General features: G+C 67.5%; 37 protein-coding genes. 24 read left to right on the forward strand and 13 right to left on the reverse strand.

Going from position 1 to position 54,885, the window contains the following annotated elements; genetic code table 11:
• Positions 1 to 284 precede the first annotated feature (284 nt).
• Positions 285 to 1,154, reverse strand: coding sequence for a LysR substrate-binding domain-containing protein (locus AC25MA_RS24445; protein WP_062363416.1), 870 nt, complete (start codon positions 1,152 to 1,154; stop codon positions 285 to 287).
• 245 nt (positions 1,155 to 1,399) lie between these two features.
• Between AC25MA_RS24445 and AC25MA_RS24450 the strand changes: the two genes are divergently transcribed.
• The 5 genes from AC25MA_RS24450 (at position 1,400) to AC25MA_RS24470 (ending at position 7,464) form a co-directional block, all read left to right on the forward strand.
• Positions 1,400 to 2,716: an MFS transporter gene (locus tag AC25MA_RS24450; protein WP_028688728.1), complete on the forward strand. Its 1,317-nt coding sequence runs from the start codon at positions 1,400 to 1,402 to the stop codon at positions 2,714 to 2,716.
• A gap of 14 nt (positions 2,717 to 2,730) precedes the next feature.
• A complete protein-coding gene (locus AC25MA_RS24455) occupies positions 2,731 to 4,122 on the forward strand; it encodes an FAD-dependent oxidoreductase (protein WP_062574374.1) in 1,392 nt (463 codons plus the stop codon).
• 105 nt (positions 4,123 to 4,227) lie between these two features.
• On the forward strand, positions 4,228 to 4,938 hold the full coding sequence (locus tag AC25MA_RS24460; protein WP_028688730.1) for a YebC/PmpR family DNA-binding transcriptional regulator: 711 nt from the start codon (positions 4,228 to 4,230) through the stop codon (positions 4,936 to 4,938).
• 87 nt (positions 4,939 to 5,025) lie between these two features.
• On the forward strand, positions 5,026 to 5,970 hold the full coding sequence (locus AC25MA_RS24465; protein ID WP_486972473.1) for a LysR family transcriptional regulator: 945 nt from the start codon (positions 5,026 to 5,028) through the stop codon (positions 5,968 to 5,970).
• Positions 5,971 to 6,051: 81 nt separating this feature from the next.
• Positions 6,052 to 7,464: a DOPA decarboxylase gene (locus AC25MA_RS24470; RefSeq protein ID WP_486972474.1), complete on the forward strand. Its 1,413-nt coding sequence runs from the start codon at positions 6,052 to 6,054 to the stop codon at positions 7,462 to 7,464.
• A gap of 223 nt (positions 7,465 to 7,687) precedes the next feature.
• On the opposite strand, the gene AC25MA_RS24475 is transcribed toward AC25MA_RS24470, so the two are convergent.
• The 5 genes from AC25MA_RS24475 to AC25MA_RS24495 form a co-directional block, all read right to left on the reverse strand.
• Positions 7,688 to 8,602 (reverse strand): pyridoxal-phosphate dependent enzyme, encoded by a 915-nt coding sequence (locus AC25MA_RS24475; RefSeq protein ID WP_486972475.1) that lies wholly within the window; start codon positions 8,600 to 8,602, stop codon positions 7,688 to 7,690.
• A gap of 15 nt (positions 8,603 to 8,617) precedes the next feature.
• Positions 8,618 to 9,313, reverse strand: a complete 696-nt coding sequence (locus AC25MA_RS24480) for a helix-turn-helix transcriptional regulator (RefSeq protein WP_062363432.1) — start codon at positions 9,311 to 9,313, stop codon at positions 8,618 to 8,620.
• A gap of 141 nt (positions 9,314 to 9,454) precedes the next feature.
• Complete coding sequence (locus AC25MA_RS24485) at positions 9,455 to 11,158, reverse strand: amidase (RefSeq protein ID WP_028688735.1); 1,704 nt, start codon at positions 11,156 to 11,158, stop codon at positions 9,455 to 9,457.
• Between the two features lie 203 nt (positions 11,159 to 11,361).
• A complete protein-coding gene (yghU, locus tag AC25MA_RS24490) occupies positions 11,362 to 12,198 on the reverse strand; it encodes a glutathione-dependent disulfide-bond oxidoreductase (protein ID WP_062363434.1) in 837 nt (278 codons plus the stop codon).
• A gap of 124 nt (positions 12,199 to 12,322) precedes the next feature.
• The gene (locus AC25MA_RS24495) at positions 12,323 to 13,279 is read right to left on the reverse strand and encodes a DMT family transporter (protein ID WP_232853954.1); all 957 of its coding nucleotides are present in this window, start codon (positions 13,277 to 13,279) and stop codon (positions 12,323 to 12,325) included.
• A 104-nt stretch (positions 13,280 to 13,383) separates the two neighbouring features.
• On the opposite strand from AC25MA_RS24495, the gene AC25MA_RS24500 reads away from it, so the two are divergent.
• On the forward strand, positions 13,384 to 14,268 hold the full coding sequence (locus AC25MA_RS24500) for a LysR substrate-binding domain-containing protein (RefSeq protein WP_069015812.1): 885 nt from the start codon (positions 13,384 to 13,386) through the stop codon (positions 14,266 to 14,268).
• A 120-nt stretch (positions 14,269 to 14,388) separates the two neighbouring features.
• Entirely contained in the window at positions 14,389 to 15,543 is a 1,155-nt protein-coding gene (locus AC25MA_RS24505) for a GGDEF domain-containing protein (RefSeq protein WP_486972476.1), read from the forward strand.
• A gap of 1 nt (position 15,544) precedes the next feature.
• Here AC25MA_RS24505 and AC25MA_RS24510 read toward each other — a convergent pair whose 3' ends face one another.
• Positions 15,545 to 15,868, reverse strand: coding sequence for a DUF2790 domain-containing protein (locus tag AC25MA_RS24510; protein ID WP_486972477.1), 324 nt, complete (start codon positions 15,866 to 15,868; stop codon positions 15,545 to 15,547).
• 279 nt (positions 15,869 to 16,147) lie between these two features.
• Between AC25MA_RS24510 and AC25MA_RS24515 the strand changes: the two genes are divergently transcribed.
• Entirely contained in the window at positions 16,148 to 17,491 is a 1,344-nt protein-coding gene (locus tag AC25MA_RS24515; protein ID WP_182325232.1) for an OprD family porin, read from the forward strand.
• A 124-nt stretch (positions 17,492 to 17,615) separates the two neighbouring features.
• On the opposite strand, the gene AC25MA_RS24520 is transcribed toward AC25MA_RS24515, so the two are convergent.
• The gene (locus tag AC25MA_RS24520; RefSeq protein ID WP_062363447.1) at positions 17,616 to 18,989 is read right to left on the reverse strand and encodes an MFS transporter; all 1,374 of its coding nucleotides are present in this window, start codon (positions 18,987 to 18,989) and stop codon (positions 17,616 to 17,618) included.
• 409 nt (positions 18,990 to 19,398) lie between these two features.
• On the opposite strand from AC25MA_RS24520, the gene quiC reads away from it, so the two are divergent.
• Positions 19,399 to 21,306: a 3-dehydroshikimate dehydratase QuiC gene (gene quiC, locus AC25MA_RS24525; RefSeq protein ID WP_207852413.1), complete on the forward strand. Its 1,908-nt coding sequence runs from the start codon at positions 19,399 to 19,401 to the stop codon at positions 21,304 to 21,306.
• Between the two features lie 105 nt (positions 21,307 to 21,411).
• Entirely contained in the window at positions 21,412 to 22,074 is a 663-nt protein-coding gene (locus AC25MA_RS24530; RefSeq protein ID WP_028688744.1) for a TetR/AcrR family transcriptional regulator, read from the forward strand.
• A 6-nt stretch (positions 22,075 to 22,080) separates the two neighbouring features.
• Here AC25MA_RS24530 and AC25MA_RS24535 read toward each other — a convergent pair whose 3' ends face one another.
• A complete protein-coding gene (locus AC25MA_RS24535; RefSeq protein WP_088852163.1) occupies positions 22,081 to 22,779 on the reverse strand; it encodes a FadR/GntR family transcriptional regulator in 699 nt (232 codons plus the stop codon).
• A gap of 261 nt (positions 22,780 to 23,040) precedes the next feature.
• Here AC25MA_RS24535 and AC25MA_RS24540 point away from each other — a divergent pair, with 261 nt between their 5' ends.
• The 4 genes from AC25MA_RS24540 to AC25MA_RS24555 are packed head-to-tail and all read left to right on the forward strand — an operon-like array spanning position 23,041 to position 25,872.
• Positions 23,041 to 23,826: a transporter substrate-binding domain-containing protein gene (locus AC25MA_RS24540; RefSeq protein WP_028688746.1), complete on the forward strand. Its 786-nt coding sequence runs from the start codon at positions 23,041 to 23,043 to the stop codon at positions 23,824 to 23,826.
• A gap of 11 nt (positions 23,827 to 23,837) precedes the next feature.
• A complete protein-coding gene (locus AC25MA_RS24545; protein ID WP_028688747.1) occupies positions 23,838 to 24,503 on the forward strand; it encodes an amino acid ABC transporter permease in 666 nt (221 codons plus the stop codon).
• Entirely contained in the window at positions 24,504 to 25,151 is a 648-nt protein-coding gene (locus tag AC25MA_RS24550) for an amino acid ABC transporter permease (RefSeq protein ID WP_062363453.1), read from the forward strand.
• Positions 25,138 to 25,872: an amino acid ABC transporter ATP-binding protein gene (locus AC25MA_RS24555; RefSeq protein WP_028688749.1), complete on the forward strand. Its 735-nt coding sequence runs from the start codon at positions 25,138 to 25,140 to the stop codon at positions 25,870 to 25,872. Before AC25MA_RS24550 ends, AC25MA_RS24555 begins: the two co-directional genes overlap by 14 nt.
• A 52-nt stretch (positions 25,873 to 25,924) precedes the next feature.
• Here the strand turns inward: AC25MA_RS24555 and AC25MA_RS24560 are convergent, their stop codons facing one another.
• Both AC25MA_RS24560 and aroQ read right to left on the reverse strand, forming a co-directional pair.
• A complete protein-coding gene (locus AC25MA_RS24560; RefSeq protein WP_028688750.1) occupies positions 25,925 to 26,770 on the reverse strand; it encodes a shikimate dehydrogenase in 846 nt (281 codons plus the stop codon).
• On the reverse strand, positions 26,767 to 27,216 hold the full coding sequence (gene aroQ, locus AC25MA_RS24565) for a type II 3-dehydroquinate dehydratase (RefSeq protein WP_028688751.1): 450 nt from the start codon (positions 27,214 to 27,216) through the stop codon (positions 26,767 to 26,769). Before aroQ ends, AC25MA_RS24560 begins: the two co-directional genes overlap by 4 nt.
• A 213-nt stretch (positions 27,217 to 27,429) precedes the next feature.
• On the opposite strand from aroQ, the gene mqo reads away from it, so the two are divergent.
• The 3 genes from mqo (at position 27,430) to AC25MA_RS24580 (ending at position 43,201) form a co-directional block, all read left to right on the forward strand.
• Positions 27,430 to 29,004 carry a malate dehydrogenase (quinone) gene (mqo, locus tag AC25MA_RS24570; protein ID WP_069015819.1) on the forward strand — a complete coding sequence of 525 codons (1,575 nt, stop codon included), beginning with the start codon at positions 27,430 to 27,432 and terminating at the stop codon, positions 29,002 to 29,004.
• Between the two features lie 350 nt (positions 29,005 to 29,354).
• Positions 29,355 to 30,503: a substrate-binding domain-containing protein gene (locus AC25MA_RS24575; protein ID WP_062363458.1), complete on the forward strand. Its 1,149-nt coding sequence runs from the start codon at positions 29,355 to 29,357 to the stop codon at positions 30,501 to 30,503.
• A gap of 206 nt (positions 30,504 to 30,709) precedes the next feature.
• Positions 30,710 to 43,201: a filamentous haemagglutinin family protein gene (locus tag AC25MA_RS24580; RefSeq protein ID WP_486972478.1), complete on the forward strand. Its 12,492-nt coding sequence runs from the start codon at positions 30,710 to 30,712 to the stop codon at positions 43,199 to 43,201.
• Between the two features lie 62 nt (positions 43,202 to 43,263).
• On the opposite strand, the gene AC25MA_RS24585 is transcribed toward AC25MA_RS24580, so the two are convergent.
• The gene (locus AC25MA_RS24585) at positions 43,264 to 44,274 is read right to left on the reverse strand and encodes a TerC family protein (protein ID WP_036985693.1); all 1,011 of its coding nucleotides are present in this window, start codon (positions 44,272 to 44,274) and stop codon (positions 43,264 to 43,266) included.
• Between the two features lie 249 nt (positions 44,275 to 44,523).
• Positions 44,524 to 45,840 carry a hypothetical protein gene (locus tag AC25MA_RS24590; protein ID WP_084943219.1) on the reverse strand — a complete coding sequence of 439 codons (1,317 nt, stop codon included), beginning with the start codon at positions 45,838 to 45,840 and terminating at the stop codon, positions 44,524 to 44,526.
• A gap of 210 nt (positions 45,841 to 46,050) precedes the next feature.
• On the opposite strand from AC25MA_RS24590, the gene AC25MA_RS24595 reads away from it, so the two are divergent.
• From AC25MA_RS24595 to AC25MA_RS24625, 7 genes are all read left to right on the forward strand, one after another.
• Positions 46,051 to 47,265, forward strand: a complete 1,215-nt coding sequence (locus AC25MA_RS24595) for a sugar transporter (protein ID WP_062363466.1) — start codon at positions 46,051 to 46,053, stop codon at positions 47,263 to 47,265.
• A 206-nt stretch (positions 47,266 to 47,471) separates the two neighbouring features.
• Positions 47,472 to 47,957, forward strand: coding sequence for a DUF2165 family protein (locus tag AC25MA_RS24600; RefSeq protein ID WP_062363470.1), 486 nt, complete (start codon positions 47,472 to 47,474; stop codon positions 47,955 to 47,957).
• A 14-nt stretch (positions 47,958 to 47,971) separates the two neighbouring features.
• A complete protein-coding gene (locus AC25MA_RS24605; protein WP_062363475.1) occupies positions 47,972 to 49,066 on the forward strand; it encodes an efflux RND transporter periplasmic adaptor subunit in 1,095 nt (364 codons plus the stop codon).
• A gap of 18 nt (positions 49,067 to 49,084) precedes the next feature.
• Positions 49,085 to 52,168, forward strand: a complete 3,084-nt coding sequence (locus AC25MA_RS24610) for a MexW/MexI family multidrug efflux RND transporter permease subunit (RefSeq protein ID WP_028688759.1) — start codon at positions 49,085 to 49,087, stop codon at positions 52,166 to 52,168.
• A complete protein-coding gene (locus AC25MA_RS24615) occupies positions 52,165 to 53,559 on the forward strand; it encodes an efflux transporter outer membrane subunit (RefSeq protein WP_486972479.1) in 1,395 nt (464 codons plus the stop codon). Before AC25MA_RS24610 ends, AC25MA_RS24615 begins: the two co-directional genes overlap by 4 nt.
• Positions 53,560 to 53,704: 145 nt before the next feature.
• Entirely contained in the window at positions 53,705 to 53,926 is a 222-nt protein-coding gene (locus tag AC25MA_RS24620; RefSeq protein WP_003256222.1) for an MbtH family protein, read from the forward strand.
• Positions 53,927 to 53,930: 4 nt separating this feature from the next.
• Entirely contained in the window at positions 53,931 to 54,650 is a 720-nt protein-coding gene (locus AC25MA_RS24625) for a thioesterase II family protein (protein ID WP_028688760.1), read from the forward strand.
• The last annotated feature ends 235 nt before the right edge of the window (positions 54,651 to 54,885 follow it).

The raw sequence follows: 54,885 nt of genomic DNA on the forward strand, positions 1-54,885 counted from the left end.
GAGGCCGAGCGGAGTTCTTGCGGAGGGAGGTGACGGCCATGGATGGCCGTCAAGCGCTGCGCCCCAGGATGGGGCGTTCAGCGCGGTCCTCCCGGGAGCCAGAACGGAGCGAGGGAACCCCGGAGCGAAGCGTAGGGGCCGGATGAACGGAGCGGAACGGTTTTGCCTACTTTTTCCTAGAGAAAAGTAGGTCGACGTAAAGGCGAAAAGGTGACTAAATGTCGATATCGTCTACGAATGTGCATACAAAAATCAAAAAAATCACCAAGTAACCAGCTCCAGCCCTAAACCCCCTCCAAAACCATCTCCAAAAACGTAGCCACCACCCGCCGCGTCCTCTGCTCACTCAAACAAACCAACGTCTCAGTCAAATGCCGCCGACAATCCACAATCGGCAAAGCACAAACCCTCGCATCAGCCCCAAACTCCGCCGCCGAAACAACCCCAACCCCAATCCCCACCACCACCGCCTCGCGCGCCGCCTCGCGCCCCTCGACCTGGATCGCCGGCCGAATCCGCAACCCGGCCCGCTGCATTTCTTCCTCCAGCGTCTGCCGCGTCACCGACCCCGGCTCACGCAGCACCAGCGGCGTGTCGTCCAGATCCGCCAGGCTGATCTGCCCCCGGCTGGCCCACGGGTGGTTGTGCGAGACAAACGCCACCATCGGGTCACGCCGCATCGGCACGCAGAACAACCGCTCATCATCGACATCGCGCCCGAGCAGGGCCAGGTCCGCCTGGTAACTGAACAGCCGGGCCAGCGACTCGTCGGTATTGCCGGTCTCGATCTTCACCTGGATCCCCGGATAGCGCTGACAGAACCGGGCGATCTGCGGCAGCACGTGCACCGGCGCGTCCACCGCCAGGGTCAGGCTGCCGGTGTGCAGGGCGCGGGAGTCCTGCAGCAGCTCCACGGCCTCGGCCTCGCAGGCGAACAGTCGTTGGGTCACGCCCAGCAGGCGCTCGCCCAGGTCGGTCAGTTGTACAGAACGCTTGTTGCGCTGGAACAGCAGCACGCCGAAGCGCTCCTCGAGCTTGCGCACCTGGTCGGACACCGCCGGCTGGGTCAGAAACAGCTTCTGCGCCGCACGGGTAAAGCTGCCCTGTTCGGCGACCGCATGAAAGGCCTTGAGTTGAGCATGGGAGACCGACATCGAACACTCCACTTAAAAGCTGGGCTTATGTGTGAAATACGATAAATCGATTTTATTTATCAGTCAGCAGCTGTTTCCATGTGTTTCAACCCGACCACGCTGCCACGAGCGGCGGCATGTCGGCCATGGCGGCACCACCGCCAGCTGACCAGGTGACGTCCCTCCGTCACGCAGTGCGCAACACAACAACAAGACAGGCGTTTCTTCACATTCTGCCGGCACACTCAAGCAAGAGGTCAGAGTCAATGAATCAATCCCTGGGCGCCATCAAGCGTTGGCGCGTGCAGATCTTCGCGATCACCTGGCTGGCCTACGCCGCCTTCTACTTCACCCGCAAGGCCTTCTCGGTGGCCAAGCTCGGCATCGGCGAGGATCCGAATTTCATGCTCGACAAGGCCGCCATGGCCAACCTCGACGCGATCTACCTGGCCGCCTACGCCGTGGGCCAGTTCACCTGGGGCATGCTCGCCGACCGATTCGGCCCCCGCGTAGTGGTGCTCGGCGGGCTGCTGATCTCCGCGGCGGCCGCGGTGGTGATGGGCAGCTACGCGACCTTCCCGATCTTCGCCACCTGCATGCTGATCCAGGGGCTGGCGCAGTCCACCGGCTGGGCGGGACTGTGCAAGAACATCGGCAGTTTCTTCCCGGCCTCCCAGCGCGGCCGGGTGCTGGGGCTGTGGAGTTCGTGCTACGCCTTTGGCGGCCTGGTGGCCTCGCCGTTCGCCGGCTGGTGGGCCTACACCCTGGTCGGCACCTGGCACGCGGCGTTCTTCTCCAGCGCCGTGGTGGTGGCCGCGGTGGCGGTATTGTTCTTCATTTTCCAGCGCAACAAGCCCGAGGATGTCGGCCTGCCGGCGGTGGAGCCCGAGCCGCAGAGCATGGCGCCGGGGGCGAACCTTTGCAGCGTGTGGTCGCCGCTGCGCGAGATCCTGCGCAACCGCACGGTGCTGACCCTGGGCCTGGCCTACTTCATGCTCAAACCGGCCCGCTACGCCATCCTGCTGTGGGGCCCGGTGATCGTCTTCGAGCAGATGCCGTCGGTGGGCAAGGTCGGCGCGGCGATCATCCCCACCGCCTTCGAGCTGGCCGGGCTGCTCGGCCCGATCCTCATCGGCCTGGCCTCGGACAAGCTGTTCGGTGCCCGGCGCATGCCGGCCTGCGTGATCAGCCTGGTACTGCTGACCCTGACCCTGGCCGGCTTCATGGCGGCGATGCACAGCGGCAGCGTGCTGCTGGTGGTGGCCCTGCTGTTCGTCATGGGCCTGACCCTGTACGGCCCGGATTCGATGATCAGCGGCGCCGCGGCCATCGACTTTGGCACGGCCAAGGCCGGCGCCACCGCGGCCGGCTTCGTCAACGGCTGCGGCTCGGTGGGCGCGGTGCTCGGCGGCCTGCTGCCCGGTTACTTCGACAGCGTCACGGTGTTCATCGTCTTCGCCGGCACCGCGCTGTTCTCCGCCCTGGTGCTGCTGCCGCACTGGAACAGCCGCCCGGCGACTGCCCTGCAGGCCAATGACGTGGCACCCAATACCAGCATGGCGATCAAGCCACTGCGTACCTAAAGGAAAGCGAGTAGATGAGACCCTTCTGGCTGCAACAGGCCCTGGACCAGGAAGACGAAGCGCTGTGCCCGCCGCTCGCCGGTGACGTGCGCTGCGACGTGTGCATCGTCGGCGGCGGCTACACCGGCCTGTGGACCGCACTGATGATCAAGGAACAGGCGCCGCAGCTGGAGGTGCTGCTGCTCGAGGCGGATATCTGCGGCGCCGGGGCCAGTGGGCGCAATGGTGGTTGCGCGCTGTCCTGGTCGGCCAAGTACTTCACCCTCGAGCGGTTGTTCGGGGTGGCCGAGGCGGTGCGCCTGGTGCGCGAGTCCGAGCGCAGCATCGGCGCCATCGGCGAGTTCTGCGCGGCCAACGGCATCCGCTGCGACTACCGCATGGACGGCACCCTCTACACCGCCACCAACCAGGCCCAGCTCGGCGGCACCGATGCGGTGATCGCCGCGCTGGAACAGCAGGGCATCAACTCGTTCCAGCGCCTGGCGCTGGAACAGGTGCAGCGCCTGGCCGGTTCCGAACGGCACCTGGAGGGCTGGTATTCGCCGGCCGCGGCCACGGTGCAGCCGGGGCGGCTGGTGCGCGGCCTGCGCCGGGTGGCCTTGCAACGTGGCGTGCGCATCCACGAGGGCACGGCGATGACCGGCCTGGAGCATGGCGCGCCGGTGCAGGTGCGCACCCGCGCCGGCACCGTCCGCGCCGACCGCGTGGTGCTGGGCCTCAATGCCTGGATGGCGCGGGCCTTCCCGCAGTTCGAGCGCAGCGTGGCCATCGTCTCCAGCGACATGGTGATCACCGAGCCATGCCCCGAGCTGCTGCGCCGGATCGGCCTGGACAGCGGCGTCAGCGTGCTCGACTCGCGGATCTTCGTGCACTACTACCACAACACTTCCGATGGCCGGCTGATGCTCGGCAAGGGCGGCAACACCTTTGCTTATGGCGGGCGCATGCTGCCGGTGTTCGACCAGCCGTCGCCGTACCAGCCGCTGCTGCGCGAAAGCCTGGCCGAGTTCTTCCCGGCGCTGGCCGAGGTGCCGCTGGCGGCGAGCTGGAACGGGCCATCGGACCGTTCGGTGACCGGGCTGCCGTTCTTCGGTCGGCTCGATGGGCAGGGCAACGTGTTCTACGGCTTCGGCTACTCCGGCAGCGGGGTTGGGCCGTGTCACATGGGCGGGCAGATCCTGTCGTCGTTGGCACTGGGGCTGGACAACGCCTGGACCCGTTCGCCGCTGGTCAAGGGGCCGTTGGGGCAGTTTCCGCCGGAGCCGGTGCGCTACCTGGGGTCGTTGTTGGTGCGCAACGCCATCCGCCGCAAGGAACGCGCCGAGGACCGCGGCGTGCGCCCGCGCCGGCTGGACGTGCGCCTGGCGAAGTTCGCGGCGGCGGCGGGGAAGGCGGACAAGGGCTGAAGCCGACGCGATTTCTTGTCGAACCCGGCGCGCAGGGCGTATAAACTCTCCCCACTTTTAGGCCGGTCGCTTCCTGAACCGGCCGCGGAAACAAAGAGAGTCGATATGGGCGCACAGTGGAAAGCCAAACATAGAGAAACAGCGGCCAATGCCAAAGGTAAGATCATGGGCAAGCTGGCCAAGGAGATCCAGATCGCTGCCAAGTCCGGTGCCGACCCGGACATGAACCCGCGCCTGCGCCTGGCCATCGTCCAGGCCAAAAAAGCCTCGATGACCCGTGAGACCCTGGAGCGCGCGATCAAGAAAGGCGCGGGCCTGGACGGCGAGGCCGTGCAGTACCATGCCGTCAGCTATGAAGGTTTCGCCCCGCACCAGGTGCCGCTGATCGTCGAGTGCCTGACCGACAACATCAACCGCACCGTGGCCCAGATCCGCGTGCTGTTCCGCAAGGGCCAGCTCGGCGCCAGCGGCTCGGTAGCCTGGGACTTCAACCATGTTGGCCTGATCGAGGCCACCCCGGAAGGTGACGCCGATCCGGAAATGGCGGCCATCGAAGCCGGTGCCCAGGACTTCGAGGACGGCGAGGAAGAGGGCTCGACCCTGTTCATCACCGACACCACCGACCTGGACGCCGTGCAGAAGGCCCTGCCGGAGCATGGCTTCACCGTCACCTCGGCGAAGATCGGCTACACCCCGAAGAACCCGGTGAGCGCCGCCGGCCTGAGCGCCGAAGCGCTGGCCGAGGTCGAGGCCTTCCTCGAGGCGATCGACGAGAACGAAGACGTGCAGAACGTCTATGTCGGCCTGACCGACTGATCCGCGCGTCATCCTCGCGGGGCAAGCCCACTCCCAGCACGTTCTGTGGGAGCGGGCTTGCCCCGCGATCATTTCCGGACCTGTGCCATGCACCCCACCTTCGCCTCCCTCAGCCTCGCCCACCTGCGCACCCTCGACTGCCTCCTGCAGCTGAAGAACCTCAGCCACGCCGCTGAGCGCCTGGGCTGCAGCCAATCGGCGCTGAGCCGCCAGCTGGCCAGCCTGCGCGAGGCCTTCGACGACCCGCTGCTGGTGCGCCAGGGCCGTGGCTACGTGCTCAGCGAACACGCTGAGGCGTTGGTCGAACCGCTGCGCCAGGTACTGGAGGAGCTCAACGCCTTGCGCCAGCCCGCGGCGTTCGACCCGGCGCGCTGCGAGCGGCGCTTCTGCCTGGCGGCCTCCGACTACGTGGCCGAGCACATGCTGCCGCAGCTGGTCAAGGTACTGGAGCAGGAGGCGCCGGGGGTGTCGCTGGAGTACCGCACCTGGCAGGCCGGGCAGTATGCCTTGCTTGCCAGTGGCGAGATCGACCTGGCCACCACGCTGTTCGACGAGTCACCGCCCAACCTGCACGGTCGGTTGCTGGGCGAGGACCGGGCGGTATGCCTGATGCGTCACGACCATCCACTGAGCGCCCGCGCCGAGCTGAGCCAGGACGACTACCTGGCCTTCAAGCACGTAAGGGTGTCCGGGGGCGGCGACAAGGACAGCTTCATCGACCGTCATCTGCGCGCCCAGGGGCTGCAGCGGCGCATCAGCCTGGAGGTGCCGTTCTTCAGCGCGATGGTCCAGGTGCTCGGCAATGGCCAGGCCCTGGCCACGGTGCCCGAGCACATTGCCCGGCAACTGGGGCGGCTGCATGGCCTGAGCTGGCGGCCGATGGGCTTCATCGACCACACCCAGCGCTATTGGGTGGTCTGGCACCAGCGCCTGCAGGCCTCGGCCGAGCACCGCTGGTTGCGCAACCGGGTGTTCGAGGTGTGGCGTCAGTCGCAGTTCGGCGTGCAGGGCGGGCATGCGCCTTCGCCATAGCAGCTATGCGCGAAGCGGGGTTATTCGCAAACCGGTAGGCGCCTAGACTGCGGGCAATGGACACCGCCCAGGAGCGCGCGCATGACACCCGAACAATTCCGCCAGTACGGCCACCAACTGATCGACCTGATCGCCGACTACCGCCAGACCGTCGGCGAGCGCCCGGTCATGGCCCAGGTCCAGCCGGGCTACCTCAAGGCCGCCTTGCCCGAGGGCGCGCCACAGAAGGGCGAGCCGTTTGAAGCCATCCTCGCCGACGTCGACAAGCTGGTGATGCCCGGCCTGTCCCACTGGCAGCACCCGGACTTCTACGGTTACTTCCCCTCCAACGGCACCCTGTCGTCGGTGCTCGGCGACTTCCTCAGCACCGGCCTGGGCGTGCTCGGCCTGTCGTGGCAGTCCAGCCCGGCCCTGAGCGAGCTGGAGGAAACCACCCTCGACTGGCTGCGTCAGCTGCTGGGTCTGAGCGGGCAATGGAGCGGGGTGATCCAGGACACCGCCTCGACCAGCACCCTGGTGGCGCTGATCAGTGCCCGCGAGCGCGCCACCGACCACGCCCAGGTGCATGGCGGCCTGCAGGCCCAGGCCAAACCGTTGATCGTCTACGTCAGCGCCCACGCCCACAGCTCGGTGGACAAGGCCGCGCTGTTGGCCGGCTTTGGCCGCGACAACATCCGCCTGATCCCCACCGACGCCCGCTACGCCATGCGTCCTGAAGCGCTGCGCGAGGCCATCGAGCAGGACCTGGCCGCCGGCAACCAGCCCTGTGCCGTGGTCGCCACCACCGGCACCACCACCACCACCGCGCTGGACCCGCTGCGCCCGATCGGCGAGATCGCCCAGGCCAACCAGCTGTGGCTGCACGTGGACTCGGCCATGGCCGGTTCGGCGATGATCCTCCCGGAGTGCCGCTGGATGTGGGACGGCATCGAGCTAGCCGATTCGGTGGTGGTCAACGCCCACAAGTGGCTGGGCGTGGCCTTCGACTGCTCGATCTACTACGTGCGCGATCCGCAGCACCTGATCCGGGTGATGAGCACCAACCCCAGCTACCTGCAGTCGGCGGTCGATGGCGAGGTGAAGAACCTGCGCGACTGGGGCATCCCGCTGGGGCGTCGGTTCCGGGCACTGAAACTGTGGTTCATGCTGCGCAGCGAAGGGGTCGAGGCCCTGCAGCAACGCCTGCGCCGCGACCTGGAAAACGCCCGCTGGCTGGCCGCCCAAATCGAGTCGGCACCGCAGTGGGAAGTGCTGGCGCCGGTGCAATTGCAGACCCTGTGCATCCGCCATCGCCCGGTGGGCCTCGAGGGCGAGGCGCTGGATGCCCACACCCGCGGCTGGGCCGAGCGCCTCAACGCCTCGGGTGACGCCTACGTGACCCCGGCGACCCTGGACGGGCGCTGGATGGTGCGGGTGTCGGTGGGGGCGTTGCCGACCGAGCGTGAACATGTGCAGCAGTTGTGGGCGCGCTTGCAGGCGGTGGTGGCGGAGTAAACACCATTCAGGTTTCGCTGTATCTGTATGAATATAGCGATCAGGCGATCCTGTCCGGTGGCCATGGCGCCGGGCGCAGGCTGCGCAGCAGCAGGTCGGCCTGGGCCTGGGTGGAGGCGCGGGTGGGCCTGACCTGCCCCGAGCTGCCGGGCGCCATGCCGAAGCGGAAGACAGCGATAACGTGTTTGCCGACAGCTGCGCGGTTTCAGCTATGCCAGCTGAATCAGCAGGCCGCTCGCCAGGCGCGGATCTGTTCCAGCGTGGCGGTGGCGCCGCCGCAGACGATCACCAGCACATTGCCGTAGGCGGCCACGGCCTCGGGTTGTTCGAGCAGGGCCAGCGCGGCGCCGCAGGCCGGTTCCACCAGCAGGCGATGATCACGCAGCAGCCGCTCGCAGGCATCGAGGGCTTCGCGGTCACTGACCAGGTGGCTGCGCACCGGGTGCTGGCGGGTGCAGGCCAGCGCCTGCTCGGCAACCCGCTTGGCGCCCAGCGAAGTGGCCACCGAGGCGATGCGCGGCAGTTCCACGGTATGCCCGGCAGCCATGGCGGCGTGCAGCGACGCCGCGCCATCGGTCTCCACCGCCAGCACCGGTACATCCTGCCAGCCGTTGCGCTGCAAGCCTTCAACCACGCCGCGGAGCAGGCCGCCGCCGCCGACCGAAAGCACCACCGCGTCAGGCTTGAAGCCGGCGGCGGCGACCTCGTCGATCATGCTGGCGTGGCCGGTCCACAGCAGCGGATCGTCGAACGGGTGGATGAAGGCGTCGTCCGCGCCGACCAGGGTCTGGGCGTGCTCATTGGCTTCCTGCCAGGAACTGCCGCGCACGATCACGCGGGCGTCTTCCAGGCGCAGCAGTTCCCTGGCCCGTTCGGTAGTGGTCTCGGGCACCACCACGGTGACCGGTACACCGAGCTTGCGGCCGGCATAGGCCACCGCCAGGCCGGCATTGCCGCCGGACGACGAGACGAAATGCCGGGCACCCCGGGCATGGTGGACCTCGCAGGCATGGCCGACGCCGCGCAGCTTGAACGAACCGCACGGTTGCAGGGCTTCGAGCTTGAGCCACACCGGGCGGTCGGCGCTCAGGGACAATGGGCGGGATTCGATCAGCGGGGTAGGAATGTGCAGCGGCATGATGGGCTCCGGGGTTCAGTCGCGGGCAGCCGTGGCGGGCTCGCCGCGCAGCTGCTCCAGGTAGTTGTAGACGGTGTAGCGGGTCACGCCGAGGGCTTCGGCGGCTTTCTCCACGCCACCCTTGACGATGAACAGGCCGCGCTCCTGCATGAGGCGCACGGCCTCGACCTTGGCCTGTTTGTTCATCCGCCCCTGGCCGCTGCGTTGCAGCGCATCCTGGATGATCCCGGCCATCAGCGCGGTCATGTCGGCCGCCTCGTCGGCCGGCGCCGGTGTCGCGCCCAGTGGCTGGAAGTGCTGGAGAAAGGCCATGGCGGCCTCCAGGCCGGTGACGTCGGTGTTCACGCACAGGCTGGCGAAGGGCAGGCCGTCGCGGTCGCGGAAGATCGCCGTGGCGCTGCGCAGGCTGCGGCCCTTGAGGGTGGTGGGATAGTCGGGCAGCACCACCGGCGCGCAGCCCTGCTGGTCGGCCGAAGCCTGCATCAACGCCTTGAAGCCCTGGTCCTGCTCGGGGGCGGCGAGAATCGGGCTGCCGACCCGGCGACCGGAAAGATGGCCGTTGACGATCGCCACCACCGAGTGCTCCGGGTGTTCGAGGTCGTGCAGGAGGATCTCGACGTTGCGTGGGACGACACTGCCCAAGGCCTGCAGGGTGGCCTGGAGAACAGTCAGGGTGAGCTGGCGTTCTTGCTGGGTGGTGGGAGAGGGCATGGGAAGGGGCCTGATTCAATAATGTGTTGAATTTTACACAAAAAGTTGAATCTGGTGAGTGCAGTTGTTTGGCCCACATGAAAACGGGGCCAACCCGCTCCTGCGGGCTGCAGGAGCAAGTTGGCCCCGTTGTCAGGCGAATCAGCCCAGCTTTGGCGTACGCGGCGGGATCATGCGGCGCGAGCCGGTCGACTCGAAGGCAGCAGCGAATTTCAACAGATTGTTGTCACTGTACGCCTTGCCGGCGAAGGTCAGCCCCACCGGCATGCCGATATCGGCCATCACGCCCATCGGCACGGTCACGGTCGGTACGCCCAGGTGACGGATCGCCAGGTTGCCGTTGGCCACCCAGATGCCGTTGCTCCAGGCGATGTCCGCCGACTCCGGGTTCACATCGGCGTCCGCCGGGCCGACGTCGGCCACGGTGGGGAACAGCACCGCGTCCAGGCCCTGGGCGTCCATCCAGTCTTCCAGGTCGAGCTTGCGGGTGGCTTCCAGGCCGCGCAGGCCATCGGGCACGGTGGCGATCTGGTCCCAGGTCTTCAGGCCGCGCTTGGCCATATTGACGTATTCGTCCATGCCGGCGGCCAGGTCGTCCTCACGGTTGGGCAGGGTGCCCGGGTCGTGGGGGAAGATCTGCGGGCCGTCGACATCGGCCAGGCGGTTGAGCTTGGGATCGTCGTTGGCGCGCAGGAAATCGTCGAAGGCCCAGCCGGACAGTTCCCACAGTTCGTCATGGAGGAACTCCTTGCTGACGATGCCGCGGGTGAACACGGTCGGCGCGCCCGGGCGATCGCCCTCGCAGTTGGACACCAGCGGGAAGTCGGTCTCGACCACTTCGGCGCCGGCCGCTTCCAGGGCCTGGCGCGCCTGCTGCCACAGTTCGATCACGCTGGCGCGGGTGTTGATGCGCTGTCCGGTCGGGCCGCCGATGCCGGGTTTTTCCGAGGTGCCTGCGTCGGGGTCGGCGTTGATGTACATGCGTGGCACGGCGAAGCGCTTGCCTTTGAGCGACTCGGCGCCTACGGCCAGGTCCAGGTACGAGCGGGGGCGCACGCTCGAGGCGGCCGGAATCGGCACCCATGGCTGCAGGCGCCACAGGTCGCCGCGGGTGTCGCTGTCGTCGGCCACCACCACGTCGAGGATTTCCAGCAGGTCGGCCATGGTCCTGGCATAGGGCACGACCACGTCCATGGTCGGTGTCAGCGGCCAGTTGCCGCGCACCGAGATCACCCCGCGTGACGGGGTGTAGGCGCACAGACCGTTGTTCGAGGCCGGGCCACGGCCACTGGACCAGGTTTCCTCGGCCAGGCCGAAGGCGCTGTAGCTGGCGGCGGTGGCGGTGCCGGCGCCGTTGGACGAGCCGGAGGCGAAGGGCGCGGTCAGGTAGGCGGCGTTGTACGGGCTTTCGGCGCGGCCATAGACGCCGCGCTGCATGCCGCCGTTGGCCATCGGCGGCATGTTGGTCTTGCCCAGGCAGATGGCGCCGCCGGCGCGCAGGCGCTCGACGGTGAAGGCATCGCGCTGGGCGACCAGGTCCTTGAACGCCGGGCTGCCGGAGGCGGCGGTCAGGCCCTTGACCAGGTAGCTGTCCTTGGCGGTGTAGGGAATGCCGTCCAGTGGGCCGAGGGTCTCGCCGCGGGCACGGCGGGCGTCGGAGGCTTCGGCCTCCTTGAGCGCGTCAGGGTTGCGCACGACCACGGCATTGAGTGCGGTGGCGGTGTCCTTGCCATCGTAGGCGTCGATGCGCGCCAGGTAGGCCTTGACCAACTCGACGGCGGTCGTGCGGCCGGACTCGAGCGCGTCGCGCAGCTCGGCAATGGAAACCTCGGTTACCTCGATCATGCTGTCACCACAGTTGTGCAGGTGGAAAAATCATGGCGGCGAGTGTAGCAAGAAGGTCCTGCTGGGCGCAGGCATGCAGCGGGGAAATGGTTGGTTGCAGCCAGGCAATCGAACGGCGGGGCGGTGTGCGCGGTTGCCTATGCCCCTCGAGGCATAGACAACACGGATGAGGTGCTCGCGTCGCGGTGTGTGGGGTGGCAGGATCACTCCAGGTCGCTGGCCGCGTGGCGCTCCGCCACTTGGCTGGCTTCCTCGCCCCAGGTGCGGTTGACGCGGGTGCCGCGCTGCACCGCCGGGCGTTGGGCGATGGCTTCGGCCCAACGCTGCACGTTCGGGTACTCGTGCACCGCGAGGAACTCGGCCGCGCCGTACAGGTTGCCGCGCACCAGCTGGCCGTACCAGGGCCACACGGCGATGTCGGCGATGCTGTAGGCGTCGCCGCCCAGGTAGGCGCTTTCGCCCAGGCGACGGTCGAGCACATCGAGCTGGCGCTTGGCTTCCATGGTGAAGCGGTTGATGGCGTACTCGAACTTTTCCGGCGCGTAGACGTAGAAGTGGCCGAAACCGCCGCCCAGGTAAGGCGCCGAGCCCATCTGCCAGAACAGCCAGTTGAGGCTTTCGGTGCGCGCGGCCAGGTCCTTGGGCAGGAAGGCGCCGAACTTTTCCGCCAGGTACAGCAGGATCGAACCGGACTCGAACACTCGCACCGGCGGTTCGACGCTGCGGTCGAGCAGGGCGGGGATCTTCGAGTTGGGATTGACCTGCACGAAGCCGCTGCCGAACTGGTCGCCCTCGCCGATGCGGATCAGCCAGGCGTCGTATTCGGCATCGCTGTGGCCGAGGGCCAGCAGTTCTTCCAGGAGAATGGTGACCTTGACCCCGTTGGGCGTGGCCAGGGAGTACAGCTGCAGCGGGTGCTTGCCGGTGGGCAGCGGCTTGTCGTGGGTGGGGCCGGCCACCGGACGGTTGATGCTGGCGAACTGGCCGCCGGAGGGCGCCTCGAAGGTCCAGACCTTGGGCGGAACGTAGGGCTTGCTCATGGGGAATCTCCAGGGTGGCGCAATGCGGGTTGACTGCTTCTATGCCATGGATTCGCCAATGGTCACAAGCGCGACATGCGCTTTGTAGGAGGTCGCCCAGCCCTTTCGCGACGCAAGGCCGCTCCTACGCGGACCGTGCAGGGGCTGCGGCCTGGGCCTCGGGTTTCTTCGCAGGCTTGAGCCGCGACACGCCGAACAGCACCAGCACCAGCCCGGCCACTTGGTACAGCGAAACCGCCTCGCTGAGGATCAGCCACGAGGCCAGCATGGTCAGCACCGGCCCCAGGTTGCCCACCGCGGCCGTGTGCGTAGGCCCCATGCGCTGGATCGCCAGGGCCACCCAGTAGATCGGCAGCACCGTGGAGAACAACGCCATCAGCGCCGCGTTGAGCCACACCGCGCTGGGCAGTTGCAGCAACGGCGCGACATCCGCCACCAGCAGGTAATGGGCCAGCACCATCAGCGACGAGGCGCTGCCGCACAGGCCGGCCAGGCGCATCGAGTTCATGCGCTTGAGCATCATCCCGGTGCCGGAATAGTACAGGGCATAGGTCACCGCGCTGGCGAACACCCACAGCGAGCCGACCAGCACCTGGTTGCCGGTGCCCGCGCTGGCGATGTCATGCACGAAGGCGATGCCCAGCCCCAGGTAGCACAGGCCCATGGCCGCCAGCGTGCGCAGGGTGGGGCGTTCGCGTTGGACGACGGCCTGGATCACCAGCACCAGGGTCGGGTAGGTGAACAGGATCAGGCGCTCCAGGCCGGCGCTGATGAACTGCAACCCATAGAAGTCGAACAGGCTGGCCAGGTAGTAGCCGAACAGGCCAAGCAGGGCAACCCGCAGGCCATCGCCGGCGCTCAGCGGCGCACCGCCCTGGCCACGACTGGCCCACACCAGCCAGGCGAACAGCGGCAGCGACAAGGCCATGCGCAGCGCCAGCAGGCTGATGGCGTCCACCGGGCCTGCGGCATAGGCGAGCTTGACGAAGATGGCCTTGAAGCTGAAACCCAGGGCCGCGAGGACGGCATACAGACTGCCGTTGGCGAGGGCGCGGTGGAGCGGGGCGGGCAGGCGGGTCATGACAGGTCCGTGACGGCTAGGGGGCGTGGCTTATTCTGCGCAGAACGCAGGCAGGCTAGAATCGCTTTTTCTCGAACATGGCGTTCTGATTTGGAGAAGCCCTGATGCACTTCGACCTCGCGGACCTGCGCCTGCTCGCGGCCATTGCCGCGACCGGCAGCCTGAGCAAGGCGGCGGCGACCTTCCCGGTGGCGGTATCGGCCGCCAGCACCCGGCTGCGCCTGTTCGAGGCGCGCTGTGGCTTGACCCTGTTCCTGCGCAAGGCCGACGGCATGCAACTGACGCCTGCCGGGCGCCTGGTGCTGGAGTCGGCGCGCGGCGTGTTGGGCGAGGCGCAGAAGCTGCACGACACCCTCGACGAACTTGCCGGCCAGCGGCGCATCACCCTGCACCTGGCGGCCTCCACGGTGACCAACAGCACCTTGCTGCCGGCGGTGCTCGGGCCGTTCCTGGCCGACTACCCGGAGGTGGACCTGCAACTGGTCGAGCACAAGAGCATCGATGTGCTGCGCGTGGTGCTGGCCGGGGAGTGCGAGATCGGCGTGTACGACGGCAACCTGGTCAATGACGGCCTGGTGTCGCTGCCGTTTCGCACCGAACGCCTGGTGTTGCTGGTGCCGGTCGATCACCCGTTGGCCGGGCGCGGCCAGCTGCGACTGGCGGATGCGCTGGGGTTTGCTTTCGTCTGCCTGCCGGCCGAGCGCGCCATGCAGCGTTTCGTCGAGGAGCTGGCGATGAACCTGGCCATGCCGCTGAAGGTACGGGTGCGTGCCCCCAGCTTCGAAGCCATCGCCCAGCTGGTGGCCCAGCACGCCGGCATCGCCCTGATGCCCGAGACCGCCGCGGTGCGCGCCGAGCAGGAACTGGCGGTGCGCCGGGTGGCTCTGGAGGAGCGCTGGGCGACCCTGGAACTGCGCATTTGCTTGCGTGGTTGGGAGACGCTGAGCTCCCATGGGCGGCAACTGGTGAGCTTTCTTTCCGAGCAATAACGCGAGCGAATTGGTTGCTCGTCAGAATGCCATCATTTGGATATCAAATGTGCCTGTGCAAAAGCCTTCGAACGCATACAATCAGCGCTCTGAACGGTAATTCACAGGCCACACCCACCCATGGCGTTCGACGCTTGCACCCTGCTGACCCTCTCCATCGCCCTGGCCGCAGTCGCCGCCTTGTACCTGGCGGTGGAGTGGATCAGCGTGCGTGAGTCTTCCTTGCTGTGCTGGAGCGCCAGCTTCGCCACCATCAGCGTCGGCTCCTCGCTTGCATTGCTGCGCGGCAGCGGCTATCTGTTCATCGGCATCTGGTTCGCCAATGGCATGCTGGTCGCCGCCCACTGGTTGTTTTTGGTGGGGGTTTCGCGCTTCACCGAGACGCGCCTGTCACGGGCCTGCTACCTGGCGCCGCTGCTCTGGGCGAGCCTGCTGCTGCTGCCGCAATGGCCGCTGTGGTCGAAGACTTTCCTGGTGCTCAACTCGCTGCTGGTCGCCGGCTTTACCCTGTACGCCAGCGCGTTGCTGCGCCCGCACGGCAAGTCCCTCAGCGTGGGGGCGGTCCAGTTGCGCTACATCCTGCTGCTGCACGGCCTGTTCTACCTGGCCAAGACCTTGCCGGCGCTGCTGCCAGGGACACTGATCGACCTCACGGCGTTGCGTGGGCAGATCATCCAGGCGTCGCTGCTGGAGGGCGCCATGGCGATCATGCTGATCGCCCTGTCGATGACCGGCACCGTGCGCTACCGCCGCGAAGAGCGCATCGAGCGCCTGGCCGCGCGTGATCCGTTGACCGCGCTGTACAACCGTCGCGCCCTGGAGGTACGGGCGGCGAACCTGCTCAAGGAGGTCTCGGCGCAACGTCCGGGCGCCTTGCTGCTGATCGACATCGACCACTTCAAGCTGGTCAACGACCTGCACGGGCACGCCGCCGGCGACCGTCTGCTGGTAGCCTTGAGCGAGATGATCCGGGCGTTGCTGCCGGAGCGGGCGATCGCCGCGCGCCTCGGCGGCGACGAGTTCGTCATCCTGCTGGGCGATGCCTCGCGCCAGGCCATCGAGCAGTTGGCCGATGCCTTGCGTCGGCAGTTCCAGGCCACGGCCGAACAGGCGTTCCGCACCCCGGAGACGGTGACCCTGAGCATCGGCGCCAACCTGTTCGACCGGCCACCGACCAGCCTGGCGGCCCTGATCGAGCAGGGCGATGTGCTGCTGTACGCCTCCAAGCGCGGCGGGCGCAACAGCCTGCAGCTGGTGGACGGGCTGCGCGGCTGAGCTACTTGTTGTTGATGCATTGCGACTGCACCGAGTAGCGCACGGTGCGTAGGGTGCCCTGGCTGTCCTCGAAGGTCATCAGCCGAGGCACCACCTCGCAGGTGCGCGGGTCGCCCGACTGGCGCACGAGGCGGGCGACGTCGAGCTTCATGCCATAGCGATAGTCGACGATCTCCGGCATCGGCTTGGCGCGTTGCGCCGCGTAGGCCGCCACGGCCTGCTGGTGATCCTCAATCAACTGCTTGTTGTCTTGCCTGGAAAAACCCGTGGCCTGGGCCGAAAGGGAAAGCGCCAGCAGGGCGGCGATCAGGGTCGGTCGTAGCATGGTGCGTGTCTCCGAAAGGTTCGTTTCGCAGTCCACGCTAGCGACGGGCAGCCGACAGCGGCATGACGCCCGGGTTACAGATATGAAAGGTGGCCGTGGATGCCGATCCCGCGGCCGTGAATGACACGATTGTAATCCTCCCATCACCTTCCCGTTATCCGCCGGCGGCGAGCATCAGGCTTGGCCAACGGGGCTGGGCGCGCATGCACCTGGCCAGACCAGGGACGCTCCAGCGCCAAGGCCCGAGAACAAGAACAGCCGCAATCGAAGGAGCAACGGATGACAAGCAATCCAACACTTTCCCTGGCCGCCCTGCTGGCCCTGGCCGGCTTTGGCCCGGTGGCCTCGGCCGCGCAAGCGCAGCAGGCAGGGTTCATCGAGGGCAGCCGGCTGAGCGTGCTCAACCGCAATTACTACTTCAATCGTGACCATCGCGACGGTTACGCCCCTACCTACAACCCTGGCAAGGCCAGTGACAACGGTTACTCCGAAGCCTGGGCCCACGCCATCATCACTCGCTTCGAATCCGGCTTCACCCAGGGCACGGTGGGCGTCGGCGTGGATGCCTTCGCCATGCTCGGTCTCAAGCTCGACACCGGTGGCGGGCGCAACGGCGGGCGCAGCTCGTTCGACGTGCTGCCGGTGGACCGTGATGGCCAGGCCCGCGACGAATACAGCAAGGTCGGCGGCGCGGCCAAGGTGCGCCTGTTCGACACCGTGCTGCGGGTGGGCGATGTGTTCCCGGTCAACCCGGTGGTGGCGGCCGGTGACTCACGGCTGCTGCCGGAAAGCTTTCGCGGGGTGACCCTGGAGAACACCAGCCTGCAAGGCCTGACGCTGCAGGCCGGGCGCCTGCACGCCATGAGCCAGCCGGTGTCCAGCGACCTGCGCGAGAACTTCGTGACCTTCTACGGCGGCCCGGTGGATTCGCCGTGGATCGCCTATGGCGGTGGCGACTACGCGATCAATGAAAACGTCAGCGTGAGCCTGTTCGGCAGCCGCCTGAAGGATGTGTGGAACCAGTACTACGCCGGCACCAGCGTGACCTGGCCGTTGTCGGACGAACTGGCGCTGATCGGCGGGTTCAATTTCTACAACGCCAAGGACGAAGGGCGTCAGCGCCTGGGGCAGTTCGACAACGACATCTGGAGCGCCAAGCTTGGCGTGCGCTACGGCGCTCACACCCTCGCGCTCACCCACCAGCGCAACAACGGCGACGACGATTTCGACTACCTGCGCCAGTCCGACTCGATCTTCCTCGACAACTCCATCCAGTACAGCGACTTCAACTCGCCGAAGGAGCGCTCGTGGATGCTGCGCTACGACCTGAACATGGCCGCCTACGGCGTGCCGGGGTTGTCGTTCATGACCCGCTACGGCCGGGGCAGCGACGCCGACTACAGCAACGCCAACGCCTACTACATGCGCCGCGACGACAACGGCGATCCGCTTACCGACCAGAAGCGCTGGGAGCGTGACATCGAGGTCAAGTACGTGGTGCAGACCGGCGCGGCCAAGGACCTGTCGCTGCGCGTGCGCCAGGCCACCACCCGGGCCACGGCCTTTGAGTCGGACCTGGACGAGGTGCGGGTGATCGTCGAGTACCCGCTGTCGATTCTCTGATCAACCCCCTATTCACCTTGAGAAGCCCCTGTGCTCCTTTGGTTACAGGTGAATGTATTGACGCCTCGAACGAGGCGTCTTTTTTTTGCCGCGGGCTTAAACCGAAAGTCCTGGGGCGCAGGCCTCAATGGCCGAACGCTTTCAGGCTGCCTTTGCGACTGGCTTCATAAGCCTCCCGCTCCATTGGCCGTGCCTGCGGGTTGCCCAGGTCTTCCATGGCCAGGCGATGGGTCTCCGGCGCCAGGTAGGCGGCGAATGCGCATACGCAGGTGACCAGGAACGCCAGGCCGCCGACCACCAGCCAGATATGCTCCGAGCCCGGAGGCGCCACGGCGGCGAACAGCGCCGGCAGCATGGCGGTGATCATGGTGCCGATGTTCTGCGCGATGGCCATGGCCGAGACGCGGTAGCGGGTGTGGAACAGCTCCGGGTAGAAGCTTGGGAACACCGCGTTGTAGCCCTGGTAGACCATGCCCCACATGAGGATCGAGGCGGCGAAGGCCAGCGGCACATTCTGGATGCTGATCGCGTACAGGTAGACGAAGGCCAGCAGGCCCGAGCCCAGGCAGCCGGCGATCATGGTCGGGCGGCGGCCGATGCGGTCGGACAGGTTGCCGACGAAGGGGATCACCAGCACCGCGACGATATTGCCCACCACCGGGATCCACAGGTACACGCTCTTGTCGAAACCGATGCCGTAGGCCGGCTGCACCGCGTAGGCCGCGCCGAAGATGGTGGCAACCACCGGAATCACGTTCATCAGCGCCATGAACATCACCAGCACCATGTGCTTCCAGCTGTGGCGGAAGGCTTCGCCGATCGGCGACTTGGCGACCTTGTCCTGTTTCTCCTCCTGGACGAAGGCCGGGGTCTCGTGCACCTCCTTGCGGATGATGAAGCCGGCAATCAGCACCACTGCGCTCATCAGGAACGGGATGCGCCAGCCCCACTCGTTGAAGGCCTCGCTGGGCATGAAGTAGGCCAGCGGCAGGAACACCGCCGCCGCCATCACCTGGCCGGCCTGCACGCCTTGCAGGGTGTAGCTGGCGTAGTAGCCGCGGCGGCCGAACGGCGCGTGCTCCATGATCATCGAGCTGGCCCCGGAGATCTCGCCGGCCACGGCGAAGCCCTGAACCAGGCGCAGCAGCACCAGCAGCGCCGGGGCCAGCAGGCCGATGTCGTGGTAGGTGGGCAGCAGGCCCACGGCCATGGTCGACAGGCCCATCAGGAACATGCACAGCAGCAGCACGTTCTTGCGTCCGCGGGTGTCGCCCCAGTGGCCGAGCACGCAGGCGCCGATCGGGCGCGCCAGGTAACCCACGCCGTAGGTGGCCAGCGAGGCGATGATGGCCATCTTCGGGTCGGTGGAGGGGAAGAAGATCTGCGGGAAGATCAGCGCCGCGGCCTGGGCGTAGATAAAGAAATCGTAGTACTCGAGGGCAGAGCCGATCCATCCGCTGGCGGTGGCTTTCTTGGCTTGGGAGCTTGAGCGGGCCATGTTGTCTCCGTTGTTCTTGTCAGGGGGCCGGATGGTCAGCGCGCGCAGGGCACGGCAACGGGGCTGTAGGGAGAAGACGAACGCGGCGGCGTGGATCGCAGGGCGAGCAAGGTGTGCATAGGTCGGTACCCGTTTTCTTGAACTTATTATGTGGTGACGTTGGGCGTTGCAGCGCAGGGCCCGCCGAACGACCGGCGTGGCAGCGAGAAGGGCCGGCGGGCCTGCGACTGGTGTTCATGGTTGTTCACGGGGGTGGGTGAATCAATTCGCCGGAACGGGTTTTGTTCGGTAATCGAACAAAAACTAACTGTTTCGTACAAAGCTCATTGCCGGGGCGACTTTACCTGCGAATAATCGATCGTGCCAGGGCCTGACCAGCCGCCTCTCTCAATAACAAGGAACACCCGCCATGCACCGTTCGATCGCCACCGTTTCCTTGAGCGGCACTTTGCCGGAAAAACTTGAAGCCATCGCCGCCGCAGGGTTCGACGGCGTCGAGATCTTCGAGAACGACCTGCTGTACTACGCCGGCAGCCCCCGCGAGATCCGCCAGCTGTGCACGGACCTGGGGTTGGCGATCACCTTGTTCCAGCCGTTTCGCGACTTCGAGGGCTGTCCTCGTGATCGTCTGCACAAGAACCTCGACCGCGCCGAGCGCAAGTTCGACCTGATGCAGGAGCTGGGCACCGACCTGGTGCTGGTGTGCAGCAACGTCCAGCCTGACGCGCTGGGCGACGAACAACTGCTGGTGGACGACCTGCGCCTGCTCGCCGAGCATGCCGGCGCCCGCGGCCTGCGCATCGGCTACGAAGCCCTGGCCTGGGGCCGCCACGTCAACACCTGGCAGCAGGTATGGAACCTGGTGCGCCAGGCCGACCACCCGGCGCTGGGGGTGATCCTCGACAGCTTCCATACCCTGTCGATCAAGGGCGATCCCAGCGGCATTCGCGATATCCCCGGCGAGAAGATCTTCTTCGTGCAAATGGCCGACGCGCCGATCCTGGCAATGGACGTGCTGGAGTGGAGCCGGCATTTCCGTTGCTTCCCGGGGCAGGGCGAGATGGACCTGGCGGGTTTTCTCGCGCCGATCCTGGCCACCGGCTACCGCGGTCCGCTGTCGCTGGAGGTCTTCAACGACGGTTTCCGTGCGGCACCGACCCGGCAGAACGCCGCCGACGGCTTGCGCTCGCTGCTGTACCTCGAAGAAAAGACCCGCGTTGAGCTGGAGCGTGAGGCACGCGCCGTCGAGCCTGGCGTGCTGTTCGCGCCGCCTGGCGCAAGCCGTTACGACGGCGTGGAGTTCATCGAGTTTGCCGTCGACGAGGCGGTCGGCGCGCGCCTGGGTGGGTGGCTCAAACGCCTGGGCTTCGCCGAGGCCGGCGAACATCGCAGCAAGGCGGTGCGCCTGCTGCGCCAGGGCGATATCAACATCGTGCTCAACGCCGAACCTTACTCGTTCGCCCACAACTTTTTCGAGGCCCATGGTCCGTCGTTGTGCGCCACGGCGCTGCGGGTGAATGACGGCCAGGCCGCGCTGCGGCGCGCCACCGCCTACCGTGGCCAGCCGTTCCGTGGCCTGGTCGGCCCCAACGAGCGCGAGATCCCGGCGGTGCGCGCGCCCGACGGCAGCCTGCTGTACCTGGTGGAACCGGACGCCGACGGCCCGAGCCTTTACGACATCGATTTCCACCTGGATCAGAACGCCCGGGCCAGCGGCGGGCTCAAGCGCATCGACCACATGGCCCTGGCGCTGCCGGCCGAGGCGCTGGACAGCTGGGTGCTGTTCTACAAGAGCGTGTTCGATTTCACCGCCGACGACGAGGTGGTACTGCCTGACCCCTATGGCCTGGTCAAGAGCCGTGCCCTGCGCAGTCACTGCGCCAGCCTGCGGCTGCCGTTGAACATCTCGGAGAACCGCAACACCGCCATCGCCCATGCCCTGGACAGCTATCGCGGCTCGGGCGTGCACCATGTCGCCTTTGACTGCGAGGACATCTTCGCTGAGGTGGCCCGGGCCAAGGAGGCCGGCGTGCCGTTGCTGGAGATCCCGCTGAACTACTACGACGACCTGGCGGCGCGCTTCGAGTTCGATGACGAGTTCCTCAGCGAGCTGGCGTACTACAACGTGCTGTACGACCGCGATGCCCAGGGCGGCGAGCTGTTCCATGTGTACACCGAGCCGTTCGAAGGGCGCTTTTTCTTCGAGGTCCTGCAGCGCAAGGGCGGTTACGCCGGCTATGGCGCGGCCAACGTCGCGGTGCGCCTGGCGGCGATGGCCAAAGCGCGCAGCGGTGCGGCGCGCACGGCGGTGTTGTAAATCAGGGTCCCATCGCGGGGCAAGCCGCTCACAACACCACGCTTCCCTGCACCGCCCGGCTCACGGATAATCGTCCGGATTCCTATAACGAGCCTGTGAGTCGGTATGAGTGATTCGGTAGCAAAGCCTGAAGTCGAAGGGCTGCGCAGATCGCGCAAGAACAACCCGGAAAAGACCCGCGAGAACATTCTCCAGGCCGCCATCACCGAGTTTGTCCAGCAGGGCCTGGCCGGTGCCCGGGTCGACGCCATCGCCGAGCGTACCGCCACCTCCAAGCGCATGATCTACTACTACTTCGGCAGCAAGGAGCAGCTCTACGTCGAATGCCTGGTCAAGCTCTACGGCGACATCCGCAAGACCGAGCACAGCCTGGACCTCGACTCGCTGTCGCCTGAACAGGCGATTCAGCGCCTGGTGGAATTCACCTTCGACCACCACGCCGACAACGTCGACTTCGTGCGCATCGTCTGCACCGAGAACATCCACTATGGCGAGTACGTCAAGCAGTCGCCGGTGATCCGCGAGATGAGCAGCATGGTGCTCGACGCACTGGGCAAGATTCTCGCCCGTGGCGTGGAGCAGGGCGTGTTCCGCCCGGGGATCGAGGTGATCGACCTGCACATGCTGATGAGCTCGTTCTGCTTCTATCGGGTGTCGAACCGCCACACCTTCGGCGACATCTTCCAGATCGACCTGGCCGACGAGCAGGTCAAGCAGCGTCAAAAGCAGGTGATCTGCGAGGCGGTGATGCGCTACATCAAGGCCTGAGCCCGCTCAACCGGCGAACACCACCCCGGTGCGCGCCGCGGCGTTGCGGATGTGCTCCTGCATTGCCCGTTGCGCGCCGGCCTGGGAGCGGCGGACGAGGGCGCGGAGGATCTTGCGGTGCTCCTGCCAGGTTTCCATGGCCCGCTCGGGGCGGATGAACGGCAGTTTCTGGCTTTCCAGGAAAATATCCTGGCTGGCGGTGATCACCTGCAGCATCGCGCGGTTGCCGCTGGCCTGCAGCAGTTGCTGGTGGAAGGCGAAGTCCAGGCGTGCGGCGGCCTCGAAGCGCCCGGCGCGCAACTCCACGGCCATTGCCTCGACGTTGGCCTGCAACGCGTCCAGGTCATCGGCGGTCAACGCCAGGGCCGCCTGGCCGGCAGCGAAGCCTTCCAGAGCGTAACGCAGCTGGAAGGTGTCGGCGGCCGAGACCTGTTCGGCATAGGGCCAGGCGAAGCTGCCTGGCGATGGCTGGCCAGTGGCCGGAGCCAGGACGAACACCCCCTTGCCCGGTTGCACGCTGACCAGTCCCAGGGCGCTGAGCGACGACAAGGCCTCGCGCAGCGACGCCCGGCTCACGCCCAGGCGTTCGGCCAGGTCGCGCTGCGAAGGCAGGGCGTCGCCAGGCTGGTAGCCGTCCTGCTCGATCAGTTGGCGGATGGCCTGCAGGGCGATTTCCGGGACGGGGCGCGTGGCGGTGGCGAGCATGCTGTTCAGACCGGTCTGAGGGCGATGGCCTCCCTTTTACGGGCAATCGGCACGGCGTGGCAAGCCTTGCCTCGTCCTGGCGCAGGCCCTGCGGCCGTTGCGCGAAAGCGGGGCACGGGATGCTTCGAGGTCTCAACTGTTCAGACCAGTAAGACCTGATCGGTGCCTTGCGCCACGCCGCTAGCAGGTGTTTTGCCCAAGACTGGCATGGCCCGTGCACTGGCACCGCAGCCCCTTTCCGGACTCCTGCGAGGCCTTTCGATGAAGACGTTCCGCTCCCTGTTCCTGGCCACCCTGTTCTGCGCCACCCCTCTGGCAATGCCCCTGGCCCAGGCCGACGCGCTGGCTGACATCACCGCCCGCGGCGTGCTCAAGGTGGCCGTGCCCCAGGACTTCCCGCCGTTCGGTTCGGTCGGCCCGGACCTCAAGCCTCGTGGCCTGGACATCGACACCGCGCAACTGCTGGCCGACAAGCTTGGCGTCAAGCTGGCCCTGACCCCGGTCAACAGCACCAACCGCATCCCGTTCCTCACCACCGGCAAGGTCGACCTGGTGATCTCGAGCCTGGGCAAGAACCCTGAGCGCGCCGCGGTGATCGACTTCTCGCGCCCCTATGCGCCGTTCTACCTGGCGGTGTTCGGCCCGGCCGAGGCACCGGTCGACGCGATCGAAGCCCTGGCCGGCAAGACCATCAGCGTCACCCGCGGCGCCATCGAGGACATGGAACTGAGCGCCGTGGCGCCCAAGGGCGCGATCATCAAGCGTTTCGAGGACAACAACTCGACCATCGCCGCCTACCTGTCCGGGCAGGTCGAGCTGATCGCCAGCGGCAGCGTGGTGATGGCCGCCATCGCCGCAAAGAACCCGGCCAAGGTGCCGGTGCTCAAGGTCAAGCTCAAGGACTCGCCGGTCTACGTGGGCCTGGCCAAGAACGAGCCGGCGCTGTTGCAGAAGGTCAACGCCACCCTCGACGCCGCCAGGACCGACGGCAGCCTGAACCGTAACGCCGAGAAGTGGCTCAAGCAGCCGCTGCCGGCCGATCTCTGAGCGCTTGAGCGATGGCCTATCAATTCGACTTCGCCCCGGTGCTGGCGCAGGGCGACCTGTTGCTGCGGGGCATGCTGTTCACCCTGGAGCTGACCCTGGTCGGCACCGTGCTCGGGGTCGCCATCGGCGTGCTCGGCGCGGTGACCCGGGCCTGGCGCCTGCGGCCGTTCGACGCGCTGTTCGGGCTGTACGTGGAGCTGATCCGCAACACGCCGTTCATCGTCCAGCTGTTCTTCATCTTCTTCGGCCTGCCGGCGCTGGGCGTGCGCCTGAGCGAATGGCAGGCAGCGGTGCTGGCGATGGTGATCAACCTGGGCGCCTACTCGACCGAGATCATCCGCGCCGGTATCCAGGCGATCCCCAAGGGCCAGCTCGAAGCCGCGGCCGCGCTGGCCCTGAGCCGTTTCGAGGCGTTTCGCCACGTGGTGTTGCAACCGGCCCTGGCCAAGGTGTGGCCGGCGCTGACGAGCCAGATCGTGATCGTCATGCTCGGCTCGGCGGTGTGTTCGCAGATCGCCACCGAAGAGCTGTCGTTCGCCGCCAATTTCATCCAGTCGCGCAATTTTCGCGCCTTCGAGACCTACCTGTTGACCACGCTGCTGTACCTGCTGATGGCCATCGTCGTGCGCCAGCTGCTGGCCTGGATCGGCCAGCGCCTGCTGATGGGGAGACGCTGAATGGACTTCACCTTGTGGGATATCGTGCGCAACCTCATGACCGGGTTGCAGTGGACCTTGCTGCTGTCGCTGGTGGCGTTCGCCTGCGGCAGCGTCGGCGGGCTGTTGCTGCTGGTGGCGCGGATCAGTGACCGGCCACTGATCCGCGGCGCCGCCCGCGCGTTCATCGAGCTGTTCCAGGGCACGCCGCTGTTGATGCAGCTGTTCATGGTGTTCTTCGGCATCGCCCTGTTCGGCATCGACGTGTCGGCGTGGATGGCCGCGGCCATCGCCCTGACCTTGTTCACCAGCGCCTTTCTCGCCGAGATCTGGCGCGGCTGCGTGGAGGCGATCCCGCGGGGCCAGTGGGAGGCCTCCGCCAGCCTGGCCATGGGCCGCCTGGAGCAGTTGCGCCATGTGGTCCTGCCCCAGGCGTTGCGCATCGCCATAGCCCCCACCGTGGGCTTCTCGGTGCAGGTGGTCAAGGGCACGGCGGTGACCTCGATCATCGGTTTCACCGAGCTGACCAAGACCGGCGGCATGCTGGCCAACGCCACTTTCGAGCCATTCCTGATCTACGGCCTGGTGGCCGTGGGCTACTTCATCCTCTGCTACCCGCTCTCGCTGAGCGCCCGTTACCTGGAAAGGAGGCTGCATGCCCCTGCTTAGAGTGTCCGCGCTGCACAAGTACTACGGCGACAACCACGTGCTCAAGGGGGTCGACCTGAGCATCGAGGAGGGTGAGGTGGTGGCCATCATCGGCCGCAGCGGATCGGGCAAGAGCACCTTCCTGCGCACCCTCAATGGCCTGGAGTCGATCAGCGACGGGGTGATCGAGGTGGATGGTGAATACCTCGATGCCGGCCGTGCCGACCTGCGCGCGCTGCGCCAGAAGGTCGGCATGGTGTTCCAGCAGTTCAACCTGTTCCCGCACCTGACCGTGGGCGAGAACGTGATGCTCGCGCCCCAGGTGGTGAAGAAGACCGGCAGGGCCGAGGCACGCCAGTTGGCCGAACGTATGCTCGAGCGGGTAGGGCTGGGCGACAAGATCGACGCCTACCCCGACCGCCTTTCCGGTGGGCAGCAGCAGCGGGTGGCCATAGCCCGGGCGCTGGCCATGTCACCCAAGGTGCTGCTGTGCGACGAGATCACCTCGGCACTGGACCCGGAACTGGTCAACGAGGTGCTGGGCGTGGTGCGCCAGCTGGCGAAGGAGGGCATGACCTTGGTCATGGTCACCCACGAGATGCGCTTCGCCCGCGAGGTGGGCGACAAGCTGGTGTTCATGCACCAGGGCAAGGTGCACGAGACCGGCCACCCGCGCGACGTGTTTGCCGCACCGCGCACGGCGGAATTGGCCAACTTCATCGGTGCGGTGGCGGGGGCCTGAGGGCTGCATCGCTTCGTCGCGCGGCAGCCCTGATTGCGCACGCGCGGGCTTGCTAGAAGCTGGCGAAGTGTGCCTGCATGCGTTCGGCATCGGCCGGGCGCCCGCTGAACAGCTCGAACGCCTTGACCGCCTGGAACACTGCCATGGTGCCACCGTCCAGGGTGCGGCAGCCCAGGGCCCGGGCATGGCGCAGCAGCTCGGTCTCCAGGGGGAAGTAGATGATCTCCGCCACCCACAGCCGTGGGTGCAGCAGCGCGGGAGGCAAGGGGGTGCCGGGCAGCTTGGCCATGCCCACGGGTGTGGTGTTGACCAGGCCATCGGCGTCGGCCACCGCGCTGGCCAAGTCCTCGCCGAGCACGGCGCGACCGACGCCGAAACGCTGGGTGAGATTGTCCACCAGTGCCCGGGCGCGGGCCTGGTCGACCTCGAACAGCTGCAAGCGCTCGACGCCTTCGGCCAACAGCGCATGGGCCACCGCCGCGCCCGCGCCGCCCGCGCCCAGCTGTACCACCTGACGCCGCGCGACGCCGGGCAGGCCGCGCCGCAAGCCTTCGGCGAAGCCCAGGCAGTCGGTGTTGTGGCCAACCCGCCGGCCCTCGCGCAGCACCACGGTGTTCACCGCGCCAATGCCACGCGCTTCGTCCGACAGCGCGTCGAGCAGCGGCAGGATCGCCTGCTTGAACGGGAAGGTGATATTGAGCCCGGTGAACCCGGTGCGCTCGGCGGCATCGAGCAGGGCGGGCAGGGCGCTGTCGTCCAGGCCCAGCTGGTCGGCGTCGATCAGCCGGTACAGGTAGCGCAGCGCCTGGGCGTCGCCTTCACGCTCGTGCAGCGCCGGTGTGCGCGAGGCCTGGATGCCACGGCCAATGAGGCCGGCAAGGATGCCTGTGCCGCTCATGCCGCGTGCTCGCGCAGGTGTTCGCCGAAGTAGCCCAGGGCCATGCGGTAGCCCTGGCTGCCGAGGCCGCAGATCACCCCCACGGCGATGCTGGAGACGAACGACAGGTGACGGAACGGCTCGCGCTTGTGCACGTTGGACAGGTGCACCTCGATCACCGGAAGCTCGCTGGCCACCAGGGCGTCGCGGATGGCCACCGAGGTGTGGGTCCAGGCGGCAGGGTTGATCAGGATGCCGTGGCAACGGCCACGGGCGGCATGGATCCAGTCGAGTAGCTCGCCTTCGTGGTTGGTCTGGCGAAACTCCAGTTCCAGGCCCAGTTCAGCGGCGCTGGCGGCGCAGAGCCGGGCCAGGTCGGCAAGGGTTTCATGTCCGTACTGGGCGGGTTCGCGGGTGCCCAGCAGGTTGAGGTTGGGGCCGTTGAGCACGAGGATTCGGGGTGTCATGACGGGGTATCACTTTGTTGTTTTTGGATGTCTCGATAATTGTACTATCTGGTTAGTTTCGTCAAATCATCATCGATTGAAAGCGGGCGATTATCGGACCTGGCCCGCGACAGATCCGCCAAAGGCATTAAAAACACCGCGGCCATGCCCGAGCAATCCAGTCGGCTAAGCTTGATCGCGCAGGTGCACGCAATGACCAACAAGGGAGCGCACATGAACATCAGCAAAACGCCCAGGTGGGCAGTCGCGACACTGGTCCTGGCCCTGGGCCTCCACGCCCACGCCGCCGACAGCAAGCGGGTCGATGTGCTGCTGGTGGGCGGCGGCATCATGAGTTCCACGCTGGCGGTCTGGCTCAACGAGCTGGAGCCGGGCTGGTCGATGGAGATGGTCGAGCGCCTGGACAAGGTCGCCGAGGAAAGCTCCAACGGCTGGAACAACGCCGGCACCGGCCACTCGGCGCTGGCCGAGCTCAACTACACGCCGGAGAAGGACGGCAAGATCGACATCAGCAAGGCGGTGGAGATCAACGAGTCGTTCCAGGTCACCCGTCAGTTCCTCGCCTGGCAGGTCAAGCAGGGTGTGCTGAAGAACCCGCGCTCATTCATCAATACCACGCCGCACATGAGCTTCGTCTGGGGGGACGACAACATCCGCTTCCTCAAGAAACGCTACGAAGCGCTGCAGGCCAGCCCGCTGTTCAAGCCCATGCAGTACTCCGAGGACCACGCGCAGATCGCCAAGTGGGTGCCGCTGATGATGGAGGGGCGCGACCCCAACCAGAAGCTCGCCGTCACCTGGACGCCCATCGGCACCGACGTCAACTTCGGCGAGATCACACGCCAGTACGTGGGCTACCTGCAGACCCGGCCCAACTTCGACCTCAAGCTGTCCAGCGAAGTGGAGAACATCACCCGCAATGACGACGGCAGCTGGCACGTCGAGTACAAGAACCTAAAGGACGGCAGCACCTCGGCCACCGATGCCAAGTTCCTGTTCATCGGCGCCGGCGGCGCGGCGCTGCCGCTGCTGCAGAAGTCCGGCATCGACGAGGCCAAGGACTATGCCGGCTTCCCGGTGGGCGGCTCGTTCCTGGTCACCGACAACCCTGTCATCGCCCAGCGCCACATGGCCAAGGCCTACGGCATCGCCGCCACCGGCGCGCCGCCGATGTCGGTGCCGCACCTGGACACCCGGGTGCTCGATGGCAAGCGCATGATCCTGTTCGGGCCGTTCGCTACCTTCTCCACCAAGTTCCTCAAGGAAGGTTCGCTGCTTGATCTGTTCGCCAGCATGTCGCTGCACAACACCTGGCCGATGGTGCGGGTCGGGGTGCGCGAGTTCGACCTGGTGCAGTACCTGATCGGCCAGCTGATGCAGTCCGACGATGACCGTTTCGCTGCGCTGCAGACCTACTTCCCCGAGGCCAAGAAGGCAGACTGGCGCCTGTGGCAGGCCGGCCAGCGGGTGCAGATCATCAAGAAAGACCAGAACCAGGGCGGAGTGCTGAAGCTGGGCACCGAAGTGGTGACGTCCAAGGATGGCAGCATTGCCGGGCTGCTCGGCGCCTCGCCGGGCGCCTCGACCGCGCCGCCGATCATGCTCGACCTGCTGAGCAAGGTGTTCAAGGACAAGGTGGCCACGCCCGAGTGGCAGGCGAAGATCAAGCAGATCATCCCGTCCTACGGCATCCGCCTGAACGAGCACCCGGACAAGGTCCAGCAAGCGTGGGCCTACACCAGCGAGGTTCTGCAACTGGCGACGCCCAGCGAGGTCGCCGCGCCCTGAAGACCCGCCCATGACCAGCCGGCCACTGTGAAGTGGCCGGCACTGGCGCAATGTTATTTTCTCCCCCGGCCAAGCTCCCGAGTACCTGAGCTGCCATCCTCCGGTTCGATCCCTCCCGTACTGCCTGCCCCGGCTCCTGGCCAGCCTGCCGCAGGCCCGGAAACCGCCCGCCGACACCCGAGCTTTTCCCTGCCGAACTCCCGATGTTTTTTCCTTTGCCTGTCACCACAAGCTGCGAATGTTGCCTTCGTGGCCCAGCCGCCAACCCCTCTGGATCAGGGGATGCGGCCTGTGGCCACAGCAATGCGCGACCCACTCAACGTACGAACACGACGATAGGAGATTGCTTCATGTTTAAGCGTACTGTGATCGCCGCCTCCCTGGTGGCTGCTACCCTGGCTTCGGCCCAATCCATGGCTGCTGTTGTCGGTGGCGGCGCCACCCTGCCGGAAAACCTCTACAACGGCACCTCGACCCTGCCACGCCTGCTGCCGGCCGACTTCAGCTACACCGGCGTGGGCAGCGGCGGTGGCAAGACGGCGTTCCTGACCAACGCACCGGCCTCGATCAACCAGCCGGCCGGCACCAACGTCGACTTCGCCGGCAGCGATTCGGTGCTGAGCGCCTCGGAGCTGTCGACCTACAACAGCACCAAGGCCGCCACCTGGGGCAAACTGGTACAGATCCCGTCCGTGGGCACTTCTGTCGCCATCCCTTACAAGAAGTCGGGCGTGACCAACCTGCAACTGACCGGCGCCCAGCTGTGCGCCGTGTTCTCCGGCACCACCACCACCTGGGGCCAGCTGCTGGGCAGCGCCGACACCACCCCGATCAAGGTGATCTACCGTTCCGGCAGCAGCGGCACCACCGAGTTGCTGTCGCGCTTCCTGGCTGACTCCTGCCCATCGTCCTTCGTGGTCAGCAGCACCTTCACCACCGCCAACGTCGGCAGCGAGCCGGCCACCTGGCAAGCCGTTGCCGGCAGCGCCGATGTGGTCAACGCGGTCAACGCCACCGATGGCACCATCGGCTACGTCAGCCCTGACTATGTCGCCACCGGCAACAACGCCGTGGTCGCCCGTGTCAGCAAGAACGCCATGGCCGCCGGCACCGCGCCGCTGCCGACCGCCGCCAACGCCCGTACCGCCCTGGGCACCGCCGTCGCCCCTAGCTCCGCGGCCGATCGCGCCGACCCAAGCAAGTGGGTGCCGATCTTCAACGCCGGTGGCATCGTTCCGACCTCGGGCTATCCGATCGTCGGCTACACCAACCTGCTGGTCGGCCAGTGCTACCAGACCGCGGCTGACGCCACCGCCGTGCGCAGCTTCCTGAACGACCTGTACTCCGGCACCAAGGCCGCCACCATCGCCCAGCACTCCTTCGTCAGCCTGCCGGCCGCCTACGCCGCCGAGATCAAGAAGGTGTTCCTGGACAACGGCTACAACGAAGGCACCGACATCGCCAACGCTTCGGTCTGCAACGGCATCGGCCGACTGTAAGCGCACGCGAAAGCCCAAGCCCGCAACGGGCGGACAACCGACGGTGGCCGGTACGGCACCGTCGGTTTTCGCGTGTGCGCGTAACCCAGGCAGATGAACTTTGCATGACAAAACTTCGGTCCGGGCCCGGGCCGACTGCCTTATGGCAAAGCGGCATCACGGCCGCACCGAACTGCCTTCCATGACCCAGCACAAGGAACCCTGCGATGTCGCGCGGCCAGCACCAGCCAGACTTTCCAGCCACCGTCGTCCAGCGCCGTGGCCAGCCTGTCGGCCATGAGCCCATGCTGCTCAAGCCCCTGGCCCAGGCCATCGCGCTGCTGATGCTGGCGGGCACGGCCCACGCCGCGCAGCCGTTCAGCTCGGCCTGGTTTGCGGCCAAGGGCGCTGCGCCCGCCAGCGGGGGCGGCGTCGGCGGCGGTGGCACCGTGCAACTGCCCGGCGCGCCACCGCCGCTGGCACAGCAGCAGCGCCTGAACCAGCAGTTCCAGCGGTCGGTGGGCAATCTCAACAACACCGTGGCCGCCATCGCCGCGCAGCAGGCCGCCCAGGCCGCCGGGCGTACCCTCGCGCAGGTGCAGCCGCAGACCGTGCCCAACGGCCTGGGCGAGGGCGGCCTGAAGGTCGACGAGAACCCGTTGACCAAGGGCTGGCAGAATGCCAAGGCGCCGCAGCAGAGCCAGGTGGGCGGCAGGACGCAGGTGCTGATCGAGCAGACCGCCGACAAGGCGATCCTCAACTGGGAGACCTTCAACGTCGGCCGCGACACCACGGTCAAGTTCGATCAGCAGGCGCAGTGGGCGGTGCTCAACCGGGTCAACGACCCCAATGCCCGGCCGAGCCAGATCCAGGGCCAGATCGAGGCCCAGGGCACGGTGATGCTGGTCAACCGCAATGGCGTGGTGTTCAACGGCAGCAGCCAGGTCAACGTGCGCAACCTGGTGGCGGCGGCAGCGCAGGTCAGCGACGAGCAGTTCCGCGAGCGTGGGCTTTATGTCGACAACAACGCCAGCCAGGCCACCTTCACCGAGGCCGCCGGCAAGCTCCAGGTCGAGCGCGGCGCGCAGTTGCAAACCCGCGCGCCGGCCAGCTCCACCGAAGGGGGCGGCTACGTGCTGTTGCTGGGCAGCGAGGTGAGCAACGAAGGCCAGATCATCACGCCCCAGGGCCAGGCCACCCTGGCCGCCGGTGACGCCTTCTATATCCGCCGGGGCAAGGGCACCCAGGCCAACGCCTTCTCCACCACCCGTGGCAACGAGGTCGCCAGCAGCCTGAAGGCCGGCAGCAGTGCCGGCAGCGTGGCCAACGCTGGCTTGATCCAGGCCGCGGGCGGCGACATCACCTTGACCGGCCATGCCGTGCGCCAGGACGGCGTGGCCCTGGCCAGCACCGCGGTGGACCGGCGGGGCAGCATCCACCTGCTCAATTCGGCCAGTGACGCCAACGGCACGGTCAGCTTCGGCAAGGGCAGCGTCACCGCCGTGCTGCTCGACGACAGCCAGGCCCTCGACAGCCAGCGGGAGGCCTCGCGGCAGGTGGTGGATGGTGTCAGCGGCAACAATGCCACGGGCCGCTTCGACAACTTGAGCAAGGTCATCGACCGCCCCGAGCAGTCGCGGGTGGAGGTGGTCAGTGGCGGCACCGTGCATTTCCAGGAAGGCGCCCTGACCCTGGCCACCGGCGGCCAGGTGGCGGTCAGCGCCGGGCTGCGCAGCCTGGTGGACGAGGGCGCGCGCATCGATGTGGCCGGGGCCCTCGGGGTCAAGGTGGCGATGGAAAGCAACGTGATCAAGATCAACGTGCAAGGTAACGAGCAGCGCGACGCGGCCGGCAACCGTGACAAGGGCGGCCTGATCAACAGCGATGTGTGGGTGGATGTACGGGAACTGGTGCATGTCGAGAAGGGCGTCAACGGCTACGCCAGCGATCGTTGGTACACCGCCGGTGGCCTGCTTGAGGTCGGCGGCTACCTCGGCACCCGCAACCACAGTGTCGGCGAGTGGATGGCCCAGGGCGGCACGGTGACCTTCACCGGCCAGGACCTGGTGACCCGTGCCGGCGCCGAGATCAACCTGTCCGGTGGCACCCTGGCGGTGCAGGACGGCTACGTCCGCCAGAGCTGGTTGCGTGGTGAGGACGGACGCCTGTACGAACTGTCGCGGGCCCCGGGCGACCTGCTCTACACCGGCCTGTACAAAGGCTACCAGGCGCACAGCGCACGCTGGGACCAGACCCGCACCTTCTACAATCCGCTGATCGCCCCTGGGCAGCGCTTCGAGCAGGGCTACACCGTGGGGCGCGATGCCGGCAGCCTGGTGGTGGCGACCCACAGCGCGGTGCTCGATGGCCAGCTGGTCGGCCAGACCTGGCAGGACGAGCGCCAGGTCCAGGCGCCGGTGCGCGGAGGCGACGGCTATAGCCAGGTCCACAGCGCCCGAGCCCAGGGCGCGCAGCTGGTGATCGGCCAGCAGGTGCCCGGCTATCTCTCCGATGCCAAGGCGCTGGGCATGAGCCTGACCCCGGTCATGCAGCAGGTGCTGGTGCGGCAAGGGGCGGGCGGGCAGAGCGCCGATATCGGCCTGCAGGCACCGCTGGACGACAAGCGTCGCGGGCAACTGCTGCTCGACAGCGACTGGCTCAACGGCTCGGCCCTGGGCGGCCTTACGGTCGCCGCTCAGCAGCGTATCCAGGTCGATGATGCCCTGCGTCTGGCCGACGGTGGCAGCCTGACGCTCTATGCCCCGCAGGTGCAGGTCAATGCCGACTTGACCGCCAGAGGCGGGCAGATGGTCCTGGGCGATGTGCTCAGGCAGCGGGTCCTCGCCAGCCTGCAGGACCTGCCGCTTGTTACCCCGACAGGGCTGCGCGCGCAGGTCGGCGTGGCCGCCGGCGTACGCTTGGATGTCAGCGGCTTGCGCAGTGAAGGTGTGAGTCCCGGCGAGCGGGCCTGGCGCAACGGCGGCAGTCTGAGCCTGCGTAGCAGTGGTGATGTGCTGTTGGACAGCGGCAGCGTGCTGGACGTATCCGGTGGGGTGGTGCGCCGCGAAGCCAACCGCCTGCTCGGCGGCAGTGGCGGCAACCTGACCTTGCAGAGCAGCGTGCTGAACAGCGCCGGGACCGGCCGGATGCGCCTCGACGGTGAGCTGCGCGGTTACGGCAGCAGTGGTGCGGGCACCCTGACCGTGGCCGCCGACCGGGTGAGCATTGGCGCCGCCGCCGATGGCAAGGCCAGCGTGCATCTGGCCGAGGATTTCTTCAGCCGCGGCTTCGCCCACTACGCCATCACCGGCAATCACAGCCTGAGCGTGGCCGCCGGCAGCCGTATCGATGTCACCCGGCCTGTGGAGCGGCTTGACGCCAGCCAGCCGGTCAGTGGTCAGGCGCAGGTCTGGCTGGCGCCGCCGCTCGTGCAGAACGCCGTGGCCGGCACCCTGGAGTCGCGTGCCGGCGCCAGCCTGGCCCTGGCGGCGGGCGATACCCGTTTCGCCCAGACCGTGCGCGAAGCAGCGTTGCTCGAGGTCGGGCGCGGCGCGACGATCAGTGTCGACCCGTTGCAGTCCATCAGCCTGGGCAGCACCGCGCAATTGACCCTGGACGGCACCCTCAATGCCTGGGGCGGCAGTGTCAGTCTGCTGCAGCCGTGGCTGCCGGCCATGGATTCCGGTGTATCCGAAGGCGCGCACCAGCGCTCCATCCGCCTCGGCGACCAGGCCCTGATCGATGTGTCCGGTCGGGCGGTCACGGCCGTTGACCTGCAGGGGCGCCGCTATGGCCGGGTTGATGACGGCGGCAGCATCGTCATCGGCGGGCAGATCGACCACAACCTGGGCACCAGCAACGGCGCCTACCTGTTCCTGGACATGGCCGAAGGCGCCCGCCTGCGCGCCGATGGCGCCGAGGCCACGCTGGATATCCGTGGCCAGGGGCCGGTGGCCGTGGCCAGCAACGGCGGGCGCATCAGCCTGGCGTCGAGCCATGGGTTGCGCCTGAACGGCAGCTTCAGTGCCGCTTCCGGTGGTCGTGGCGCTGCGGGCGGCAGCCTGGAGGTGGCGTTGGACACCGGTCTGTACCTCAATGCCAGCTTGGTCGACGGGGTCAAGGCACCCCGCGAGCTGACCCTTGCCCAGGGCGCTGCTGGCCTTCAGAACGGACCGTTGCGCTATGGCCAGGGGCGCCTCGACGTCGCCAGGATCGCTGCTGGGGGCTTCGACAGCCTGTCGCTGCTCAGCGACGGCGTGGTGGCGTTCGATGGCGACATTGATCTGCAGATGGCCCGCAGCCTGCAGCTGTACACCGGTTCGCTGGTGCTGGCCCAGGGGAGCGCAGGCAACGCCCGTGTTCACCTGCAGGCGCCCTATGTGCGGCTCGCGGGCAGCAACCACCGCAGCGCTGAGCAGGCGACCCGACCGACCCTCAAGGGCGGCCTGTCGACCCAGGACAGCGCGGCGCTGTTGCAGGTCGACGCGCAGCTGCTGGACCTGCGCGATGCGCTGACCCTGGGCGCCCATGGCAGCCTGGCCTTGGCTACGGGCGGCACGTTGGATTTCGATCGGCGTGGCTTTGCCCTGGGCAGCCTGCGCAGCCAGGGCGACCTGCGCGTGCTGGGCAAGGTCGGCGAGGGCACCGACCGCACCTTGCTGCGCGGCAATGCCGACCTGGAGCTGCTCGCCGCGCAGATCTACCCGACCACCGGTGCCTTCGGCCAGATCGAGACGGGCGCCAACGCCACCCTGCGCATTGGCAGGGCCGGCCAGGGCACGCCCGAGCAACCGTTCTCGGTATTCGGCCGACTGGCGCTGATCGCCGGCAAGGTGGAGCAGGGCGGCGTGCTGCGGGCGCCGCTGGGCGGGTTGTCGCTGGGGCAGGAAACGGGGGGCACCCAGTCCGTGACCCTGCTGCCGGGCAGCATCACCTCGGTCAGCGCGGCCGGGCTGGTCATGCCCTATGGCGCAACGGTGGACGGCTTGAGCTACCTGTTCGGTGGCGAGGCGGTGAAGCTGGTGGGGGCGGCAGGCGACAGCCTTTATGGGGTGTCGCTCAACGGCAAATCGATCGATGTCCGCCAGGACGCCTTGATCGACCTGTCCGGGGGCGGCACGTTGACCGGGGCCGGATTCGTCTCCGGACGTGGCGGCTCCACCGATGCCCGCTACCACCCGCTGATGCAGTTCGATGGCGAGGGGCGCCTGGTCCTGCCCACCCTGGACAGCAACCCGGTCTATGCCATCGTGCCAAGCTTCACCGGCCCCTACGCACCGGTCACCGGCGAAGCCGGCGTGGCAGCGCCGGGGATCGGCCAGCAGATTACCCTGGATGGCAGCATTCCAGGCCTGGCGGCAGGCACCTACACCTTGCTGCCGGCCAGCTACGCCCTGCTGCCGGGCGCGTTCAGGGTCGAGCTCAATGGCCTGGCCACGGCCGTGGGACGCTCTGGCAGCCAGGCGATGCGCAACGGCTCATGGACCACCACGGGCAGCCTGTCGGTGGCCAACACCGGTATCCGCCAGGCGCTGCCGAGCCAGGTGATCCTGACCGCAGCTGACGTGCTGCGACGCTATTCGCAGTACAACGAAATGGCCTACGCCGACTTCGTGCGCGCCGATGCCGTGGCCAAGGGCGTGCCGCGCGCGGCGATCGAGGCCGATGGCAAGTGGCTGAACCTGCGGGTGCAGACCAACAATGACGCCGCCAGTACCTTGCGTGTCGCCGGGCGGGTGAACTTCGCCGCCGCCCAGGGCGGTCATGCCGGCAGCGCGGCGGTGTTCGGCGCCCGGGGCCTGGAGATCGTCGCCGATGGCGGCAGCGGCCAGGCCATCGGCGACAACATCGCGGTGCTGTCGGCACGCGAGCTCAATGCCTTGCAGGCACCCCGGCTGACCCTGGGCGGGCGGGCCAATGTGCTCTACGGCCAGGGCGGCAACCAGATGACCTTCCTCGAAGGCACCCGCGATATCTGGGTGCGTTCGGGGGCCGAGCTGCGGGCCGGCGAAGTGTTCCTGACCAGCAACGATCCGCACGGCGGTATCGTCGTCGAGCAGGGGGCCGGTCTCGTCACCCTTGGCCGTGGCGCGGTGCCCTTCGGCGCCGATGACGGCTACTTCATCAACAGCAATGGCCGCGCCTTGCTGGCGGTGTCCAATGGCCGGCTGGAGGTGCTGTCTTCGCCGCTCACCACCAGCGGGGCGCCGGGTTCCATTCTCATTGGCGGCTGCAGCGCCGGCGATTGCCAGGGCAGCACCCGGCTGTACTCGGAAGGCTCGCTGTTCGCCGCCACCGACAAGACCTTCAGCCTCGATGATGGCGTGGCCTTCGGCACCCGTCACCTGGGCCTGTCGGTCGGACGAATCAACGTCGGCAGCGCCGAGGCGCTGGCCCAGGCCCTGGCCAATGGTGTCCTGGGTCAGGGCCTGACCCTCAACCAGCAGGTGCTCGACCGCCTGCTGCAGGGCAGCCCGGCCGATGGCGTGCCTGCTTTGCAGACCCTGACGCTGGCGGCGTCCGACTCGCTGAATTTCTTCGGTACCACCGCGCTCGACACCTACGACCCGGTCACCGGCAAGAACCGTCTGCAGGCCTTGGTCCTCGGCGTGCCGGTCATCCATGGCAGTGGCTTGGCCGGCGACCAGGCGACCATCCGCACCGAACGCTTGATCTGGAGCGGTGCCCGTAACGTCGCGGGTGCGCCGATCGCGGGTGGGGCCGGCAGTGGCGATGGCGTGCTGGCCATCCGCGTCAAGGACCTGGAGTTCGGCTATGGCGCCAACAGCCAGCCCGACGGCAGCGCCGACATGGCGCGCCAGACCTTGGGCTTCAGCCGTGTGGAACTGCACGCCAGCCACCAGGTGACGGCCAACCACAAGGGCAGCCTGCTGGTTCATCACCGCCGTGGCGACTACCAGGCCGACGGCGGCTTCGCCTATAGCGGTGGCGACCTGCTGGTGGACACGCCGTTGTGGACCGGCACCGCGGGTTCGCTCAACCGCATCGAGGCCGGCGGCACCCTGCGTGTGCAAGGCGCTACGGGTGCGCTGGCCAGCGGCCGCGAGGCACTGGGGGCCGAGTTGAGCCTCAAGGCGCGGCAACTGCTGGTCGACGGCACCTTCAGCCTGCCCAGTGGCCGCCTGACCCTGCAGGCCGTGGACGACCTGCGCCTGGGCGACGCCGCGCGGGTGGACCTGGCCGGGCGCACCCTGACCTTCAATGATGTGACCCAGTACAGCTGGGGTGGCGAGCTGGTGCTCGGCAGTCAGTTCGGCAACATTCACCAGGCCGCCGGCGCGTTGATCGACCTCAGTGCCCGCAACAACCGCGCCGGTCGCCTGAGCGCCATCGCCCTGGGTGAGCAGGGCGGGGGCATCGAGCTGCTCGGCCGGATTCTTGGGGCTGCCAGCGGCCAGTATGATGCCGCCGGCACGCGGGTCCCCTACGCGGGTGGCGCGGTCGATATCCGTGCCCGGCACCTGGACGATTTCGCCGGCCTCAACCAGCGCCTGAACCGCGACGAAGTGTTCGGCGCGCGCAGCTTCCAGATCAAGCAGGGCGACCTGGTGATCGGCGATGAGCTCAAGGCACGGCAGATCAACGTGTCGCTGGACAATGGCCAGCTCAGGATCGAGGGCCATGTCGATGCCAGCGGCGAGCAAGTCGGCAGCATCCGCCTGGCCGCCGGACGTGGCCTTGCCCTCGGCGCTGGGGCGCTGCTCGATGCCCACGGCAGTGGGCTGCGGGTCGACAGCTACGGCGCGATCATCGACGCGCCGAACCGCGCCGTGGTCGAACTCAACAGTGGCCAGGGCCAGCTGACCCTGGCCAGCGGCGCGCGCATCGACCTGCGCCACGGCACCGCCGCCGGGCAGGGCGATGGCCGCCCACGGGGCACCCTGGAGCTGATCGCCCCGCGCCAGGGCAGCGATACCGCGGGTGATATCGCCATCGACGTGCGCGGCCCTGTGGACATTCTCGGTGCCCGTTCCATCGCGGTGGTCGGCAACCAGCGCTATACCGACGCGGCGCCGGGCGGCACTTCGGTCAGTGGTCGGCCGGTCCAGGTCATCGACCAGGATTACCTGAACCGCAAGCACGACCTGAGCGTGCAGTTCATCAACCACCTGCTGGGCAATCCCGACCTGCTCGAGGTGCGCCTGGCCGGGCTCAACAACTCCCGCTACGCCCAGGCCCTGCACCTGCGGCCGGGCGTGGAGATCGCCACGGCCGATGCCCGCACCGACCTGGTGGTACAGGGCGACCTGGACCTGTCCGGCCATCGCTACGCCAGCCTCAACCCGCTGACCGCGCAGACCTCGGTCTACGGTTCAGGCGAGGTGGGCAACCTGGTGCTGCGCGCCGGGGGCAACCTGGAGGTGTACGGCAGCATCAGCGACGGCTTCATGCCGGTGGACCTGGCCACCGACGACACACGCACGGACGGCAAGGGCTGGTTGCTGGTGCCCGGCAAGCAGCCCTTCGACAGCGACCTGGTGATCCCGCGCAGCGGCGTCGAACTGGCCGAGGGCACGCGGTTCCCCGAAGGCAGCCTGCTCAACTTCGACCTGCCGTTCGCCGCCACCACCTTGCCGGCCAACCAGCGCCTGCCCAGTGCCTTGAGCCTGTCGGCGCCCTTGACCCTGCCTGCGGGCACGGTGCTCGAGGCCCCGGTGCGCGATGCCGGCGGCAACCTGTTGTATGCCGCCGGCACCTTGTTGCGCGAGCCGGTCACCCTGGCCGTTGGCACGCGTCTGGATGCGGGCAGCCGCCTGCCGGTCAGCGTGGCGGTGCAGGGCGGCACCTGGAGCAAGGGCGTTGCCCTGCCCAGCAGCGGTCTGACCCTGCGCGGCGTGCTGGGCCTGGCCGTGGGCTCGCGGCTGCCGGCCGGCACCGACGTCAAGCTGGCCGAGGGCGTCGACCTGATCGAGTTGCGGCCCGCGGTCAATGGCCAGCAGGGGCGCAACTGGGCGCTGGCGCAGATGCTGGCGCAAGGTTCGCAGTCCTGGTCGATGCGCCTGGTGGCCGGCGCCGACCTGGATGCCGCCGACAGCCGCATCACCCGCCCCGACACCGAGGCCGGCGTGTTGCGCCTGGCCGACCTGCACTACATGGCGCAGCAGAAACGCAGCGGCGGCGGGGATACCGGCACCGGCATGGTCTGGGGGCCGGACAACACCTACGGTATGGAGCCAGGTACTCCGGTGGCGCCCGAGGACCTGGCGCTGTGCGAGATCGCCGGCTGGTGCGAGCCGGCAGTGAAGACCATCAAGGTCTGGGGCCCCGACAACACCTATGGCATGGAGCCGGGTACCCCGGTGGCGCCCGAGGACTTGGTGCTGTGCGACATCGCCGGCTGGTGCGTGGACCAGACAGTGGGCGGCAAGAAGATCTGGGTCTGGGGGCCGGACAACACCTATGGCATGGAGCCCGGCACCCCGGTGGCGGAAGCCGACATGGACCTGTGCTCGATCCCCGGCTGGTGCGTGGAGGTTGATGCGCCGAGCGAGCCCGAGCGTATCGAGGTCACGCCGCAGACCCTGATGTTCAGCGTGCTGCGTACAGGCACCGGCGATCTGGACCTGCTCAGCGCCGGCGACTGGCGCATGGACTCGCTGTTCGGCGTCTACACCGCCGGCACCCAGGCGCCGTCGCTATGGCGCGACGGCAGTGATCCGCACCAGGTCGCCCGTGGCCGGCTGGCCGACGGCAGCGTGCTGGGCGGCGCCGGCACGGCCTATGAAGCGTTGACCGACAGCCTGTACCGCGCCTGGTATCCGGAGCAGGGCGGCAACCTGCGCATCGCCGCCGGCGGCGACCTGACGGGCAACCTGGTGGCGACCAGGACCGGCAGTGCCCTCGCCAGGCCGCAAGTGGCGTCGGCCGCGGTGGGCAACTGGTTGTGGCGCCAGGGACAGCCCAGCGCCGATATCCCGGCGGCCTGGTGGGTCAACTTCGGCACCTTCGCCCAGCAGCCCCAGGCCACGGTGGCCGAGCCCTGGCTGGTGGGCTTCACCGGCATCGGCACCCTGGGCGGCGGCAACCTGGATGTCGGCGTGGACGGTTCGGCGGGCCTGCTGCAGAGCAGCAACACCGCGGGCGTCGAGGCCGAGCGCAGCCAGGGCCTGAACCTGGTGGTCGGCGGCAGTGGCCGGATGACCGAGGACGGCCGCCTGGTGCAGACCGGAGGCGGCGACCTGAACCTGCGTGTGGCCGGCGCCATCAACCCGGGTTCCAGTGCCCTGGAAATGGCGCGCGTCACCCCCGACCTGGGCGGCACGCTGGTCAACCTGCGCGGCGCCCTGAATGTGCAGGCGGGCAGTATCGGCGTGGTCAGGCAGGTCTATGGCAGCAGCTTCGCCTTCAACGACAGCAGCGAGTCGCGTGCCTACGACCCTTTCACCTCGACCAAGGCGGCGGCGCTGGGTGGCCTGACGCTGATGCCGGGCGATGCCGCCGTGCGCCTGGACAGCCGCGGCGACCTGGTCGTGCAAGGCGTGGGCGACCCAGGTCGGGTGCCGCAGTTCAACATGACCGGCTTCCTCGGCGACAACGGTATGCGCTATGCCGGGCAGGGCAGCAGCTGGTTCTCGCTGTGGCGCGAGACCACCGCCGTTGACTTGCTGGCCCTGGGCGGCAATGTCACGCCGGTCAACCTCGACGACACCCGACCCGGGCGCAACCTGCCGCTCTACGGTGGGCGGCTGTTCTACCCGACGGCCCTGCGCGTGTTGGCGGCCAACGGCAGCTTGTACTACGGCAGTTCGGCCAGCGAGCGGGGCGTCGCGACGTCGGCGTACTCGCTGATGACCGCGCCGTCTGCGCGCAGCGCCCTGCAACTGATCGCGGGCGAGTCGATCTATGCCGGTGGCTATGTGATCAGCCAGGCCGGCACCGACACCTCAGCCATCGCCACGCCGCAGCGACCTGCCATGCTGGGCCAGGACTTCGCGTTCGTGTACCGGGCCGGCAACCTGAGCGGGGACGTTGCCGTCAGCCTGGATACGGCGCCGTTGTTCACCTATGGGCTCAACACCTACAGGGCCGGGCAGCGGCCGCAGGCGCCTGCGCGTTTCTATGCCCTGGCGGGCGACATCCTCGGCTTGAACACCGGCGAAATCATTGAATACCAGCAGACCGGGCTCAAGCTGTACCAGGGCGCAGGGCCGGTGCGGGTGATGGCCGGGCGCGATATCGTCAATGCAGGCAAGGCGCTGGGGACCGAGCGCTTCGGGGCGACGGGCATGGTGGCAGGGGATCAGGGCAACATCCATTCCTCGGGCAACCTGATCATTCATGGCGACGCGTTGGATGTCTCGTTGATCAGCGCCGGCCGCGACATTCGCCTGAGCACCTTCAATGTTGCCGGGCCCGGCCAGCTGGAAGTGGTGGCCGGGGGCAACCTGTTCCAGTCCGGCCAGGGCGTGGGCTCGGCTTACCAGGAGGCGGCGATCAACAGCATTGGCCGGGTCGATGGCAGCGGTGGCGGGAACGACGGCGCGGCCATCGCCATCATCGTCGGCGCTGGCAAGACCGGTCCGGACTATACCCGCCTGCTCGAGCGTTACCTGAGCACGAAGCAGGGCCAGCCGGACCAGCCGTTCAAGGTCTACGACCAGGAACTGCAGGCCTGGCTGCGTGAGCGCTTCGACTTCACCGGCGATAGCGCCGCAAGCCGTGACTATTTCGCCGCCTTGCCCGCCGAGCAGCAGCGCATCTTCGCCCGGCAGGTCTACTTCAGCGAACTGCGCGAAGGCGGACGCGAGTACAACGACGTCAACGGCCCGCGTACCGGCAGCTATGTACGCGGCCGCCAGGCGATCGCCACGCTGTTCCCTGAGCGGGATGTGGCCGGCAATACGATCAGCTATGGCGGCAGCGCCACGTTCTATGGCGGGGCGGGCATCCATACCGACTTCGGCGGCGGCATCCAGGTGCTGACACCCGGTGGCCAGCAGGTGTTCGGCATCGAGGGCGAGGCGCCACCGTCCACCGCCGGGGTGATCACCCAGGGCAGCGGCGATATCCAGCTGTACTCGCACGGCAGCATCCTGCTCGGCCAGAGCCGGATCATGACCACCTTCGGCGGCTCGATCCTCGGTTGGTCGGCCCAGGGCGACATCAACGCCGGTCGCGGTTCGAAGACCACCGTGGTGTATACCCCGCCCAAACGCACCTACGACCTGTGGGGCAACGTCGGCCTGGCGCCAAGCGTGCCGAGCACCGGCGCCGGCATCGCCACGCTCAACCCGATCGCCGAGGTGCCGCCGGGGGATATCGACCTGATCGCGCCGCAGGGCACCATCGACGCTGGCGAGGCCGGGATCCGCGTATCGGGCAACGTCAACATCGCCGCGCTGCAGGTGGTCAACGCCGCCAACATCCAGGTCCAGGGCGACGCCAAGGGCATGCCGGCGGTGGCCTCGGTGAATACCGGGGCGATCGCCTCGGCCAGCGCCGCGGCATCGTCGGCCAGCCAGGCCGCCGAAGAGGCGGGGCGCCAGCAGCAGGCCGCGTCCAGGCAGCGCCAGCCGTCGGTGATCACCGTGCAGGTGCTGGGCTTCGGTGGCGAGCGGTTGGTGCCGGGGCAGGACGGGGCGAGCCTCAACCCCCAGTACAATCGCCAGAGCCCGGTGCAGGTGCTCGGGGCCGGGGCGCTGGATGAACGGGCGAAGGCACAGTTGACCGAGGAGGAGCGGGGCAACCTGTTGCTATGAGCCGGGGCTGCCGGGCAGCGGCGATGGGCCAGGAGTCCTGGCCTTCGCTGCTGCCCGGCTCGTTATCGTCGGGCTTCATCGACCGCTGTCGGATCCGCCTTTTTGTCGCGGGTGCGCAGCAGCGACAGCAGCACGCCGCCGAGCAGCAGGCCGAATGTCACCCCCAGCGACACCCCGGCCGGCACCTTGCCCACCAGCCCGTGCCAGAAGATCTTGCAGCCGATGAAGATCAGCACCAGCGCCAGCGCGTACTTGAGGTAGACGAAGCGGTGCATCAGCGCCGCCAGGGCGAAGTACAGCGAGCGCAGGCCGAGGATGGCGAAAATGTTCGAGGTGTAGACGATGAACGGATCCTGGGTGATGGCGAAGATCGCCGGTACGCTGTCGACGGCGAACACCAGGTCGGCCAGTTCGATCAATACCAGGGCCAGGAACAGCGGCGTGGCATAGCGGATAGCCCGCGTTGCTCCGGGCGGTGTGAGCTGAACGAAGAAGTGCCGGCCATGCAACTCGTCGGTGACGCGCATGTGCCGGCGCACGAAGCGCAGTACCGGGTTGTTGGCCAGGTCCGGGTGGGCGTCGTCCTTCGACAGCGCCATCTTCACCCCGGTGAACAGCAGGAAGGCGCCGAACAGGTACAGTACCCAGGCGAAGTGCTGTACCAGCGCGGCGCCCACGCCGATCATGATCGCCCGCAGCACCACCACCCCGAGGATGCCCCAGAACAGCACGCGGTGCTGGTAGCGGCGGGGGATGGCGAAGAAGCTGAAGATCATCGCCATGACGAACACGTTGTCCATCGACAGCGATTGCTCGACCAGAAAACCCGTGTAGAACTCCAGCGCCGGTTGCGCGCCCAGCTCATACCAGACCCACACGCCGAACAGCACGCCGACGCTGAAGTAGCCCGAGTACAGCAGCAGGCTTTCGCGCATCTCGATCTCGCGGTCCTGGCGGTGCAGCACACCCAGGTCGAGGACCAGCAAGGCGATGACGATGGTGATGAAGACCAGCCACAACCAGGCGCTGGTGCCGAGAAAAGGCGTGAAGAGGAATTGCTGCAGAGCCGTCATGAGCCCCTCCTTGATTGTCGACGTTGCATGGCAACAGTGATTCCGACATGGCGGCGCAAACCGTCAGAGGGGCCCGGCATCACATGATTGTGAGCCTAGTCGCGATCCTCGGGCTTGCCGAATGGCAGGCTGTTACATTTCTTTGCCTGGATCCAATGGCCAGCGGCGCGACGGACCGACTGCGCGCTATGGGTTCTGACGGGTCTTGCAGCGTATCCGTTAGGGGCACATCTCCGGGGCGCCGCCGGCCTACCAGGCCAGCGGCTGCTCGAACCCCTTCCAGCACACCCAGCGTCGTACCTCGCCATGCGCCCCGGTGCCGATCTGCCATTGCGGCCGGCCGCTGTCCAGGGCGATCAGTGAAATGAAGCCGGCATGGCTGGCCACCGCCAGGGTGCGGCCGTCGGCGCTGATGTCCATGGCGCTGATGGTCGAGCCGAGGTAGTGCTGCCAGTGCTCGCTGCCGTCCTCGCCGAAGGCGCGCAGATAGCCATGGGCGTCGCCGACGATGTACTCGCCTTCGCGGGTGACGCCTGCGTAGATCCGCGCGCCGTCCTGCAACAGCGGCGTGCGCGGGTCCTCGCTGTAGAAGCCGGTGTCCAGCCCCGGCAGGTCGGCCACCCGCACGCCGACGGTGCCGCCCTGGTAGAAATGGCAGGCGTTGAGGATCAGCTGGTCGCCGCGCCGGTTGAACAGGGCGAAGTGCGGGTACTCGCTGGCCGGGCCGACTTCGGCGATGGGCCTGAAGTGTTCGTCGAGCACCAGGTGCCGGCCGCACTGCTCACCCAGGGCGATCAGCCGGCCATCCGGTGACAACGCGGCGTGCTCCATGGCCAGGCCCAGGGCTATGTCGTCCGGATCGGTGCCTTGGCGCAGGTCCTCGAGAATCGTCTCCTGGCGTGGCAGCAGGCGCGTGGCACCGTTGGCGGCGAGGACGAAGATGCCGTCGCTGCTGACCAGCAGGACCCGCTGGCCGTCAGGGAAGGGCAGCAGCGCGGTGGGCGTCGGCGGCAGGTCGAAGGGGTCGAACGGATAGCCGGCGGGCAACCCTTCCAGGCCATGGGGCCAGGCCAGCCTGGCCACCTGCGGGCCGCCCCAGCCATCGGTCACGCGCACCCCTTCGGCATTGGCCAGGGCGTAGTAGCGCCGCTGCGGGCAGCGGCCGAAGTGCTCGACGCCGATTACCGGGGTGATGCCCTGGTCGTCGATACGCAGCACCTGGCCCCGGTCGAACGGCATGCCGATGCGCGCCAGCAGGCTGCCGTCGTCGAGCAGCAGCAGGTTGCCGATGCCCTGGGCCTGTTCCTCGAACAGGGGCACCAGCGGCAGGTGCGCTGGCGGCCAGGCTTCGCGGAACAGCTGGCGCTGCGCCGGCTCGACGCCGGGTCGGTTGATGGCCCGCAGCGCCGCCAGCCAGGCGTCGAGCAGGTGTTCGGTCGCCGCTGCCTGCGGCTCCTCCAGATCGTCCCAGCCTTGCGCACGGCCCTGCGCGACATAGCGGTTGATGGCCTCGGCGTAGGCGATGACCGCCTCGCGCCATTGCTGCTGGGGGTGCTGCTTGTCCATGGGCGGATCGAACTCCTTGTTCCGCAGGGTGAGTGGCGCTGCCACAAAAGGGTGCATGGTACTCCGTCGGCGTCCGTGGTTGTGAGGTCCGGGCTTGATGCGTACCATGCTGGGCATCCTTCCAATAATCAAAAACGTGCATCACCGGCCTGGCACCTGGGCAGGCGATGCGCGTCCTGTTGCCTTGCCCGCGGAGAAAGACCTCTTCACATGAATGGACCCGTACCCACCTCCATGCCCCCTGCAGCCGGCAACGGCAGCTGGCTGAGCGTCATCGCCCTGGCGCTGGCGGCGTTCATCTTCAACACCACCGAGTTCGTCCCGGTGGCGCTGCTCAGCGACATCGGTCGCAGTTTCGAGATGACCACCGCGCAGGTCGGCCTGATGCTGACCATCTATGCCTGGGTGGTGGCGCTGGCGTCGCTGCCGATGATGCTGATGACCCGCAACATCGAGCGGCGGCGCCTGCTGCTGATCGTGTTCCTGGTGTTCATCGCCAGCCACCTGTTGTCGTGGTTGTCGCAGAGCTTCGCCATGCTGCTGGTCAGCCGCATCGGCATTGCCCTGGCCCACGCCGTGTTCTGGGCCATCACCGCGTCGCTGGCGGTGCGCGTGGCGCCGCCCGGCCAGCAGGCCAAGGCGCTGGGCCTTTTGGCCACCGGTACCACCCTGGCGATGGTCATGGGCATCCCGCTGGGGCGGGTGGTGGGCGAGGCGCTGGGCTGGCGCATCACCTTCCTGTGCATTGCCGGGGTGGCGCTGGCGACCATGCTGTGCCTGATGAAGTCGCTGCCGCTGCTGCCGAGCCAGAACTCCGGCTCGCTGCGCAGCCTGCCGATCCTGTTCAAGCGCCCGGCGTTGGTGATCACCTACCTGCTGGTGACGCTGGTGATCACCGCGCAGTTCACCGCCTATAGCTATATCGAGCCGTTTGCCTTGCACGTGGCGCAGATCGGCGGCGAGCGCACCACGCTGCTGCTGTTGCTGTTCGGCGGCGCCGGGGTGTTCGGTTCGGTGCTGTTCAGCCGCTACAGCGAGCGGTTCCCCCATGGCTTCCTGGTGGGCGCCATCGGCGCCCTGGCGGCGTGCCTGTTGCTGCTGCTGCCGCTGTCGGGCAATTTCCCGGTGTTCGCCGGGCTGAGCATGGTCTGGGGCGTGGCGATCCTGAGCTTCAGCCTGGCCCTGCAGTCCAAGACGCTGAAGCTCGCCTCGGATGCCACCGACGTGGCCATGGCGCTGTTTTCGGGGATCTACAACATCGGCATCGGCGGCGGCGCGCTGCTGGGCAGCATCGTCAGCAGCCAGCTGGGCGTGGCGCATATCGGCCTGGTCGGTGGCGGCGTGGCGGTGGTTGGCCTGGTGCTGGCATTGTCCAGCACCCAGCGCTTTCGTGAGGCCTTGACGCGCGTTCCCGGCCAGGTCTGAACCGCGACCTCTGTAGGGGCTGCCCGAGCATCGAAGCGCAGCCCCGGCACGCGAATGCCCATCGACTGATCCGCATCAATCCCTCAGACAATATGCGCCCCTGTAATAGGGGCGCTTGTGTATCGGCAAGGCTGCCACTAATATCCAAGCGTTTTCTTGTGTAATTGCCTGTTCCCCCTGGCCAGGCCATCAATACGGACGTTGATATGGATTTGCACACCTCCCTGTGGCTGTTCCAGGCCATCCAGGCCGTGGGCCTGGCCTTGTGGCTGAGCATCGCGGTGTTGAACAACCTGCAGGCTTTCGCCAGCTCCGTTGGCGCCATCGGCGCCACCCTGGCCATGGCGCCGCTGCGCCAGCCACCGGCCATCGACTTCCCCCTGCTGCGCCGGGCCTGCCAGTCGACCGGCCTGGCCCGCACCGCGCTGCTGGTGATCCTGCTGCTGCAGGTGGTCGCCAGCGTGGCGGCCTGGATCGGTTGCTACGGGCTGATCGTTGCCCAGGACCCGCTCATGGCCCGCGCCTGGCTGAACCTGGCGCTCGCCGCCTTCCTCGCCTTCACCTTTGCCATGCTGCTCGGTGGCCTGTGGTTCGGCTACTGGATTCGCCAGGAAGGCCTACAGCTCACCCATCTGGTGCTGGTGCTGTGGGCGATCCTGGCGTTCTTCCTGTTCAACCTGAATTGGGCCTGAGGCGAGGACGCGCGATGAAGAGCAAGGCGATACTCGGCAGCGTCCTGGTACTGGCGCTTGTGACTGCCGGCGGTCTGGCCTGGCGCCATGCCGGCCAGGCCCAGGCCACGGCGACACCGGCGCGGCACCTGGTCAAGGTGGCCCTGGCCACGGTGCAGAAAGCACCACAGAAACGTGCCTTCGCCGGCGTCGGCGAGCTGGAGGCGGTGCACCAGGTGCTGGTGTCGGCCGAAATCGGCGGACGGGTGACGGCGATCAACTTCACGTCCGGCCAGCAGGTGCGCAAGGGCGATGTGCTGGTCACCCTCAACGATGCCCCCGAGCAGGCCGAGCGCCTGCGCCTGAAGGCCCAGCTGGACAATGCGCGGACCAACCACCGGCGGGTCAAGGACCTGCTGCGCGAGAACGCCGCCACCCAGGAACAGCTGGACAACGCCCTGGCGGCCCGCGACATGGCCCAGGGCGAACTGGCCCGCACCGAGGCGGTGATCGCCCAGAAGGCGGTGCGCGCGCCGTTCGACGGGCGCCTGGGCATCCGCCGGGTGAACCAGGGCCAGTACCTCAATGTCGGTGATCCGGTGGTCAGCCTGATCGACACCCGCAGCCTGTACGTCAACTTCTCCCTCGAAGAGCAGCTGAGTGCCCAACTGCGCCCCGGCCAGCCGGTCGAGGTGCGTCTGGATGCCTTCCCCGACACGCCGTTCACCGCTCATATCACGGCCATCGACCCGTTGATCGGCCGGTCGCGCACCGTGCAGGTCCAGGCCACCCTGGCCAAGTCCGATGCGCGCCTGGCGGCCGGCATGTACGCCAGCGTGCAGGTGGCCAGCCCCGATGACGGCCAGGTGCTGACCGTGCCGGAAACCGCGGTGGCCTATACCGCCTATGGCGACACGGTGTTCGTCGCCCGCCACGATGACGCCGCCGGTGCATTGGTGGTGCAGCGGGTGGCGGTGCGCACCGGCGAGCGCCAGGCCGGTCGGGTGGTGATCGAACAGGGCTTGAACGAGGACGACCAAGTGGTGGTGTCGGGGCAGTTGCGCCTGAGCGACGGCACCGCCGTGCAAGCCACCGAAGACACCCTGCAGGCCCCGGCCAGCGGCGCCTGACCCCAGCGAGAACACGCCATGACATTCACCGACCTGTTCGTGCGCCGGCCTGTGCTGGCGCTGGTGGTCAGCACCCTGATCCTGCTGCTGGGGCTGCTGTCGCTGCTGCAGTTGCCGATCCGCCAGTACCCATTGCTGGAAAGCTCGACCATCACCGTGACCACCGAATACCCCGGCGCCCCGGCCGAGCTGATGCAGGGCTTCGTCACCCAGCCGATCGCCCAGGCGGTGTCGTCGGTGGAAGGCATCGACTACCTGTCGTCCTCCTCGGTGCAGGGCCGCAGCCTGGTGACCGTGCGCATGGAGCTCAACCGCGACTCGACCCAGGCGCTGACCGAGGTGATGGCCAAGGTCAACCAGGTGCGCTTCCGCCTGCCGGAGCGCGCCTACGACCCGGTCATCGAGCGCTCGGCCGGGGAGTCGACGGCGGTGGCCTATATCGGCTTTGCCAGCCCGAGCCTGCCGATTCCGGCCATGACCGACTACCTCACGCGGGTGGTCGAGCCGCTGCTCAGTACCATCGAAGGCGTGGCCAAGGTCCAGGTGTTCGGTGGCCAGACCTTGTCGATGCGCCTGTGGATCGACCCGGCGCGCCTGGCCGCCCGGGGCCTGACCGCCGCCGATGTGGCCGAGGCGGTGCGGCGCAACAACTACCAGGCGGCACCCGGCAAGGTGAAGGGGCAGTACGTGATCGCCAATATTCGCGTCGACACCGACCTGACCTCGGTCGGCGACTTCCGCGAGCTGGTGATCCGCAACGACGGCAACGGCCTGGTGCGCATCCGCGACATCGGCACCGTCGAGCTCGGCGCCGCCTCGGCCGAAACCAGCGCCAGCATGGACGGCGTGCCGGCGGTGCACCTGGGCCTGTTCGCCACCCCGGGCGGCAACCCGCTGGTGATCGTCGAGGGCATCCGCCAGCTGCTGCCGCAGATTCGCCAGACCCTGCCGCCGGACGTCAAGGCCGAGCTGGCCTTCGAGACGGCGCGGTTCATCCAGGCCTCCATCGACGAGGTCACCAAGACCCTGCTCGAAGCCCTGGCCATCGTGGTGGTGGTGATCTACCTGTGCCTGGGTTCGTTGCGCACGGTACTGATCCCGGTGGTGACCATCCCGCTGTCGATGCTTGGGGCGGCGGCGCTGATGCTGGCGTTCGGTTTCAGCATCAACCTGCTCACCTTGCTGGCCATGGTGCTGGCGGTGGGGCTGGTGGTGGACGATGCCATCGTCGTGGTGGAGAACGTCCACCGCCATATCGAGGAGGGGCGCACACCGGTGGCGGCGGCATTGATCGGCGCCCGCGAGGTGGCCGGGCCGGTGATCGCGATGACCATCACCCTGGCCGCGGTGTACGCGCCGATCGGCATGATGGGCGGGCTGACCGGCGCGCTGTTCCGCGAGTTCGCCCTGACCCTGGCTGGCGCGGTCGTGGTTTCCGGTGTGGTGGCGCTGACCCTGTCGCCGGTGATGAGCTCGTTCCTGCTTGATGCGCGTCAGTCCGAAGGGCGCATGGCCCATGCCGCCAACCGTTTCTTCGACTGGCTGGCCGAGCGCTACGCCCATGTATTGGGGTTCTCGCTGAAACATCGCTGGATCAGTGTCGGCTTCGCCTTGCTGGTGCTGGTCAGCCTGCCGCTGCTGTACAGCCTGCCGCAGCGCGAGCTGGCGCCGACCGAGGACCAGGCCGGGCTGCTTACCGCGATCAAGGCGCCGCAGCATGCCAACCTGGCCTATGTCGAACGATTCGCCGACAAGCTCGACGCGGTCTACCGCACCCTGCCGGAGACCGTCAGCACCTGGATCATCAACGGCAGCGATGGCATCGCCTCGGGCATCGGCGGCATCAACCTGCAACCGTGGGACGAGCGTGCGCGCAACGCCTCGCAGATCCAGCTCGACCTGCAGGCGGCGGTGAACGATGTCGAAGGCACCAGCATCTTTGCCTTCCAGCTGCCGGCGCTGCCGGGCTCGACGGGCGGCCTGCCGGTGCAGATGGTGCTGCGCAGCTCCCAGGATTACCGAGTGCTGTTCGACACCATGGAGCAGGTCAAGGCCAAGGCCCGACAGAGCGGCCTGTTTGCCGTGGTCGACAGCGACCTGGATTACAACAACCCGGTGGTGCAGGTGCGGGTCGACCGCGCCAAGGCCAACAGCATGGGCATCCGCATGCAGGACATCGGCGAGTCGCTGGCGGTGCTTGTGGGGGAGAACTACCTCAATCGCTTCGGCCTCGACGGCCGCTCCTACGACGTCATCGCCCAGAGCCCGCGCGACCAGCGCCTGACCCCGCAGGCCCTGACCCGGCAGTACGTGCGCAGCGAGGAGGGCCGGCTGGTGCCGCTGTCCACCGTGGTGCAGGTCAGCGAGCAGGTCGAGCCCAACCGCCTGACCCAGTTCAACCAGCAGAACGCCGCGACTTTCCAGGGCATCCCGGCGGCCGGGGTCACACTGGGCGACACGGTGGCGTTCCTCGAGCAGGTCGCGGCTGAATTGCCCGTTGGTTTCAGCATTGACTGGCAGTCCGACGCCCGCCAGTACCAGCAGGAGGGCAACGCCCTGATGCTGGCGTTCCTCGCCGCCGTGGTGGTGATCTATCTGGTGCTGGCCGCGCAGTACGAGAGCCTGGTCGATCCGCTGATCATCCTGATCACCGTGCCACTGTCGATCAGCGGCGCGCTGCTGCCCCTGGCGCTGGGGGTGGCCACGGTGAACATCTATACGCAGATCGGCCTGGTGACGCTGATCGGGCTGATCAGCAAGCACGGCATTCTCATGGTGGAGTTTGCCAACACCCTGCAGGCCGAGCAGCACCTGGACCGGCGCACGGCGATCGGCAAGGCGGCGCAGATCCGCCTGCGGCCGATCCTGATGACCACGGCAGCCATGGTGGTGGGGCTGATACCGCTGCTGTTCGCCTCGGGCGCTGGCGCTGCCAGCCGTTTCGGGCTGGGCGTGGTGATCGTCACCGGGATGCTGGTGGGGACCTTGTTCACCCTGTTCGTGCTGCCGACCATCTACAGCCTGCTGGCCCGTGACCATGCCAGCACCGCGCGTTCGGCGCGGGCGCGTTCGTTGGCCGAAACCCTGGAGGGCCAGCCATGAAGCCTGTATTCGTCGTCTCCCTGATGGCCCTGGCCTTGTCTGCGTGCAGCGTCGGCCCCGATTACCAAAAGGCCGAGGTACCGGCCAGTGGCGTGCACAGCCCGCAGCGCGCCGCCTTCGCCGCCCGTGGCGAGTTGCCGGCGCAGTGGTGGCGGTTCTTCGACGATCCGCAGCTGGTGCGCCTGGTCGACCAGGCCCTGGCCAACAACCACGATATCCGCCAGGCCCATGCCAACCTGCTGGCGGCGCGGGCGCTGTTCGACGACCGCAGCCTCGACCGCTATCCCTGGGTCACCGCCCGCGCCGGCTACAACCAGAGCCTGGAGCAGCAGCAACCGGCTGATGGCAGCGACCCGCGGCGCATGCGCACCGAGCAGTACCGCGCTGGCTTCGACGTGCAGTGGGAGATCGACCTGTTCGGTCGCCTGCAACGCCTGACCGACGCCGCCGAGGCCCGCGCCGACGCGGCGGCGGCGGACCTGCGCCAGGCGCGCCTGAGTATCGCCGCGGAAGTCGCCCGCAACTACTACCTCCAGCTTGGGCTCAAACGCAGCCTGGCCGTGGCCGAGGATCAGGTCGAGGCCTGGCGCGAGACCCTGCAGCTGACCAGCGCCCAGGTGCGCGCCGGCAGCGGCCAGTACGAGGACCAGCAGAACGCCCATGCCAACTTGCTGCTCAGCGAGGCGGCGGTGCCGCCGTTGCAGGCGGCAATCCAGCAGGCCAGCTACCGCCTCGACGTGCTGACCGGGCAGGTGCCGGGCAGCCAGGAACAGGGCGCCGCGCCGTTCCTGCCGCCGTTGGCGCGCCAGTTGCCGTTGGGCGATGTCGACGCGCTGATCGGCCAGCGCCCTGATGTGGTCAGCGCCGAGCGTGAGCTGGCGGCCAGCACCGAGGATGTCGGCGCGGCCACCGCCGAGCTGTACCCGCGTCTGGACCTGGGCGGCTTCGTCGGTTTCTTCGCCCTGCGCAGCGGCGACCTGGGCAGTGCCGCCCGCGCCTACGAGCTGGCGCCGGTGGTGACTTGGCCGGCGCTGCGCCTGGGCAACGCCCGTGCCCGCTTGCGGGTGCGCGAGGCGCTGGCCGAGGGCAGTCAGGCACGCTACCAGCAGGCCGTGCTGCTGGCCCGCGAAGAGGTGGAGAACGCGGTGACGCAACTGGTGCGCAACCAGGCGCGGCTGCAAAGCCTGGTGGCTTCCGCCGGCCACGGCAGCGAGGCCATCGACATTGCCAACAAGCGCTATCGGCGTGGAGCGGGGACCTACCTGGCGGTGTTGGAGAACCAGCGTGCGCTGTTCTCGATCAAGCGCGAGGTGGCCGAGGCGGAAACGGCGTCGTACCTGGATGCGATTGCGCTGTACAAGGCGTTGGGGTGGGGGAGTGCGGCACAGTAGCCCTCATTGGTTGTTACCCTGTGGGCGCCATGGGCGGCGAGCAAGAGTTCCAGGATGGGCCTAATTTTTCCGGTGCGGTCTTCGTTTTCATGGAAGCCGCCCTGCGCCCGGCGCGTTCGGCACTCATCATTCAAGGAGACAGGCAATGACTTCCGTTTTCGACCGCGACGATATCCAGTTCCAGGTAGTGGTCAACCACGAAGAGCAGTATTCCATCTGGCCCGACTACAAGGCGATCCCCAACGGCTGGCGCGCGGTGGGCAAGAGCGGCCTGAAGAAGGACTGCCTGGCCTACATCGATGAGGTCTGGACCGACATGCGCCCACTGAGCCTGCGCCAGAAGATGGCCGAAGCCGCGGCGCAATAAGGCGGTGTCGAGCTTGAACCTGCTGTGCCTGCCGTACTCCGGTGCCAGCGCCATGGTCTACAGCCGCTGGCGGCGCAAGCTGCCGGCCTGGCTGCAGGTACGCCCGGTGGAGTTGCCCGGGCGTGGCGCGCGCATGGGCGATCCGCTGCACACCGACCTGCGGGGGCTCGCCCGGCAGCTGGCCCATGAGCAGCGGGGCGCCACCCAGGCGCCCTACGCGCTGCTCGGGCACAGCCTGGGGGCGCTGGTCGCCTTCGAGCTGGCCCACGAGCTGCGGGCGCTGGGTTGTCCGGCGCCGGTGGCGTTGTTCGCCAGTGGGACGGCGGCGCCGACCCGGCGGGAGGACTATGCCGGTGGCAAATGGACCGAGCCTCGGGGGGAGGCCGAACTGATCGGCGAACTGCGCAAGCTAGGGGGGACACCTGAAGAGGTGCTGGCCAACCAGGAGCTGATGAGCCTGACCTTGCCGATCGTGCAGGCGGACTTTTTGCTTTGTGGGCGGTATGTGTATGAGCCGCGTCAGTTGTTGCAATGTCCGTTGCATGTGCTGGGTGGTGAAGAGGATCGGGCCAGTGATGAACAGTTGCAGGCTTGGGGGCGGGAGACTGGCGGGGGGTACTCGCTGACGAAGTTTCCGGGTGGGCATTTCTTTATTCATGAGCAGGAAGAGCGGGTGCTTGATGTGCTTTGCCGGACGTTGGAGCCTTTGAGGCTTTGTGCTTGATTGGTGGGGTTGGGGTGTTTGGCTATAGCTGATATTTGATCTGTTGTTGTTGTTGTTGTTGTTGTTGTTGTTGTTGTTGTTGTTGTTGTTGGTTTTGGAAGTTGTATGCGCATTCATTTGTGATGTCGACGCTTAATCACCTTTCCGCCCTTACGGCGGGTTACTTAATGAGATGGTCACCCCGGCACCCTGCGAGGCGTACGCTTTCGCAGGGTGCTTTTACTTCGGAGACCGT

The organism is Pseudomonas sp. P65(2024) (genome assembly GCF_057480955.1).

Bases quoted from the DNA above. Each gene is read 5' to 3' on its own strand.
- AC25MA_RS24445 (WP_062363416.1), bottom strand. From the start codon at position 1,154: ATGTCGGTCTCCCATGCTCAACTCAAGGCCTTTCATGCGGTCGCCGAA.
- AC25MA_RS24450 (WP_028688728.1), top strand. From the start codon at position 1,400: ATGAATCAATCCCTGGGCGCCATCAAGCGTTGGCGCGTGCAGATCTTC.
- AC25MA_RS24455 (WP_062574374.1), top strand. From the start codon at position 2,731: ATGAGACCCTTCTGGCTGCAACAGGCCCTGGACCAGGAAGACGAAGCG.
- AC25MA_RS24460 (WP_028688730.1), top strand. From the start codon at position 4,228: ATGGGCGCACAGTGGAAAGCCAAACATAGAGAAACAGCGGCCAATGCC.
- AC25MA_RS24465 (WP_486972473.1), top strand. From the start codon at position 5,026: ATGCACCCCACCTTCGCCTCCCTCAGCCTCGCCCACCTGCGCACCCTC.
- AC25MA_RS24470 (WP_486972474.1), top strand. From the start codon at position 6,052: ATGACACCCGAACAATTCCGCCAGTACGGCCACCAACTGATCGACCTG.
- AC25MA_RS24475 (WP_486972475.1), bottom strand. From the start codon at position 8,602: ATGCCGCTGCACATTCCTACCCCGCTGATCGAATCCCGCCCATTGTCC.
- AC25MA_RS24480 (WP_062363432.1), bottom strand. From the start codon at position 9,313: ATGCCCTCTCCCACCACCCAGCAAGAACGCCAGCTCACCCTGACTGTT.
- AC25MA_RS24485 (WP_028688735.1), bottom strand. From the start codon at position 11,158: ATGATCGAGGTAACCGAGGTTTCCATTGCCGAGCTGCGCGACGCGCTC.
- yghU (WP_062363434.1), bottom strand. From the start codon at position 12,198: ATGAGCAAGCCCTACGTTCCGCCCAAGGTCTGGACCTTCGAGGCGCCC.
- AC25MA_RS24495 (WP_232853954.1), bottom strand. From the start codon at position 13,279: ATGACCCGCCTGCCCGCCCCGCTCCACCGCGCCCTCGCCAACGGCAGT.
- AC25MA_RS24500 (WP_069015812.1), top strand. From the start codon at position 13,384: ATGCACTTCGACCTCGCGGACCTGCGCCTGCTCGCGGCCATTGCCGCG.
- AC25MA_RS24505 (WP_486972476.1), top strand. From the start codon at position 14,389: ATGGCGTTCGACGCTTGCACCCTGCTGACCCTCTCCATCGCCCTGGCC.
- AC25MA_RS24510 (WP_486972477.1), bottom strand. From the start codon at position 15,868: ATGCTACGACCGACCCTGATCGCCGCCCTGCTGGCGCTTTCCCTTTCG.
- AC25MA_RS24515 (WP_182325232.1), top strand. From the start codon at position 16,148: ATGACAAGCAATCCAACACTTTCCCTGGCCGCCCTGCTGGCCCTGGCC.
- AC25MA_RS24520 (WP_062363447.1), bottom strand. From the start codon at position 18,989: ATGGCCCGCTCAAGCTCCCAAGCCAAGAAAGCCACCGCCAGCGGATGG.
- quiC (WP_207852413.1), top strand. From the start codon at position 19,399: ATGCACCGTTCGATCGCCACCGTTTCCTTGAGCGGCACTTTGCCGGAA.
- AC25MA_RS24530 (WP_028688744.1), top strand. From the start codon at position 21,412: ATGAGTGATTCGGTAGCAAAGCCTGAAGTCGAAGGGCTGCGCAGATCG.
- AC25MA_RS24535 (WP_088852163.1), bottom strand. From the start codon at position 22,779: ATGCTCGCCACCGCCACGCGCCCCGTCCCGGAAATCGCCCTGCAGGCC.
- AC25MA_RS24540 (WP_028688746.1), top strand. From the start codon at position 23,041: ATGAAGACGTTCCGCTCCCTGTTCCTGGCCACCCTGTTCTGCGCCACC.
- AC25MA_RS24545 (WP_028688747.1), top strand. From the start codon at position 23,838: ATGGCCTATCAATTCGACTTCGCCCCGGTGCTGGCGCAGGGCGACCTG.
- AC25MA_RS24550 (WP_062363453.1), top strand. From the start codon at position 24,504: ATGGACTTCACCTTGTGGGATATCGTGCGCAACCTCATGACCGGGTTG.
- AC25MA_RS24555 (WP_028688749.1), top strand. From the start codon at position 25,138: ATGCCCCTGCTTAGAGTGTCCGCGCTGCACAAGTACTACGGCGACAAC.
- AC25MA_RS24560 (WP_028688750.1), bottom strand. From the start codon at position 26,770: ATGAGCGGCACAGGCATCCTTGCCGGCCTCATTGGCCGTGGCATCCAG.
- aroQ (WP_028688751.1), bottom strand. From the start codon at position 27,216: ATGACACCCCGAATCCTCGTGCTCAACGGCCCCAACCTCAACCTGCTG.
- mqo (WP_069015819.1), top strand. From the start codon at position 27,430: ATGAACATCAGCAAAACGCCCAGGTGGGCAGTCGCGACACTGGTCCTG.
- AC25MA_RS24575 (WP_062363458.1), top strand. From the start codon at position 29,355: ATGTTTAAGCGTACTGTGATCGCCGCCTCCCTGGTGGCTGCTACCCTG.
- AC25MA_RS24580 (WP_486972478.1), top strand. From the start codon at position 30,710: ATGTCGCGCGGCCAGCACCAGCCAGACTTTCCAGCCACCGTCGTCCAG.
- AC25MA_RS24585 (WP_036985693.1), bottom strand. From the start codon at position 44,274: ATGACGGCTCTGCAGCAATTCCTCTTCACGCCTTTTCTCGGCACCAGC.
- AC25MA_RS24590 (WP_084943219.1), bottom strand. From the start codon at position 45,840: ATGGACAAGCAGCACCCCCAGCAGCAATGGCGCGAGGCGGTCATCGCC.
- AC25MA_RS24595 (WP_062363466.1), top strand. From the start codon at position 46,051: ATGAATGGACCCGTACCCACCTCCATGCCCCCTGCAGCCGGCAACGGC.
- AC25MA_RS24600 (WP_062363470.1), top strand. From the start codon at position 47,472: ATGGATTTGCACACCTCCCTGTGGCTGTTCCAGGCCATCCAGGCCGTG.
- AC25MA_RS24605 (WP_062363475.1), top strand. From the start codon at position 47,972: ATGAAGAGCAAGGCGATACTCGGCAGCGTCCTGGTACTGGCGCTTGTG.
- AC25MA_RS24610 (WP_028688759.1), top strand. From the start codon at position 49,085: ATGACATTCACCGACCTGTTCGTGCGCCGGCCTGTGCTGGCGCTGGTG.
- AC25MA_RS24615 (WP_486972479.1), top strand. From the start codon at position 52,165: ATGAAGCCTGTATTCGTCGTCTCCCTGATGGCCCTGGCCTTGTCTGCG.
- AC25MA_RS24620 (WP_003256222.1), top strand. From the start codon at position 53,705: ATGACTTCCGTTTTCGACCGCGACGATATCCAGTTCCAGGTAGTGGTC.